This is a genomic window from Clostridiales bacterium (assembly GCA_030016385.1).
GTDB lineage: Bacteria > Bacillota > Clostridia > Clostridiales > Oxobacteraceae > JASEJN01.
The window spans coordinates 1-57,671 of sequence record JASEJN010000009.1 but is presented as its reverse complement, the minus strand read 5'-3'; the positions used below and the strand labels follow the sequence as shown (position 1 = coordinate 57,671).

Annotated in this window: 50 protein-coding genes and 1 pseudogene (1 of these 51 running past the window's edge); 39 read left to right on the top strand and 12 right to left on the bottom strand. The window is 38.9% G+C overall.

Features of this window, described 5'->3' with window-relative positions; translation table 11 throughout:
* The 18 genes from QME45_03780 to QME45_03695 form a co-directional block, all read left to right on the top strand.
* Positions 1-729, top strand: partial view of a LacI family DNA-binding transcriptional regulator gene (locus QME45_03780; GenBank protein MDI6617784.1) — the 3' portion only. The gene continues 288 nt to the left of window position 1, outside the view; only the last 729 of its 1,017 coding nucleotides appear in the window; its start codon lies off the left edge, out of view; the stop codon is at positions 727-729.
* A gap of 100 nt (positions 730-829) precedes the next feature.
* Positions 830-2,596 (top strand): ABC transporter ATP-binding protein, encoded by a 1,767-nt coding sequence (locus tag QME45_03775; protein MDI6617783.1) that lies wholly within the window; start codon positions 830-832, stop codon positions 2,594-2,596.
* Positions 2,593-4,320, top strand: coding sequence for an ABC transporter ATP-binding protein (locus QME45_03770; GenBank protein MDI6617782.1), 1,728 nt, complete (start codon positions 2,593-2,595; stop codon positions 4,318-4,320). The genes QME45_03775 and QME45_03770 overlap by 4 nt, the downstream gene beginning before the upstream one ends.
* Positions 4,321-4,455: 135 nt before the next feature.
* Entirely contained in the window at positions 4,456-5,085 is a 630-nt protein-coding gene (locus tag QME45_03765) for a hydrolase (GenBank protein MDI6617781.1), read from the top strand.
* Between the two features lie 47 nt (positions 5,086-5,132).
* A complete protein-coding gene (locus QME45_03760; protein MDI6617780.1) occupies positions 5,133-6,374 on the top strand; it encodes a competence/damage-inducible protein A in 1,242 nt (413 codons plus the stop codon).
* Positions 6,375-6,440: 66 nt separating this feature from the next.
* The gene (locus tag QME45_03755) at positions 6,441-7,013 is read left to right on the top strand and encodes a DNA-3-methyladenine glycosylase I (GenBank protein ID MDI6617779.1); all 573 of its coding nucleotides are present in this window, start codon (positions 6,441-6,443) and stop codon (positions 7,011-7,013) included.
* Between the two features lie 20 nt (positions 7,014-7,033).
* Entirely contained in the window at positions 7,034-9,310 is a 2,277-nt protein-coding gene (gene helD, locus QME45_03750) for an RNA polymerase recycling motor HelD (GenBank protein MDI6617778.1), read from the top strand.
* A gap of 644 nt (positions 9,311-9,954) precedes the next feature.
* Entirely contained in the window at positions 9,955-10,233 is a 279-nt protein-coding gene (locus QME45_03745; GenBank protein MDI6617777.1) for a CD3324 family protein, read from the top strand.
* 355 nt (positions 10,234-10,588) lie between these two features.
* Positions 10,589-11,116: a ribosome-associated translation inhibitor RaiA gene (gene raiA, locus QME45_03740; GenBank protein ID MDI6617776.1), complete on the top strand. Its 528-nt coding sequence runs from the start codon at positions 10,589-10,591 to the stop codon at positions 11,114-11,116.
* Between the two features lie 186 nt (positions 11,117-11,302).
* Positions 11,303-13,810: a preprotein translocase subunit SecA gene (secA, locus tag QME45_03735; protein MDI6617775.1), complete on the top strand. Its 2,508-nt coding sequence runs from the start codon at positions 11,303-11,305 to the stop codon at positions 13,808-13,810.
* A 37-nt stretch (positions 13,811-13,847) separates the two neighbouring features.
* Positions 13,848-14,985, top strand: a protein-coding gene (gene prfB / locus QME45_03730) for a peptide chain release factor 2 (GenBank protein MDI6617774.1) whose coding sequence is annotated in 2 segments (ribosomal slippage) — positions 13,848-13,931 and positions 13,933-14,985 — 1,137 coding nt in all. Because the reading frame shifts where the segments join, the coding sequence is not laid out codon by codon here.
* Between the two features lie 139 nt (positions 14,986-15,124).
* Positions 15,125-15,643 carry a LiaF-related protein gene (locus tag QME45_03725; GenBank protein MDI6617773.1) on the top strand — a complete coding sequence of 173 codons (519 nt, stop codon included), beginning with the start codon at positions 15,125-15,127 and terminating at the stop codon, positions 15,641-15,643.
* A 217-nt stretch (positions 15,644-15,860) separates the two neighbouring features.
* The gene (locus tag QME45_03720) at positions 15,861-17,090 is read left to right on the top strand and encodes a methyltransferase domain-containing protein (GenBank protein MDI6617772.1); all 1,230 of its coding nucleotides are present in this window, start codon (positions 15,861-15,863) and stop codon (positions 17,088-17,090) included.
* Entirely contained in the window at positions 17,087-18,271 is a 1,185-nt protein-coding gene (locus QME45_03715) for a DegT/DnrJ/EryC1/StrS aminotransferase family protein (GenBank protein MDI6617771.1), read from the top strand. Before QME45_03720 ends, QME45_03715 begins: the two co-directional genes overlap by 4 nt.
* Positions 18,272-18,292: 21 nt before the next feature.
* On the top strand, positions 18,293-19,411 hold the full coding sequence (locus QME45_03710; protein ID MDI6617770.1) for a DegT/DnrJ/EryC1/StrS family aminotransferase: 1,119 nt from the start codon (positions 18,293-18,295) through the stop codon (positions 19,409-19,411).
* Between the two features lie 92 nt (positions 19,412-19,503).
* Positions 19,504-20,079: a YdcF family protein gene (locus QME45_03705; protein MDI6617769.1), complete on the top strand. Its 576-nt coding sequence runs from the start codon at positions 19,504-19,506 to the stop codon at positions 20,077-20,079.
* 83 nt (positions 20,080-20,162) lie between these two features.
* Complete coding sequence (locus QME45_03700; GenBank protein ID MDI6617768.1) at positions 20,163-20,426, top strand: hypothetical protein; 264 nt, start codon at positions 20,163-20,165, stop codon at positions 20,424-20,426.
* Positions 20,410-22,566, top strand: coding sequence for a Tex family protein (locus tag QME45_03695; GenBank protein MDI6617767.1), 2,157 nt, complete (start codon positions 20,410-20,412; stop codon positions 22,564-22,566). The genes QME45_03700 and QME45_03695 overlap by 17 nt, the downstream gene beginning before the upstream one ends.
* Positions 22,567-22,638: 72 nt before the next feature.
* On the opposite strand, the gene QME45_03690 is transcribed toward QME45_03695, so the two are convergent.
* Entirely contained in the window at positions 22,639-23,064 is a 426-nt protein-coding gene (locus QME45_03690; GenBank protein MDI6617766.1) for a YaaR family protein, read from the bottom strand.
* A gap of 163 nt (positions 23,065-23,227) precedes the next feature.
* A complete protein-coding gene (gene fba / locus QME45_03685) occupies positions 23,228-24,157 on the bottom strand; it encodes a class II fructose-1,6-bisphosphate aldolase (GenBank protein ID MDI6617765.1) in 930 nt (309 codons plus the stop codon).
* A gap of 416 nt (positions 24,158-24,573) precedes the next feature.
* Between fba and QME45_03680 the strand changes: the two genes are divergently transcribed.
* Positions 24,574-25,068, top strand: a complete 495-nt coding sequence (locus QME45_03680; protein ID MDI6617764.1) for a hypothetical protein — start codon at positions 24,574-24,576, stop codon at positions 25,066-25,068.
* A 3-nt stretch (positions 25,069-25,071) separates the two neighbouring features.
* On the opposite strand, the gene QME45_03675 is transcribed toward QME45_03680, so the two are convergent.
* The gene (locus QME45_03675; GenBank protein ID MDI6617763.1) at positions 25,072-25,452 is read right to left on the bottom strand and encodes a DUF4363 family protein; all 381 of its coding nucleotides are present in this window, start codon (positions 25,450-25,452) and stop codon (positions 25,072-25,074) included.
* Positions 25,453-25,466: 14 nt separating this feature from the next.
* Entirely contained in the window at positions 25,467-26,135 is a 669-nt protein-coding gene (locus QME45_03670; protein ID MDI6617762.1) for a DUF421 domain-containing protein, read from the bottom strand.
* A 221-nt stretch (positions 26,136-26,356) separates the two neighbouring features.
* Here QME45_03670 and QME45_03665 point away from each other — a divergent pair, with 221 nt between their 5' ends.
* From QME45_03665 to gltX, 4 genes are all read left to right on the top strand, one after another.
* Positions 26,357-27,454, top strand: a complete 1,098-nt coding sequence (locus QME45_03665) for an SMI1/KNR4 family protein (protein ID MDI6617761.1) — start codon at positions 26,357-26,359, stop codon at positions 27,452-27,454.
* A gap of 231 nt (positions 27,455-27,685) precedes the next feature.
* The gene (locus tag QME45_03660; protein MDI6617760.1) at positions 27,686-29,350 is read left to right on the top strand and encodes a nucleoside kinase; all 1,665 of its coding nucleotides are present in this window, start codon (positions 27,686-27,688) and stop codon (positions 29,348-29,350) included.
* Positions 29,351-29,472: 122 nt separating this feature from the next.
* Positions 29,473-30,591, top strand: coding sequence for an HD-GYP domain-containing protein (locus QME45_03655; GenBank protein MDI6617759.1), 1,119 nt, complete (start codon positions 29,473-29,475; stop codon positions 30,589-30,591).
* A 137-nt stretch (positions 30,592-30,728) separates the two neighbouring features.
* Entirely contained in the window at positions 30,729-32,183 is a 1,455-nt protein-coding gene (gene gltX, locus QME45_03650; GenBank protein MDI6617758.1) for a glutamate--tRNA ligase, read from the top strand.
* Positions 32,184-32,220: 37 nt separating this feature from the next.
* Here the strand turns inward: gltX and QME45_03645 are convergent, their stop codons facing one another.
* A complete protein-coding gene (locus QME45_03645; GenBank protein MDI6617757.1) occupies positions 32,221-32,994 on the bottom strand; it encodes a hypothetical protein in 774 nt (257 codons plus the stop codon).
* A gap of 208 nt (positions 32,995-33,202) precedes the next feature.
* Between QME45_03645 and QME45_03640 the strand changes: the two genes are divergently transcribed.
* From QME45_03640 to QME45_03575, 14 genes are all read left to right on the top strand, one after another.
* Positions 33,203-34,060, top strand: a complete 858-nt coding sequence (locus QME45_03640) for a YitT family protein (protein MDI6617756.1) — start codon at positions 33,203-33,205, stop codon at positions 34,058-34,060.
* A gap of 158 nt (positions 34,061-34,218) precedes the next feature.
* Positions 34,219-34,626: a hypothetical protein gene (locus tag QME45_03635; GenBank protein MDI6617755.1), complete on the top strand. Its 408-nt coding sequence runs from the start codon at positions 34,219-34,221 to the stop codon at positions 34,624-34,626.
* Positions 34,627-34,827: 201 nt separating this feature from the next.
* Positions 34,828-35,649: a transketolase gene (locus QME45_03630; GenBank protein MDI6617754.1), complete on the top strand. Its 822-nt coding sequence runs from the start codon at positions 34,828-34,830 to the stop codon at positions 35,647-35,649.
* On the top strand, positions 35,649-36,599 hold the full coding sequence (locus tag QME45_03625; GenBank protein MDI6617753.1) for a transketolase family protein: 951 nt from the start codon (positions 35,649-35,651) through the stop codon (positions 36,597-36,599). The genes QME45_03630 and QME45_03625 overlap by 1 nt, the downstream gene beginning before the upstream one ends.
* 136 nt (positions 36,600-36,735) lie before the next feature.
* On the top strand, positions 36,736-37,593 hold the full coding sequence (locus QME45_03620) for a YitT family protein (protein MDI6617752.1): 858 nt from the start codon (positions 36,736-36,738) through the stop codon (positions 37,591-37,593).
* 151 nt (positions 37,594-37,744) lie between these two features.
* The gene (gene ftsE, locus QME45_03615; GenBank protein MDI6617751.1) at positions 37,745-38,431 is read left to right on the top strand and encodes a cell division ATP-binding protein FtsE; all 687 of its coding nucleotides are present in this window, start codon (positions 37,745-37,747) and stop codon (positions 38,429-38,431) included.
* Positions 38,421-39,308, top strand: a complete 888-nt coding sequence (ftsX, locus tag QME45_03610; GenBank protein MDI6617750.1) for a permease-like cell division protein FtsX — start codon at positions 38,421-38,423, stop codon at positions 39,306-39,308. The genes ftsE and ftsX overlap by 11 nt, the downstream gene beginning before the upstream one ends.
* Before the next feature lie 64 nt (positions 39,309-39,372).
* On the top strand, positions 39,373-40,638 hold the full coding sequence (locus tag QME45_03605; protein MDI6617749.1) for a peptidoglycan DD-metalloendopeptidase family protein: 1,266 nt from the start codon (positions 39,373-39,375) through the stop codon (positions 40,636-40,638).
* A gap of 157 nt (positions 40,639-40,795) precedes the next feature.
* Positions 40,796-41,683, top strand: coding sequence for a hypothetical protein (locus QME45_03600; protein MDI6617748.1), 888 nt, complete (start codon positions 40,796-40,798; stop codon positions 41,681-41,683).
* Between the two features lie 16 nt (positions 41,684-41,699).
* Positions 41,700-43,034, top strand: a complete 1,335-nt coding sequence (locus QME45_03595; GenBank protein ID MDI6617747.1) for a YheC/YheD family protein — start codon at positions 41,700-41,702, stop codon at positions 43,032-43,034.
* An 11-nt stretch (positions 43,035-43,045) separates the two neighbouring features.
* Positions 43,046-44,389 carry a YheC/YheD family protein gene (locus QME45_03590; protein ID MDI6617746.1) on the top strand — a complete coding sequence of 448 codons (1,344 nt, stop codon included), beginning with the start codon at positions 43,046-43,048 and terminating at the stop codon, positions 44,387-44,389.
* A gap of 42 nt (positions 44,390-44,431) precedes the next feature.
* The gene (locus tag QME45_03585) at positions 44,432-45,748 is read left to right on the top strand and encodes a YheC/YheD family protein (protein MDI6617745.1); all 1,317 of its coding nucleotides are present in this window, start codon (positions 44,432-44,434) and stop codon (positions 45,746-45,748) included.
* Between the two features lie 219 nt (positions 45,749-45,967).
* Positions 45,968-47,188, top strand: a complete 1,221-nt coding sequence (locus QME45_03580; protein ID MDI6617744.1) for a S41 family peptidase — start codon at positions 45,968-45,970, stop codon at positions 47,186-47,188.
* A gap of 55 nt (positions 47,189-47,243) precedes the next feature.
* Positions 47,244-48,506: a PDZ domain-containing protein gene (locus tag QME45_03575; GenBank protein MDI6617743.1), complete on the top strand. Its 1,263-nt coding sequence runs from the start codon at positions 47,244-47,246 to the stop codon at positions 48,504-48,506.
* A 49-nt stretch (positions 48,507-48,555) separates the two neighbouring features.
* On the opposite strand, the pseudogene QME45_03570 reads toward QME45_03575, so the two are convergent.
* The 3 genes and pseudogenes from QME45_03570 to QME45_03560 all read right to left on the bottom strand — a co-directional run bounded on the left by QME45_03570 (position 48,556) and on the right by QME45_03560 (position 50,178).
* A pseudogene (locus QME45_03570) lies at positions 48,556-48,693 on the bottom strand (glycosyl transferase).
* The gene (locus QME45_03565; GenBank protein MDI6617742.1) at positions 48,671-49,480 is read right to left on the bottom strand and encodes a hypothetical protein; all 810 of its coding nucleotides are present in this window, start codon (positions 49,478-49,480) and stop codon (positions 48,671-48,673) included. The pseudogene QME45_03570 and the gene QME45_03565 overlap by 23 nt, the downstream one beginning before the upstream one ends.
* Before the next feature lie 14 nt (positions 49,481-49,494).
* Complete coding sequence (locus QME45_03560) at positions 49,495-50,178, bottom strand: class I SAM-dependent methyltransferase (protein MDI6617741.1); 684 nt, start codon at positions 50,176-50,178, stop codon at positions 49,495-49,497.
* A 274-nt stretch (positions 50,179-50,452) separates the two neighbouring features.
* Here QME45_03560 and QME45_03555 point away from each other — a divergent pair, with 274 nt between their 5' ends.
* Complete coding sequence (locus QME45_03555; GenBank protein MDI6617740.1) at positions 50,453-51,820, top strand: N-acetylmuramoyl-L-alanine amidase; 1,368 nt, start codon at positions 50,453-50,455, stop codon at positions 51,818-51,820.
* A 5-nt stretch (positions 51,821-51,825) separates the two neighbouring features.
* Positions 51,826-52,149 carry a phage holin gene (locus QME45_03550; GenBank protein ID MDI6617739.1) on the top strand — a complete coding sequence of 108 codons (324 nt, stop codon included), beginning with the start codon at positions 51,826-51,828 and terminating at the stop codon, positions 52,147-52,149.
* Positions 52,150-52,285: 136 nt separating this feature from the next.
* On the opposite strand, the gene QME45_03545 is transcribed toward QME45_03550, so the two are convergent.
* The 4 genes from QME45_03545 to QME45_03530 all read right to left on the bottom strand — a co-directional run bounded on the left by QME45_03545 (position 52,286) and on the right by QME45_03530 (position 57,505).
* The gene (locus QME45_03545) at positions 52,286-53,266 is read right to left on the bottom strand and encodes a hypothetical protein (GenBank protein MDI6617738.1); all 981 of its coding nucleotides are present in this window, start codon (positions 53,264-53,266) and stop codon (positions 52,286-52,288) included.
* A 299-nt stretch (positions 53,267-53,565) separates the two neighbouring features.
* A complete protein-coding gene (locus QME45_03540) occupies positions 53,566-55,323 on the bottom strand; it encodes an ABC transporter ATP-binding protein (GenBank protein MDI6617737.1) in 1,758 nt (585 codons plus the stop codon).
* A complete protein-coding gene (locus QME45_03535; protein MDI6617736.1) occupies positions 55,320-57,056 on the bottom strand; it encodes an ABC transporter ATP-binding protein in 1,737 nt (578 codons plus the stop codon). The genes QME45_03540 and QME45_03535 overlap by 4 nt, the downstream gene beginning before the upstream one ends.
* 5 nt (positions 57,057-57,061) lie before the next feature.
* The gene (locus QME45_03530; GenBank protein MDI6617735.1) at positions 57,062-57,505 is read right to left on the bottom strand and encodes a MarR family winged helix-turn-helix transcriptional regulator; all 444 of its coding nucleotides are present in this window, start codon (positions 57,503-57,505) and stop codon (positions 57,062-57,064) included.
* Positions 57,506-57,671 lie beyond the last annotated feature (166 nt).

Genomic DNA, 57,671 nt, shown 5'->3' with positions numbered 1-57,671 from the left:
AATTATACGATGACATTCTGCTTTAACAAGTATCTGGATTTAGAAGAGGACGATTATGTAAAATATTATAATTCGAACAGGATAGATGGCATCATTTTTACCCAGTCAAAGCTCACCGATATGCAGATATCGTATCTTTTGGAGAATAACATTCCCTTCGTCGTGATAAATACAAATGCAAGAAACGAAGTCGTGCACCTTGTAAAGACCGACATGGAAGACGCCATAGGACATACTATAGGGTGCTTTGCAGACAGTGGAATAAAAGATATAGCCTATATAGGTACAAATGCAAAAGATTCAGGGAACAGAAGATACCAGGGATATATAAAGGGACTGGAAAAATGCGGCTTGAAACTCGACGAAAATATAGTATATAAGGTTGGGGGCGGTAAAGAAGAAACAGAAAAATTGATGGATGCTTATTTCCCTGATTGCAAGGCTTTTCCTGCTGCCGTTATATGCGATCATTCGGATATAGGTTTTTACATGCTAAGGCATGCTGTCAGAAAGGGTGTTCGTGTTCCGAATGACATGACTGTTGTATCTATAGGCACTTCGCCGTTTTTCGAATATTCACAGCCTGCCATGTCGGCTATCGAGGCGCCTTTATATGATATGGGTTATAAAGGATGCAGCATGCTGTTTGATATAATGGATGGCAATAGTGATATGCTGGATGATGTCGTGGTTTTACAATGGAAGCTTGTAAGAAGGGAGTCTTTTTAGGTGAATCTGTTTTTTAATCTTCAGCTTTATAACTGGAGATAGAGAAATCAAAGATTCTTTTATTTTGCCAAATAATTTATACGTATAAGTAGGTGGTTAAATGATTAAAAAATGGATAGTCGATGAGTTTATAAAGAAAAATATAATACAATATATCCTCGGCATAATTGCCGTTATTACATCAAGCCTGCTGGCATTGACAATTCCCAAAGTTTTAGGATATATAATAGATTTTTTAAGAAATAAATCCGCAAGCCAGTCCAAAATTGCCTGGGTAACTCTTGGCATGCTTGGAATCTCGGCGGCATTATTTATATCAAAATTTTTGATGAGATATTTTATAATGGGAAAGGCAAGGGATCTTGAGTGCTTTTTAAGGGCAAAGCTTTTTGAACATCTTCAGAAAATGCCTCCAAAATTCTTTAATCAGAGGAAAACCGGAGATCTTATGGCATATGCGACAAATGATTTAACTGCCATAAGGCAGGCCTTTGCCTTTGGGCTTGTATTTCTGATAGATGGGATAATCATAAATCTTACTTCATTTTTCGTTATGGTTAAGACGATAGACCCGATTCTTACATTGATATCCATGGGGCCTGTCCTGACAGCTCTTGTTTTAATCATTAAACTCAGGAAAAAGATGAGGCAAAGATTTACCGAGGTTCAAAGATCCTTTGCCAGAATGTCTGATAAAATAGAGGAGAACATATCCGGCATAAGGGTGATAAAGGCATATGTACAGGAGAATCAGGAAATAGACAAAATAAATGATGAATGCAAGCACAGGATGGATGTCCAGCTAAGTTACGTGAGGCTTTCAGGTTTACTGGGCCCTGTCGTGCAGATTTGCTTCGGGATAAGCTTTGCACTGGTGCTTATTATGGGAAGCAGATTTGTGAGGATGAACAGGATATCGCTTGGCGATTTTGTCGCATTCAACACGTATCTTACACTTTTAATGGGACCTGTTTCAAACGTCGGAAAGATAGTTGAAGTATGGCAGAAAGCCGCTGCATCCATGAAAAGGTTGGATGATATTTTTGTTATAAAGTCGGATATAAACGATGATGAAGCGAATTTCAAGAGTGATACGTTAAAAGGTGAAATAAAAATCAAAGACTTCAGCTTTTCATATCCAGGCAGCAGGAAAAGGGCTTTAAAAGATATAAATATTCATGTCAAGCCGGGCCAGACCCTTGCAATAGTAGGAAGGACGGGAAGCGGGAAATCAACTCTTGTGAATTTACTGCTCAGGCTGTTTAAAGTGGACAGAGGCCACATATTTATAGATGGTGCAGACATAAACGATATACCTCTTTCAACATTAAGGGAAAATATAGGATATGTCCCTCAGGATAATTTTTTGTTTTCAGCCGCTATAGATGATAATATAAGCTTCTTTAGAGAAAATGCGTATAAACGATCAGAGATTGAGGACGCGGCAAAGATGTCTGATGTCTATGACAATATAATGAGCTTTCCCGAAGCTTTTAACACCATTGTGGGAGAAAGGGGAGCCACACTTTCGGGCGGCCAGAAACAAAGGGTTTCGATTGCCCGGGCAATAATAAAAATGCCTTCTATTTTGATACTTGACGACAGTCTTTCAGCAGTCGATACAAAAACTGAAGAGGTTATACTTACAAACATAAAAGAAATATTGAAAGGAAGAACGGGCATTATAATATCCCACAGGATTTCAGCCATAAAGAACGCCGATATCATCATATTCATGGAGAATGGCATGATAGCAGAAAGAGGAACCCATCAGGAGCTTTTGGATCTTAAAGGAAGATATTACAAGCTTTATCGCGCACAGATGGCTGAGAAAAATATCAAGCAGATGGAGGAAGCTGCTATATGAGAAATAAAAAATTCATAAGGCTGTTTTCATATTTTAAACCGTATATGGGTTTGCTTTTTTTAAGCCTTTTCCTGGCTTTTTTAATAAATCTTGCGGATCTTGCAAGCCCGTATATTACTAAAGTTATTATCGATGATTATATTTCCTTAAAAAAGCCGGTCGTAAACATCGTGCTGCTGGGGCTTTTATACTTGGCGGCAGCATTGTCAGGAGGGGTTTTTAACTATATACAGGCATACCTTTTAAATTTTTTAGGGCAAAGGATAATACTCGATATAAGGATGGAACTGTTTTCGCACGTGCAGAAGATGGCACTGTCTTTTTTTGATAAAAACTCGTCGGGCAGAATACTTACCAGAATAACAAACGATGTGGAAGTGCTCAATGATTTTTATTCAGGTGTAATAGTGTCTCTGTTCAAGGATATATTGATGCTTATAGGTATCATCGTGGTGATGCTGGATATGAATGTAAAATTGACGCTTTTGAGCATGAGCGTGATACCTATAATTATAATCGTGACATTTTTATACAAAAACAAGGCAAGAAGGAATTTTATGAGGATAAGGAGGCTGATTGCCAGCATAAACGGCTTTCTGGCCGAAAATATATACGGCATGAGGCTTGTGCAGATATTTAACCGGCAGAAGGAAAAATACAGGGAGTTTGAGAAGCTGAACAACGAATACAACAGGGCCAGCATTTTCGAGATGAAGCTTATGGCGCTGTTCAAACCGGCTTCAGAGCTTATAAACTCTCTTGCAATCTGCATACTTATATGGTATTGTATTCCCGGAATATTTAATTCGAAGATAGAGATAGGAGTTTTATATGCCTTCGTAACTTATGCAAAAAAGTTTTTTGCCCCCATAAGCGATCTTGCCGATATGTACAATACTATCGTATCTGCAGGAGTTGCAGCCGAGAGGGTGTTTGAACTCATGGACGATACCGGCGACGTTGAGGATATGGATAAAGGGACTAAAATATCCCGCATACGCGGTGAGATCGAGTTTAGGCATGTTTGGTTTTCATACGATAACAAGAACTGGGTGCTAAAGGATATAAACTTCAAAGTAAATAAGGGTGAGACCGTGGCCTTTGTAGGTGCTACAGGCTCTGGCAAGTCCACTATTATAAATCTCATAGGAAGGTTTTATGAGATACAAAAAGGGGAAATACTTTTAGATGGCGTGAATATAAAGGATATCAGGCTTAAAGATTTGAGGCGTGCAATTGCCGTAGTCATGCAGGATGTATTTATATTTTCAGGCGATATAAAAAACAATATAAGGCTCGATAATAAGCATATAACCGACGAACAGGTCGTCAATGCGGCTAAATATTCCAATGCTTATGATTTTATAAAAAACCTGCCGGGGAAATTCAATGAATTGGTTATGGAGAGGGGATGCACGCTTTCGTCTGGGCAGAGGCAGCTTTTGTCCTTTGCAAGAGCCATAGCATTTAAACCATCCATACTTGTGCTTGATGAAGCCACGGCGAATATTGATACCGAGACGGAAAGGTATATACAAAAATCTTTATACAAGATATCAAGGAACCGTACTACTATTATTATCGCTCACAGGCTTTCCACCATTAAGAACGCCGATAAGATCATAGTGATCAATAAGGGACGTATAAAAGAGATGGGAAAGCATGAAGAACTTTTGAGGCTTGGCGGAATATACAAAAATCTGTATGATATGCAGGCCGTATAGTTTGGCGGATGATGTATTAAAATCGGCGCCACTTTTTTAACACATAGCCGGAGGATAAAAAGTAAATATGTACAGGTGGTGTGAATTTTGAGCAGCAAATTTATTCCAGAAGTCAAGGGAACATTGAGAAGCCATATGATAGAAATGCCGTCGTGCATAAGGGAGGCAAGCGGCATAAAAATATTTGGGAAGCGTATAAAATCGATAGTGTTTTCTACAGATGTAGCCATTATTAGAAATATTAACGCAGACGCCGTTATTGCCGTATATCCTTTTACACCGCAGCCCATTATCACCCATGCTCTCATAATGGCATCGGATGTGCCGGTGTTCAGCGGTGTGGGAGGCGGGCTGACCATGGGCAAAAGGGTAGTGAACCTTGCGCTCGATGCCGAGTTTCAGGGCGCGATAGGCGTGGTTCTGAACGCACCTACGTCAAATGAGGTATTGAGAGAGGTAAGGGACACTATCGATATACCTGTCGTCCTGACTGTTGTATCCGAAAAGGAAGACTTTAAGGCGAGGATTGAATCAGGAGCCACGATATTCAACGTATCAGGCGGTAAAAATACTGCAGGGATCGTAAAGAAGATAAGGTCGGAATACCCCGATTTGCCGATTATGGCAACAGGAGGGCCGGATGAAAATACCATACTTGAGACGATAAGGGCGGGGGCCAATGCGATAACATATACACCGCCTTCAAACGGCGATATTTTTTGTGAAGTCATGGAAAAATACAGGCATACATTTAAAGATGAGTAAAAGTGATTTGTAAGGTGAAGTTAAATAAACAAAGGAGGGAAAGATAAATGAGAGCTGAAATATTATCAGTTGGTACGGAGCTCCTGCTGGGGGATATTGTAAACACCAATGCGCAGTACATAGCAAGAAGGCTTGCAGATAATGGAGTTTTTGTATATTATCAGACAGTAGTCGGTGATAATCCGAAGAGGCTCTCGGATGCTCTTGACATTGCGTTTGAGAGAGCGGATATAGTGATAGCCACAGGAGGGCTCGGACCTACCAAAGATGATATCACAAAAGAGATAGGAGCAAAATTTTTCAACAGGAAATTGGTCCTGCATGAAGAATCCCTTAAAAAGATCGAAAAGCATTTTAAGAATATGAACAGAAAGATGACCGATAACAACAGAAAACAGGCATACCTTCCGGAAGGATGCGTAATATTTCCGAACGCAAACGGCACTGCTCCGGGATGCGCTATCGAGGGAAATAATAAGATATTTATAATGCTGCCGGGTCCTCCCAAGGAAATGGCGCCCATGTTTGAAGATGAAGTAATGCCGTATCTTTCAAAATACCAAGACGGGGTGCTTGTTTCAAAGGTCTTAAGAGTGCTGGGGGTTGGCGAGAGCAATATGGAGGATAGTATAAAGGATTTGATGGATTTCCAGACAAATCCGACGATTGCGCCTTATGCAAAGGACGGGGAGGCCATACTTCGCATAACGGCCAAAGCCAGGGACAAAAACGAAGCATTGGGCCTTATAGCCCCTGTCGAAAAGCAGATAAGGGAAAGGCTCAAGGATAATATATATGGAACTGGAGATGCACCGATTTGGGATGTCGTCGCAAAAATGCTGATCGATAGAAAGCTTACGATAGCTGTAGCGGAGTCCTGTACAGGCGGAATGCTTGCATCGAGGCTTATAAATTATCCGGGGATATCGGATGTCTTTATGGAAGGTGCCGTGACGTACAGCAACGATGCAAAGATGAGAAGGCTTGGAGTCAGCGCAAAAACGCTGAAAAAATATGGAGCGGTAAGTGCCGAAACAGCCCGTGAGATGGCGGAAGGTATCGCAAGAACAGCCAATACAGATATAGGGCTTTCGACTACCGGCATTGCAGGGCCTGGAGGCGGAACTTTTGAAAAACCTGTTGGGCTTGTATATGCAGGCATGTATTTTAAGGGTGTTGTTAAGGTGGAGAAAATGAACATAGCCGGAAACAGGCAGAATATAAGAAACCGGGCTGTCATGAACGTGCTTGACTTTTTGAGACGGGAACTTGAAAACAGCGAAGTTTAAAATTTGTGTATATATTATTTGAAGAATATAAGATATGTACATGTTTAAAATACCGGAGGTTGAAAATTGAAAGCAAGGTGCAAATGGGCAGGAGATGACCCGATATATATCGAATACCACGATAAGGAATGGGGAGTACCTGTCCACGATGATATAAAACATTTTGAGCTTATTATACTTGAAGGAGCGCAGGCAGGACTAAGCTGGATTACCATACTCAAAAGGAGAGAGAATTATAGGAGGGCATTTGATAATTTTGATCTAGAGAAAGTCGCAAGATATAATCAGGATAAGATAAATGATCTTTTATCGGATAGAGGGATTATAAGAAACAGGAGAAAAATTGAAGCAGCAGTCGCAAATGCAAAGGCATTTATTAAAATACAGCAGGAGTTTGGAAGTTTTGATAAATTTATATGGAGGTTCGTCTCTGGAAAACAGAAACAGAATAATTTCAGGGATTTGAGCGAAGTACCCGCAAAAAGTGATGAATCTGATAAGATGAGCATGGAGCTTAAAAAAAGAGGCTTTAGATTTGTCGGCTCAACAATATGTTATGCATATATGCAATCGGCAGGTTTGGTAAACGACCACGTTTTAGATTGCTTCAGGCATGACGAGGTTCAGATGGGAAACTAAATAAACAGGAGGTGTATGTATTGCCTGCGGCAAAGCATCCGGACTATAAAGAGGAACTTGAAAGGTTAAAGTATACACTGCATTATGTGGAAAAGAGCCTTGATGCGTCAGCAGAGGAAAAGCTGCACATGGATGAGGATGTTGCGAAAAGAAGAAGGCACTTTGATTCTGCGGACAGCGAAAGTTATATAGGCCTTATGGTCAATACAATGCTTCAGGATAGAATCAATCTGAGGATTAAAAATTTAAAGATGGCCGGAAAGAGGCCTTATTTTGCGAGAATAGACTTTAAAGAAGACGGAAAGGATGTTCCCGAGAAATTATATATAGGCAAGATGGTGCTTATTCGCGATGAAGATCAGGAGCTTATCATCGTCGACTGGCGCGCACCTGTTGCAAATCTTTATTATGAGGCAAGGCTGGGCGAGGCGGCGTACACCTGCCCTGACGGAAAGATAAAGGGGCGGCTTTCCTTAAAGAGGCAATTTTCTATTGATGAAGGCAGGCTAAATGAGATATTTGATATAGATATAACGACTAATGATGAATTTCTGCAAACCTACCTCGGAGCAAATGCCGACAATCGCCTCAAGGATATTGTATCGACAATTCAGGTGGAGCAGAACAGGATAATCAGGGCGGACATGTGGAAACCTCTGATCGTACAGGGTGCTGCAGGCAGCGGCAAGACTACGATAGCCCTTCACCGTATTGCATATCTTATATATACTTACGAAAAAAGGTTTAATCCTGAAAATTTCATGATAATAGCTCCGAACAGATTGTTTTTAAACTATATATCCGGCGTGCTTCCCGAGCTCGGCGTTGAAAAGGTAAAGCAGACGACATTTCAGGACTTTGCCATGGAGCTTATAGGCGGCAAGTTTAAAATAAGGGACAGCAATGAAAAGCTTGTATTATTTGTGAATGGGAAAGACAGGGAATATAATGAAATAATCAAGAAGGATTCGGAGCTTAAGTCTTCCATAGTTTTTAAAAACATACTTGATGATTACCTTTCCATAATTGAGAAGGATTTTATACCCCATGAGGATTTTAAGATATTGCAGAATGTCATATTCAAATATGAAGAAATAAACAGATTGTTTTTGGTGGATTACAAGCATGAACCCTTTATGAAGAGGGTCAAAGAGATTAAAAAGCACCTTACCAATGCATTGAAACGGAAAAAAGATTCGCTTGTTCAAAAATTTCAGGATCAGTGCGATTTTATAGTCGAAAACCTTAAATTCACGATGGAGGACTGTGCGGAAAGGCATGAACTCATTGTAAATGCGATAGATTATAAGAATGAATCCATAAAAAATCTGGAGACCATATCAAAAAAAGCCGTTAAGGAATATATAGCCGGTATATCGAAAGCAAATCCATTCAAATATTATAAGAGTTTCATAACGGACGGGGAGCTTTTCGGCAGGTTGTGCTCAAAATGGGTGGATGAAAAATATATAGAACCGATAAGAAAGTACAGCGAAGATATAATAAGATCCGGCTCAATCGAAATCGAGGATCTTGCGCCTATAATATATATTAAATTCAGGATATATGGCATGGACGAAAAAATTCCTGTCAAGCATATAGTGGTGGATGAGGCGCAGGATTTCAGCGTATTTCAGTTCTATGTAATAAGAAATATAATAAAGGACAGCTCCTTTACTATCCTCGGTGATTTATGCCAGGGAATACACAGCTACCGCGGTGTGAAGGACTGGAATGATGTTATCAAGTATGCATTTGAAAACAGAGAATGCCAGCTTTTGAACCTGGAGCAGAGTTACAGGACGACAGTCGAAATCATGGATGCTGCAAATAAGGTGTTAAGCCGCATCAAGGATAAAAATCTCCCTCCCGGAAGGCCTGTAATAAGGCATGGAGAAAAAGTCGGGATTATTAAAAGGGAAACAGTTGAAGAAACTGCTTTGGATATAGAATCGAAGGTTAAAAGTTTAAGGGAAGATAATTATAAGTCCATTGCTGTAATATGCAAGACTATGAATGAATGCGAGGACATATTCGGACTTTTAAAAAAGATTAAAGATGGTCCGTATATCATAAAAGGTACTGAAAAGCAATACAAGGGAGGGTTTGTAATCGTCCCGTCATACCTTTCAAAGGGTCTGGAGTTCGATGCCGTAATGATTGTAAACGCAGACGATGATGTTTATAAAGAAAATGAGCTGGATGCCAAGCTTTTGTATGTGGCAATGACAAGGCCCCTGCACAAGTTATACATCTATCATCGCCGCAGGTTGTCACATCTGTTGAAGGATGTATGATGCAGGAGATTTTTGCATATGCGGTGTAAAAAATTATTATAGAAATTCTTTCTCTTGTAACGGTGTTTAATATATAGGATAATATAGTCAGTCAAGATTGAATGCATTCTATTGGCGAATCCTTATCGAGAGGAGATGGTCTTAAAAGATGATTTCAAAGGATAGGTGGTTCTCCGCCTGATAATGGAGAAGCAGGGAAGGCCTTTGCCTTCCCTATCTTAATATTGATTTTATATGCAGTCTACTATATAATATAAATGAAATTATTTCCATTCATTGTGAAAGGGGTGTTGAATTATGGAATTAGTATCGATTGTTTTAGATGAGGTGTTGGAGTTATAATATAATATCGGTTGGAGGGTTTGATTCAAGCCTGTATATCAGGTTTCTTTGTGTTGCCTTCCGACATTTTTCAATAACCATCACTTGAATGATTAAATATAGGGCGTACCTTTAATTGTTAGTTTTAGAGTCAAGTTTATTAAAGCACGGTGGTTATCCCGTGCTTTTGTATTTTTGCGGATTATCCCGTGGATGGCTATTAGTCCACGGGATTTTTGTATTCATTTTTAAGGAGGTGAAAACAATGGAAGCTTTCGGTAATTTTTCAAATAACGATCTATTAAATAAGGAGGTTTTCATTAGTGGGTTACAAAAATGGAAGGGATATTCTCCCGCCTGATCTTTTAGCCGAACTTCAAAAATATGTGCAGGGGGAATTGATATATATCCCCAGGAGTTCTGAAAACAGAGCGGCATGGGGGGAACTCAACGGGACAAGATTTATCATGGACGAGCGAAACCATGAGATTTATTTGATGTATAAAAAAGGTGTCAGCATAGAAAAATTGATGGAATGCTATCATCTGTCCTGTGACAGTATAAAAAAGATATTATATAAAATATGCAGAAATAATGTTTGATTATGGGAAGTTTTGTCGATTTTATTTATATATTCATTATGTGGATAATGGTGCATAGAGTTTTGTGTTCTCATATGTAAAAATGATAACACAAAATTCACATATAATTCACAGCGCAAGGGCAGGGAAAACAAGTTATGCACAGATATATCCACATTATCCACAGAATGAATAATAACATATCCACAGGCGAACATTCGGATACCGGGAATGTATATTTTATGTTTGAAAAATATTATTTCAAACAATTTTGATATATTCTGTCTGCGCATGGGTATAGACATATTTAACAAAATCATATAAAATATATAATAATAATCAAAGTAATGAAACAATAAGAAAGGGGTTGGATTTTATGAAGATTACAGTTATCGGTAAAAACTTCAATGTGACAGATGCATTAAAGAATACTGTTATCAAAAAGATAGGAAAATTAGACAAGTATTTTAAACCGCAGGTGGAGGCTCAGGTTACTATGAGCGTCCAGAAAAATAGTCATATAATTGAGGTTACCATCCCTTTTGATGGCGTTATCTTAAGAGGAGAAGAATCCACCGATGATATGTATGCCTCTATAGATAAGGTCGTTGATAAACTCGACAGACAGATAACCAAACATAAAAAGAGACTTGAAAGGAAACTCAGAGCGAATTCATTTAAAATAACTGATGAACATGATACGGAAAAAGAAGAGGATTACGCTTCGGAAGTTGTAAAGACTAAAAAATTTGCAATAAAGCCTATGCCTGTAGATGAGGCAATTCTGCAGATGGATCTTTTAGGCCATAGCTTCTTCGTATTTTTAAATGCTGAAACTGAAGAGGTAAATGTGGTCTATAAAAGAAAAGACGGCAGATACGGACTTATAGAGCCGGAATTTTAAAGGAAGCAGCCCAACGAGAGTTGGGCTTTTTAAATATCAGGAATAATATTTTCAAATAATATTGATATACAGGATTTCTACAGGGGTTGCATTGATAAAAAAAAATATCAATGTTATAATTTATTAGTGATAAGATAGAATTAATGTCTGCATTTTTTGGTTTACCAATAAATAAGAGGTGATAAAATGGCTAATATACTTGAGAAGATATTTGGAAATTACAGCCAGAAGGAAATAAAGAGAATTATTCCTATTGTAAATAGAATAGATGATTTAAAGGATCATTTTGCTGGAATGAGCGATGAGGAATTGAGGGGAATGACGGATACATTCAGGCAAAGGCTGGACAATGGGGAAACTCTTGATGACATTCTTCCTGAGTCTTTTGCTGTCGTGAGGGAAGCTGCCACGAGGACTCTCGGCCAAACTCATTTCCGTGTTCAGCTGTTGGGGGGCATAGTGCTTCACCAGGGCCGTATTGCCGAAATGAAAACAGGTGAAGGCAAAACGCTTGCCGCCACGCTTCCAGCATATTTGAATGCTCTTGAAGGCAAAGGCGTCCATATAGTAACCGTAAACGACTACCTTGCAAAGCGTGATAGCGAATGGATGGGGCAGATTTATAAATTTTTGGGGCTTACGGTTGGATGCATCGTGCACGATATGACTCCGGAGGATAGAAAAAAGGCATACGATTCGGATATAACATATGGTACGAACAACGAATTCGGGTTTGACTATTTAAGGGATAACATGGTAATTTTTAAGAAGGAAATGGTTCAGAGAGAATTAAACTTTGCAATAGTTGATGAAGTTGACTCCATACTCATCGATGAAGCCAGGACCCCTCTTATTATTTCAGGCGTTGGTGAAAAATCGACGGAGCTTTACAAATTGGCAGATTCATTTGTAATGACTCTTAAGAATAAAGACGATTTTGAGATAGATGAGAAGTCAAATGCCGTTTCCCTTACAGACAGCGGTGTAAAGAAGGCTGAAAGGTTTTTCAATCTGGAGAATTATGCCGATGCTGAAAATATGGAGATACAGCACAATGTTATACAGGCGCTGAAAGCCCACAATCTCATGAAGCGCGATATCGACTACGTTGTAAAAAACGGAGAGGTAATAATAGTCGACGAGTTTACAGGAAGGCTGATGTTCGGAAGAAGATATAGCGATGGGCTTCATCAGGCAATTGAGGCAAAAGAGCATGTAAGGGTTGAAAGAGAATCAAAAACGCTTGCGACGATTACATTCCAGAATTATTTCAGAATGTATAAGAAACTTTCAGGCATGACAGGTACGGCTTTAACGGAAGAGGAAGAATTCAGGACCATATATGGCCTCGATGTTATTGTGGTCCCGACGAATAAACCTATGATAAGAAAAGATTATCCGGATATGGTTTACAAGACAGAGAAGGGCAAGTTCAAGGCGATAGTCGACGATATTGTAAAGACCCATGAAAAAGGGCAGCCTGTGCTTGTCGGAACAATAAGCATAGAAAAATCGGAGCTTCTATCGGACATGCTGAAGCACAAGGGGATACCTCACCAGGTTTTAAATGCCAAGTATCATGAAAAAGAAGCTGAGATTATTTCCCATGCAGGTGAAAAGGGCATGGTCACGATTGCTACAAACATGGCAGGCCGTGGAACAGATATCAAACTCGGAGAAGGCGTGGTTGAACTCGGAGGATTAAAGATAATAGGGACCGAGAGGCATGAGGCAAGGCGTATTGACAATCAGCTGCGTGGGCGTTCCGGACGTCAGGGAGATCCGGGTGAGTCGAGATTTTATATATCCCTTGAAGACGATTTGATGAGGCTCTTCGGCTCGGATAAAATAAAAGCCGTAGTCGACAGGCTGGGCCTTGAAGAGGATCAGCCCATTGAAAACAAGATGCTTTCAGGTGCTATAGAAAATGCTCAAAAGAAGGTTGAGGGCAATAACCTGGATACGCGTAAAAGCCTTCTGCAATATGACAATGTAATGAACCAGCAAAGGGAGGTCATATACGCCCAGAGGAGCCAGGTGCTTGAGGGTGCCGATCTTAAAGAGCAGATGCTCCTTATGATGCAGGATGTCATATCTGCAATAGTAGATGCTCATACAGGAGGAGGCAAGGACTATAACGATTATGACATCAAGGGAATTTTAAGGTATTGCAACGATATTTTTCTTCCGAAGGATAGTTTGTCCGAAGAAGAGTTAAAGGGTATTTCAAAAGAGGACATAAAGAGCAAACTGTATGAAATTGCTGCTCGTTTGTATAATGAAAAAGAAGAGGAGTTTACAAGCGAGAAGATGAGAGAGATCGAAAGGGTCGTTCTCCTCCGTTCCGTAGATACAAAATGGATGGATCATATAGATGCGATGGATCAGCTGAAACAGGGAATAGGGCTTCGTGCTTACAGACAGAGGGACCCTGTCCAGGAATATCAGTTCGAGGCCAGCTCTATGTTTGACGAAATGATATATAATATAAAAGAGGAAACCGTTAAGACATTGTTCCATGTGAGGATAGAAAGGGCTCCTGAACGTGAGAGGGTTGCAGAGCCTATCGAGGCAAACCATGGTGAAACTGAGAAAAGGAAACCTATTGTGAAACCAAAGAAGATAGGGAGAAATGACCCGTGCCCATGCGGTAGCGGCAAGAAATATAAATATTGCTGCGGAAGAAATGCATAGCGGCGAATAAAGTGTAAAAAGTCGTGTGATTGAAAGGATGATGACAGTGGTAGAACTTGAAAAATATGAAATGGAAACAGGAACGATTGAAAATACACTAAAAGAATTGAGGGCTTCTCTTTGACGTCCCCAAAATTGAAGATCAGATAAAGGACTATGAATTTAAAATGGCGGAGCCGGATTTCTGGAATGATATCGAAAGGGCTCAAAACATACTTCAGGTTTCAAAATCACTTAAAACAAAGCTGGAGAGGATGAAGTCCCTTGAAAGCAGATTTGAAGACTTCAAAGTATTGATGGAGATATGCGAAAGTGAAGATGACAAGAGCTTGCTTTCGGAAATAGATATGGAGTATAAAAGCCTTATCGACGATTTGGAGAATTTCAGGATAGAGACTCTGCTTTCAGGCGATTATGACAAAAACAATGCGATACTCACCCTTCATGCCGGTGCAGGTGGTACCGAAGCGCAGGATTGGGTATCCATGCTTTTGAGGATGTATACAAGATGGGCTGAGAAAAAGGGCTTCAAGGTGGAAACTCTTGACTATCTGGAAGGCGAGGAAGCAGGTATTAAAAGCGTAACCCTTATGGTAAAAGGGGAAAATGCCTATGGATATCTTAAATCCGAAAAGGGAGTCCACAGGCTGGTAAGGTTGTCGCCTTTTGATGCGGCAGGCAAAAGGCATACGTCTTTTGCATCGTGTGAAGTGCTTCCGGAGCTCAGACCTGAGCAGGATGTTGAAATACGGCCTGAAGATTTGCGGGTGGACACATACAGGTCCAGCGGCGCAGGAGGCCAGTATGTGAATAAGACTGAATCTGCCATAAGGATAACGCATTTGCCTACAGGGATTGTTGTCACATGCCAGAATGAGAGGAGCCAGCATGCAAACAGGGAAACGGCCATGAAGATGCTGAAATCAAAGCTTATACAGCTTAAGGAGCAGGAGCATAAGGAAAAAATAGAAGACCTTGCGGGTGAATTAAAGGAGATAGGTTGGGGAAGTCAGATACGGTCGTATATATTCCAGCCTTATTCACTTGTAAAGGATCACAGGACCGGCTATGAAACAGGGAATGTAAATGCTGTTATGGACGGGCAAATAGATGAGTTTATAAATGCTTATTTAAAATGGCAGACTACATCGAATGAAGAAAAGAATATAGAGTGAAGAATAGTAAAATATAAATATGGAAATCCCGGATTAATAATAATCACGGGATTTTTTTTACATGCAGGAGAAATAATAAATATATAGAATAAATTAAAGTAACATCCAATAAAAAGTCATATCCGAGGGAGGTGAATTGATGAGACCATTTGATACTTATTTCTGGGGATTGCTGTTCATAGTCGTAGGGATTGCATTTATTATAAGACATACCATGCATATAAACATACCTATTATGAGGATTGCATTCGGCTTCGTGCTGGTTTACTGGGGATTATCTTTAATAGTCGGGGGTTTCAGCGTAGGCGGCAAGAGTAATGTTATTTTTGGCAACACCGACATAAAAAGCTCAAATGTCCAAAAGGAATACAATACCATATTCAGTAACAGTACGATTGATCTTCGCGATGTAAAATTTGATGATTATAAAACGATTGAATATAACACCGTATTTGGAAGCAGTACAATGAAGATCAGTGCCGACACGCCGATCGTTATAAAAGCAAGTGTCGCTTTTTCAGGTATACATTTTCCGGATGGTACTAATTTAAGCTTTGGAGAGTATGTTTATAAAACAAAAGCGTACAAGGAGAACGAACCATACATTACTATCAAGGCAGACGTTGCTTTTGGAAAACTTGATATAATAGAAAATTAATAGGAATACGGCCATTATTTTTGAGGGGTATATATAAATTATTTGAGGAATATTATTGCTGCTGTTAGCTGTGATGCTTTTTCCATAATATTTTCAAATATAAAAATGTATACCCTATTTTGATATCTATATATACTTTTGGTAATTGAAGTTTCAAAAAAATATTGCATTTGACGTAACGTTAAGTGTTAAAATACAATATGTAGGGGTGGTCGGTTTGGAAGAAAAAAATGGCACGATGTTTACGATAGGGCAATTTGCAAAAAAATCGGGCGTAACCCAGAGGACCATAAGGTTTTATGATAAGATCGGGCTCTTAAAGCCCAGCTATCGCAGCGGTTCAAACCGGAGATTATATAACATACAGGATTTTGCAAGGCTCCAGAAGATATTGACTCTCAAGTTTATCGGTTTGTCTTTAGATGATATTTCAAATGTCCTCAAGTATGATTTGAACGATAACGATTTTAAAAAGTCTCTTGAGATACAAAGGGATATAATAGATAAGAAAATATACCATATGCATATGGTTAAAAGTGCTATCGATGAGACATTGAACATGTTGGATAAAGATAACATTTTAAACTGGGAAAAGTTCATAAACATTATAAACGTGATAAACAGCGATAAAAACTGGATGGAGCAGTACCAGAATGCTTCGAACCTGAGGGCGAGGATAAGGATCCACGAGCTGTACAGCACCAATAAATACGGCTGGATGAGATGGTTTTTCGAACAGATGGATATACCGGAAGATGCACGCATACTCGAACTCGGATGCGGCGATGCAAGTTTATGGGTTAAAAACATCGACAGGATACCGGAAGGATGGGATATAACACTTACCGATTTTTCCCGCGGCATGCTGAAGGATGCGCAAAAAGCACTGAAGGGAAACTCGCCGGACTTCAATTTCAATGTGGTGGATGCACAGTCGATACCATATGCCGATGAGAGTTTCGATGTTGTAATAGCAAACCACATGCTGTATCATGTGCATGATATCGACAGGGCCTTATCGGAGATTTACAGGGTTCTCAAAAATGAAGGGAATTTTTTTGCGTCGACGGTGGGGAAAAACCATATGAAAGAAATGAAGGACATAGCGGAAACGCTCGTACCTGATATAAAAGTTCTCAAAAGTTTCGAACATACCGAAAGGTTCCAGCTGGAAAACGGCATGGAAATGATAAATAAGTTTTTTAAGGATGCAGAGCTGAAAAGATATGAAGACAGCCTTATCGTAGGCGAACCGGGACCGATCATCGACTATATTTTTTCTATATCGGGAAGAATAAGGCGGATACTTACAGGAGAGAAACTGAAAAATCTATATGATTTTTTAGCAAATGAAATAAAAAGAACAGGAGGAATCCATATAACAAAGGATACAGGGTTCTTCCATGCAAGAAAATATATTAATCAGACGAAAGGTGGTTCAATATGAAACCAAATAATATACCGTTTTCACCTCCGGATATAACGGAGAAGGAAATAAATGCTGTCGTGGAAGTTTTAAAGTCGGGCTGGATTACAACGGGTCCCAAAAATGCCGAGTTTGAGGAGAAAATCAAGCAGTACTGCGGTGTGAATGAAGCTGTTACCGTTTCGAGCTGTACGGCGGGCCTTGAACTTGTTTTAAGGATAATGGGCGTTAAGGAGGGAGATGAGGTAATAACTCCTGCCTATACGTATACTGCGACGGCAAGTTCGGCAACTCACAGAGGGGCGAAGCTCGTATTTGTGGATGTAAAAAAAGGCAGCTTTCTTATCGATGAGCAAAAACTATACGATGCAATTTCTCCCAAGACCAAGGTTATTACGACAGTGGATTTTGCAGGGGTTCCCGTCGATTATGATTCCGTCAGGGAAGTTATTAAGGCAAAGGGCAGGGAAGATATAATACTTATGTCTGATTCAGCTCATTCATTCGGGGCGAAATACAAGGGAAAGAGAGTGGGAGGTCAGTTTGACTTCCACGTGTTTTCGTTCCATGCCATTAAGAACCTGACTACTGCCGAAGGCGGAGCCATAACATACAACAATAATAATTTCAGAGGTTTTAATGATTTGCGAAGGGAATTCAAATTGAATTCGCTTCATGGGCAGACGAAAGACGCATTTTCGAAAATGAAGGCCGGCGCATGGAGGTATGATATTGTTACCGACGGATATAAATGCAATATGACCGATATAATGGCGGCGATAGGTATCGCCCAGCTTGAAAGATATGGATCCATGCTCAAAAAGAGGGAGCAGATATTCAAATTGTACTCGGAGCATTTGTCAGATAAGGATTGGGCAATACTGCCGTTTGAAAAAGATGACAGGGGCACGGTTACAAGCTACCATCTGTATCCTTTGAGAATAAGGGGATTTAACGAAGATAAAAGGAATAAACTTATTCAAATGCTTGCAGATATGGGGATTGCTACAAATGTTCATTTTGTACCGCTTCCCATGTTCACATTCTATAAAGGCATGGGATATTCCATAGATGATTATCCGAATGCCTTCAAGCAGTATGAAAATGAAATAACGCTTCCGCTTTATTCGACTCTATCCCTTGAAAATGCGGAATATGTCGTTACGGAGCTTATAAAGTGCGCCGAAAAGCTTTTGAAATAACTCTGAAAGGATGGTGTGGATTTGAAGGTAAAATTTTTCACTCCTACAAGGGAGTATAATGAGAAAAAACAGGAATTTGACGATGCGATGCACAGCGTAATAAATAGCGGGGCGTTTATACTCGGGAAGGAAGTATCCGAATTTGAGTCCGCCGTCTGCAGGTATACAGGAGCAAAATATGCAGTAGGTGTAGCCTCGGGCAGCGATGCTCTTGTAATTGCCTCGGATATACTGGATTTCAAGGACGGTAAGGAGGTTATAACTTCTCCATTTACGTTCCTCGCATCCAGCTCTTGCGTTGCAAGAAACGGAGGCAAACCTGTATTTGTAGACATCGATGAGGATACATTCGATATAGATGCTAATAAAATCGAGGAAAAAGTGAATAAAAATACTGCAGGAATAATTCCGATACATCTTTTTTGCCAGATGGCGGATATGGATAAGATCTCAGCCATAGCACAAAAATATAATCTGCGGGTACTTGAGGATGCCGCCGAAGCCTTTGGAATGAAGTGGAAAGGTAAAAACGGCGAATACAGGCATTCGGGGACGATCGGCGACTTTGGCATATTTTCGTTTTTCCCGACCAAGACGTTAGGATGCTATGGCGATGGCGGGATGATAGTTACAAATGATGAAGAGCTGGCAAATCTTGCAAGAAGCTATAGAGTCCATGGGGCAAGCAAAAAATATCATTATGACCATATAGGATATAATTCAAGGCTGGATACGCTTCAGGCTGCCATATTGCTTGTAAAGATAAAATATATAGATGAAGCCATAAAAAAGAGGAATACGGTTTCAAAATGGTATACTGAAAGATTGTCGGACTGCCCGTATGTAAAGATACCAAGGGTCAAAGGCGAGCAGCGGGCTGTCTATTATGTTTATAATATACTGGCACAAAAAAGGGATGAGCTTGCATCCTACCTTAAGTCAAATGAGATAGGTTATAGCATATATTACCCTATGCCCCTTCATATGCAAAAATGTTTCAGCTACTTGGGATATAGGGAAGGGGATTTTCCTGTTGCGGAAAGGGTATCAAAGGAGATAATTGCTCTGCCAATTTATCCTGAAATAACGGAGGATGAAGTGGATTTTGTTTGTAATGCGATAAAAAAGTTTTATAAATAGCCTTTTTAAGGTATAATTATTTTAAAGTCTGCTGGAGGGGTGCATATAAATTATTTTAGAAATATACACCCCTCCTTTAAGGTGGGTTATTTATGAAAAAAATTATATGTGCCCTGTTATATATATTGTCTTTTTTTGTAGCTGTAGCCATATTTACAGGTATAAAAATATACAGCTTCGGAGTTAAGGCCAGGGCAGTCAGATCCGATTGCATAATCATACTCGGGTGCAGGGTTTACGGTACGCTGCCAAGCCCATTTTTAAATGCAAGGCTTGACGAGGGGGTACGTTTGTACAGTCAGGGATTTGGACAATATATAATCGTTTCGGGCGGCAGAGGCAATGGCGAGCTTATAACGGAAGCTGAAGCCATGAAAAGGTATCTTTTGAGCAGGGGGATAGATGAATCAAAAATAATAATTGAAGACGATTCGATTTCCACAGTCCAGAATATAAAATTTTCAAAGCAAAAAATGGATGAATACAATTTAAAAACCGCCGTTATCGTATCCAATAAATACCATCTTAAAAGGGCGTCCATTATGGCTGCAGACAAAAAAATAAGAGCAAGTTATTCCGGCGTATTTGTCCGCGATTATTACGGCCGGGAGATTTTCGGATTTTTGCGTGAAATACCGGCAGTAATAAAATATGTTATTTTTAAATAATGTCTTCTAATATAAAATATACATCTTTTTACAAATGAGTGTACCAAAATTATATGAAGAATGGCGCATGAGCAGGTGAATATATGATAAGATATGTGAAAAATATAGATGAGCTTGTGGAAGTCATCGACAAGGAATTCAGCGGCAAATATGCCAGATGCCCCGTATGCAAAAGCGACATCGGGATCGTAAACATACCGAATGTCGAATTGGGATTGCCTGAGCTTAAGTTTACGCAGTTCAAGCAGGCAGGCGTCTATTGCACCCAGGGGCATTGCATAATATTGCTCGAAGATGAAAATACAAAAAGTACTACGGGGGGAAAATCCAATGGAAAGCATCATTAAGCAGCTTGCAAAAGAGCTTAATATAAATGAAAAACAGGTTCAGAATACTGTTGCGCTGATAGACGAGGGAAATACGATACCGTTTATCGCAAGGTACAGGAAGGAAAGAACAGGCGGACTCGACGACATCGTTTTGAGGAAGCTTGGAGAAAGGCTTTCATACCTCAGAAATTTGGAAAGCAGAAAGCAGGAAGTAATCAGGCTTGTAGATGAGCAGGGGAAGCTTACGGATGACCTGAAAAAGAAGATTGAATCAGCTGAAATACTTACAGAAGTCGAGGATTTATACAGGCCTTATAAGGCGAAAAAAAGGACGAGGGCAACTATTGCCAAAGAAAAAGGATTGGAACCGCTGGCGAATATTCTTCTGCTTCAAAATGTATTTGAAGGCGGAATAGAAGATATTGCATCGCCATATATCAGCGAAGAGAAAGGCATACATACGATGGATGAAGCCCTGCAGGGCGCGGAAGACATAATAGCTGAAATGATATCCGATAATGCGGAATACAGAAAATATATAAGGGACATTACATACAGGGACGGCACGTTAGTATCGAAGGGATTGAAGACAAACGAAAAATCTCCGTATGAAATGTATTATAAATTTGATGAGCCGGTAAAAAGGATTGCTCCCCATAGAATTCTTGCGATAAACAGGGGTGAAAAAGAAAAATTTTTATCAGTCAAAATAGATGCTCCGGTAGATGCGATAATGCAAAAGCTTTATGGACAGATTTTAAGCAAGACGGAATCGTTAACCACAAAATATGTAAAACTTGCCTGCGATGATGCCTATAAAAGGCTTATTGCACCTTCCATAGAAAGGGAAATAAGAGCGGAACTGACAGACAAGGGTGAAGAACAGGCCATAAAAATTTTTGCTGCCAACCTTCACAGCCTGCTGATGCAGCCGCCTATAAAAGGGAAAGTGGTGATGGGTTTTGACCCTGGATTCAGGACCGGATGCAAGGTGGCCGTGGTGGATGATACGGGTAAACTTTTAGACACTGCGACGGTGTATTCGACTGCTCCTCAGAATGATGTCGAGGGAGCTAAAAAGAAGCTTAGGGAACTTATTGAAAAATATAATGTGGACATAATATCTCTTGGAAACGGGACTGCTTCAAGGGAATCAGAACAGATGATATCCGCTCTGATATCCGAATTGGGGAAAAAGGTATGCTATTGCATAGTAAGCGAAGCAGGGGCGTCGGTTTATTCGGCGTCGGAGCTTGCATCAAAGGAATATCCCGATGTCAACGTATCATTAAGAGGTGCGATATCCATAGCGAGGAGGCTTCAGGATCCTCTTTCCGAGCTTGTAAAGATAGATCCTAAATCCATCGGCGTAGGGCAGTACCAGCATGATGTTGCTCCCAAAAGGCTGGATGATTCCCTGAGGGGAGTTGTGGAAGATGCAGTCAACAATGTCGGAGTAGACCTCAATACCGCATCGGCGTCGCTTCTTCAATATGTATCCGGTATAAACAGCGTTATCGCCAGGAATATAGTGGAATACAGGGAGCAAAACGGCAAATTTAAAAGCAGGGAAGAAATAATAAACGTAAAGAGGCTTGGAGAAAAAGTATTTACACAATGCTCGGGCTTCTTAAGAGTTCCGGAAAGCAAAAATGTTTTTGACAATACGGCCGTACATCCTGAATCGTATGGCGCCGCCGAAAAGTTTTTATTGAGATTGGGTTTTACAAAGGATGATGTCAGGAATAGAAATTTGCAGATGATAGACTCATACGTAGGCTTGATAGGTATTGACAAGCTTGCCGGTGAAATAAATACAGGTGTTCCCACGCTCAAGGATATCATAGAGGAGATTAAAAAGCCGGGGAGGGACCCGAGAGAAGGCTTGCCAAAACCTATATTTATGACAGGAGTGATTGAGCTATCCGATCTTAAACCCGGAATGATTTTAAATGGGACAGTGAGGAATGTCGCGGATTTTGGAGCTTTTGTGGACATAGGCGTTCACCAGGATGGGCTCGTACATATTTCTCAGCTTGCAGACAGATTTGTAAAGCACCCGCTGGATGTCGTAAAGGTTGGAGATATTGTAAAGGTTAAAGTTTTGGAAGTAGATGCCGAAAGAAAGAGGATTTCCCTTACAATGAAGGACATATAAGCTGCATCAGCAGGCTCTAAAGCCTTTCCATGATATTATTCGAATAATTTTGATGTGCCATATCAACAAGGCTTACTTGTAAATATCTACAAGCAGGCCTTCTATATGTTCTATCATATTTGCGACGGCGAGAGTACCTTTTTCTTCTGAAAGTACCGTTTGGGTAAGCTTGTCAAGCTCCTTATTGATTATTTGAACAATTGTAGAAGAGTTTCCATTATACATGCTGCGAAGCTTTGCCACCCGGTATGCATCTTTTAGCACGAAGGAAAGATATTCTTTTATTTCTTCTTTATATTTATGCACGGATGTTATGCTCTGAGACTCGATTATCTCCCTTCCGCTCTTTTTTATACTATGAAGCAGCTTTTCAAGCTGCTTGTCGGTTTCTTTTTTAAACGCGTTGCTGAACTGCTCTTTAAAACCGGAGCTTACTTTTTTATTTGAGATATTGTCTGTATTTATTTTTCCCTGTGCCGTTATCTTCGAAATCGCCATATTTTCGCCGGCTTTCCTTAAGATTGTATGGTAAACTTATAATTTGTATATTCTTCATAAAATCGGATAATCCTTTTTAAGGCTCATAAAAATAACAGGCGGACTTCACCGCATTTCTGGAAGCCCGCCTGTTATCGAGTTTTATCTATTAATCTGCCGTATTTTATGCTTTATTGTTGCAGCCAAGTACGTCCCTTATCTTGTGCTTTACAATCTGCTTAATGGCTTCTCTTGCTTCTCCCAAGTATTTTCTCGGGTCAAAATCCTCAGGATGTTCAACAAAATGTTTCCTTACAGTAGATGTCATTGCCAATCTTAAATCAGTATCTATGTTTATCTTGCATACAGCCATCGATGCGGCTTTCCTGAGCATCTCTTCAGGAACGCCCTTTGCTCCGGGGAGATTTCCGCCGTATTTATTGCAGCGTTCAACAAATTCCTGCGGTACCGATGATGCACCGTGAAGTACTATTGGGAAGTTAGGCAGCAACTTTTGAACCTTTTCCAATCTTGCAAAATCGAGCCTTGGTTCGCCTTTGAATTTATATGCTCCGTGACTTGTTCCGATAGCTATTGCAAGGGAATCGATTCCGGTTCTCTGTACAAATTCTGCAGCCTGATTCGGGTCTGTAAAAATAGCATCTTCCGCCTTGACATTGACTGCATCTTCTATTCCTGCAAGCTTTCCGAGCTCGGCTTCGACGACGACACCTTTGGCGTGTGCATATTCAACAACCTGTTTTGTAATCCTGATGTTTTCCTCAAATGGAAGCTTTGATCCGTCAAACATGACGGAAGTAAATCCACCATCTACACAGGATTTGCAAAGCTCGAAACTATCACCATGGTCTAAGTGCAGAACTACAGGAAGACCCGATTCTTCAACTGCTGCTTCAACAAGTTTCTTTAAGTATATGGGGCCTGCATATTTTCTCGCTCCGGCAGAAGCCTGAAGTATTACCGGTGCGTTTTCCTCTTTTGCAGCACTAATTATTCCCTGTACGATTTCCATGTTGTTAACATTAAAAGCTCCGATTGCGTATTTTCCTTCGTAAGCTTTTTTAAACATTTCTTTTGAAGTTACAAGTGGCATTGTATCCTCTCCTTATAAATAAATTTTGCAAAACATTGCTGGACATCAATAGTCCCACCGGGACTATCGGCTATCAATTTTATTATTAACCAATTCTTAACAATAGTCAATAGTCTATTAATGGGTACTTCAATTCGCAATTTGAAATCAGGCATAAATAGGCTTATGTTATTTTGAGCGACGAATGAACATTCAAAATAACATAAGCTCAATTTAAGAATCGAAGTAATGGGTATCTGCAATTCCAATCCGTATGACATTTATGACATGCATTTTCATAGCAATTGAAGTAACGGGTGCATATATTAAATTTAATCGATATTTGACTTTGGAATATTTTACATTTGTAAGTTTATGGATTTAAGTTTAAAATAAATATAAGTATTCTACATATATTTGGAGGAAACATAGTTAAATTGAAAGCGATAATTGTTTATTATTCTGGAAACAACCAAACAAAAGATGTTGCAAAACTTATTGGAGGCTTGATGCTTAAAAATAGAAATAGAGCACAGGTCAAATATGAAACAATTCAGCCGTTGAAGGAAGAAGGCACAATAAAAAAAATAATAATGGCGACATTTAAAAGAGAAGTCCCCATTCTCAATGCCGATCTGGATGTAAGCGGGTACGACATCATAATCATAGTAAGCCCGGTTTTTGGCGTGCAGGCTCCTCCTGCAGTCAACAGTTATCTGGTCGATATAAACGGCGTAAAGGGTAAAAAGACGGCTGCATTTGTAATCACTTCATTTGGAAGTGGAAATGCGGCTTTAAAAAGCATATCAAGTGTATTAACTAAAAGGGGCGGTAAATTCGTAAGCGGCACGGGTATGTTAAGCAAGGATATATCCGAGGGTCTGGGACTTAAAAATAAAGTAAGGGATTTCGTTAAAAAGATCTTGAAATGATGGCTATAAAATATTCTTTAAATTAAATATCTCTTTGCCGTAAATATGCTCCACCATAAACCTTAAACTGTTTAGTTCCGCATGGGCAAGGGGTACATCCTTTGTATTTATATACTGCTTTGATTTTTTCATGGACAATTCTATGTTATCCATTTCTATATGATCTGTTAGGGTTGCCCATATTTTTTCTGTTTTGTCCCATTTGCCTTCCAGGTCGTCGATGCTTGTTTCAGCCTCGTTCCATTTGCCTTCAGATACGAATTTCATCGTTTTTTGTACGGATGAGGAGAGCTGGTTGGATGTATTTTTAAAATATATTATTATAGCAACACTAAAAGTCAATATTATTACAAGGATGACCATTGACATTATAAATTTTTTCATGATTTTCCCTCCCTTTATTTTTTCTGAAAGAAGAACTTTCCGGATGAATCCAGACCTGCAAAAAGCACTTGCTTAAAATCGGATATATCGCTGTTGTTTAAATTTTTCCTGATGTCATTTTCATTCAGTTTGGCAATTTTTAAGTTTTCCCGTACCACTTTGCCATCTATTATCAATGTTATAGGAAGCCTTTCCTGCTCGATGTCCAAATTCATATCCTTTGGTGTCACAGGCCTTTTCATTGATTTTGGTATAACGCTCAGCTGCCCTTTTGTTTCAAGTATTGCGAATTCAACATCCTGTATATCTGGGTAACCCTTTACCCTGAGCTGTTCCAAAAGATCATCTATATTAAAATACAGCTTTGCAAGTTCATCGGTTCTTACGATGCCGTGGTCTATTAATATGCTTGGTTTTCCGCATATGACGGCTCTTGCTTTAAGGCTCTTCAGCGAGGCAAAGGAGAGTATTATATGGGCAATCATCAATATTACAATAGGTATAATGCCATAGAGCAAAGGGATTCCGGTATTTTGCATAGGTACCGCGGCAAGCTCGGATATAATTATGGTTATCACGAGTTCAAAAGGCTGCAGCTGGCCGATCTGCCTTTTGCCCATTATCCTCATTACTATGAGCACGACTATGTATAATATAATTGACCTTACGATTACAATAAGCATTGCTTCACCCGCTTTCAAAGTTTTGCAAATTTAATATAACCATTTTCCCTTTTTAGTATTCAAAATAACATAAACTCATATTGCTCTTTCCATAATATTCTTCAAATAATCTGTATGTACCCGGTAATATTTTAATTATGCTTAGAACATGGCTGATATTATGATAGAATAGTATTAATAACTGCTATGCATAAGTGTTTTTACAAAAGGAGATGTGCATCTTGAAACTGAGGTTTGAAAAATTTGAAAGAAAGTATAATTTCTATCTTCCTGATTCATATAAACTTCTTATTACTGAGTTGGGCGATAGTTATATGATAGGCAACTGCGAGTTCTTTTCGGCTGAAGATTTTATAAACAATAATTTAAGGTCCGGAGGCGAAATGGAAGTCGGGCTGTTCCCATTCGGAGGATTGGGGAATGGGGATTGCTTCTGCTTTTTAAAATATGGAGAAAATCCTGAAGAATATTATATAGTGCTCTGGCTGTCTGAAACTTGTAATTATGTCATATTGAACTCGACATTCGATAATTTTATATACAATTGCCTTATACAGGAATATAAGGCTCTTTTATACCCCGATGAGTATATGGCGGAGGGAACGAGAGAAGAATATGAGGAGTGCATAGACAAGATAGGCAGCGTATCGTCATTGTTTGATTTTGATTTGGACCTCATAGAGAAAGCAAAAGATGAAGATGCTTTGGATTCTCTTATATTAAAGAGGGATCCATTTGCCGTACAGCTTTTATGCATGCTTGGGAAAAAGCTGCTGTATACTCACACAAAAGAAGCGGAAAAGTATCTAAACAGGGCGATCAATTTTTCCCCTGATTACGCCGCTCATTATTATATCCTGGGCAAATACTTGCTTGATGAAAACAAAAAAGAGGGTCTGGAGCTCCTTTATAAATGTGCAACAGTACCTATCGCAGCGTCAGGCTATAGTTACTGGGAGGAGGACGATGTCGGCGTTCCGCGTAATTTACTGGATGAAGTATTTGAAATTCTTACGAAAAATAAAGATGAACTGCCCCATGAATGTGCAAAGTCCATTTATATGAATTTTATAATGAAAGGGGAACCATACGATCCTGATGCAAGGTTTATGCTTGCTGATGAATTCTTGAAATCAGGTGATTACATACATTGTATAAGGGAATTGAATAATGTAATGATACTTACAGATGACCCGGTCGTAAAAATAAAGCTTTTGGAGACGCTCATACCTGTATATGAAAAAGCGGGTTTTGTCTGGGCATCCAGCATATGTCGAAAGGATATAAAATATATAAGGGGTTTAAAAAAATCGGTTTAGCCTTGCAGTGCATATTTTATATTACGGGTTAGATGTTTATAAATTTAATGCCGTAGTCATATAATAGGTTATATATCTTCGAATGAGTGCTCAGAATGAGTGCTCAAAATAGCATAAGCTCATATTATGAATCGAAGGTTATATATAAAAAAGTAAAAAAAGGTTGCTTTGCAGATGTATATTTTATAATAGAATCATGTTGATAATTATAGCTTAGAAGGTGGATGTTTAATGGGGAAAATACATGTTGAACTAAAAAACGGCCAAAGGATAGAATGCGATAAAGGTATAAGTCTGCTGGACTTAATCAAGAGTTTATATAAAGAGAATAAAAAAAATATAATTATCGCAAAAGTTGACAATGGTTTGAAAGAGCTGAACGATACATTAAGCAGGGATTCAAAGGTTGAGTTTTTGACATTGTCATCACACGAGGCAAGAAGGATTTACGCAAGAGGTTTGTCCTTTGTGCTTATAAGGGCTGCTATGGAGGTATTCCCGGGCTGTACCATATCCGTTGAACATTCGTTGAATAAGGGACTTTATGGAGAAATATACAAAGATAAAAAGCTTAATAAGGATGATATAGCGCAGATACGTGAGAGGATGCAGAAGATAATAAATGACGATGCTCCATTTGAAAAGCTAACGATAAGTTTAAAGGAAGCGGCGGAGTTCTTCAGGAGATACGGGCAAAACGACAAGTTAAGGCTGCTTAAATATTTGAAAAGCGATACTATAGACGTATATAAGTGCGGGTGGGTATACGATTATTTTTACGGAAGCATGGTCCCATCCGCCGGATACCTTAAATATTTTGAGCTGGAATATTATGAACCAGGTTTTATACTCCGTTATCCCGATATATATACTCAAAACTCAATTCCCGAATATCAGGATCAAAAGAAGCTTTTTCTGGTATACAGGGAAGCTGAACAATGGGCAAAGGTACTGGATGTCGCTGATGTAGGAGCCCTAAACGACAAGGTTTCGTCTGGTGAAATGGGTGATATGATAAGAGTGTCGGAAGCGCTGCATGAGAAAAAAATTGCAAAAATTGCCGATACTATTACCGACAATAAAGATAAAATTAAAATCGTTCTTATCTCCGGCCCTTCGTCCTCGGGAAAGACGACTTTTTCCAAGAGATTGTCTATTCAGCTTCGCGTCAACGGTCTCAGGCCCAAAGCCATATCCCTTGACAATTATTTTTTAGACAGGGATAAAACCCCGAGAAAAGAAAACGGCCAGCCCGATTTCGAATCTATCGACGCGCTGGATATAAAACTGATCAATGAACATTTTAAAAAGCTTCTGAATGGGGAAGAGATAGATCTTCCGGTATTTAATTTTATAAAGGGACGCAGGGAATACAAGGGGGACAAATTAAAACTCGGCAAGGATACAATACTCATAGTTGAGGGAATTCACGGCCTTAATAAAGCCCTTACATGCGATATAGCCCCTGAAAACAAGTTTAAAATATATGTAAGCGCCCTCACGCAGCTTAATATCGATAACCACAACAGGATACCGACTACCGATCTTAGAATTTTAAGAAGGATAATCAGGGATAACAGAACGAGGGGAAGGAACGCAGAGTCGACCATACTTGGTTTTCCTGATGTAAGAAGAGGAGAGGATATAAACATTTTCCCATATCAGGAGGAAGCCGACATGATGTTTAATTCCGCTCTGATCTATGAACTCGGGGTGCTCAAAAAATATGCCGAACCGCTTTTGAAAGAGATTAAGAGAAGCAGCAGTGCATATTCCGAGGCAAAAAGGCTGCTGAGTTTTTTGGGTTACTTCCTGACCGTCAATGAAAAAGAGGTTCCGACGAATTCAATTATCAGGGAGTTTATCGGCGGAAGCTGTTTTTATGAGGATGAATAGACACGATATACTTAAAATTAACCTGGAGAAAGAGATAAAATTTTGAAGGATTTTAGATAATTATGTAGAAAATAAAAACAATTAGGGGATTTTTTATCTCATTTTGAAGGGTAGGGATAGTTTTGCGTTTGGTTCCCGTTAATTGTGTTAGAGAAGGTTCTTACCTTGGAAAGACGATACTGGATAGTTGCGGTAGAGCGCTTCTTAAAAAAGGCGCTAAACTTGACAATCCGATTTTAAAAAAGATTGAGATGAATGGGATATATTCTGTATATATAAAAGATGAATATAGTGAAAATGAACTCGAAGATATTATAAAGCCTGAAATAAGGCAAAAAGCCATAAAAACCATAAAGGAAAGCTATGAGAATTTAATGAAATATAGCAAGTACAGGGAGGGAAATTTGCTGGATTTCAGGAAGGCTTCGAAATCAAAATATAAATATATTGAAGATATAGATAAAATATCACGGGAACTTCTAAATGAAGTTTTATCGAAAAAGAATGTGCTCGTCAATCTTGTGGATATTAAAACAATGGACAATTATACGTATGAGCACAGTATTGACGTTGCAGTGCTGTCTATAATCATAGGTATGGAGCTCAACTTTACTGAAAACAGGCTGTATAAACTTACAATAGGTGCGATACTTCACGATATAGGCAAAATATTTATACCAAAAGAGGTACTATTAAAAAACGGAAGGCTTACCGAAACGGAATTCAGCCTGATAAAAAAACATCCCGAAAGGGGCTTTAATTATATTCAAGATGAGGATGGAATCTATCCAACTTCCAGGATTGTAATACTTCAGCATCACGAAAGGATTAACGGTACAGGCTATCCGTATAATCTTAAAGGCAATAAAATACATGAGTTTTCGAAAATAGTTTCTTTAGCAGATGTATATGATGCATTGACTTCCGATAGGCCATACAGGCTGGCAATACCGCCAAATGAAGCAGTGGAATATATCATGGGCGGAGTAGGCAGATATTTTGATCTGAAGTATGTGAATGCATTTTTAAAGAGAATCGTTCCATATCCTGAAGGGACTCTGGTCAGGATGTGCAACGGTGATATAGGTGTGGTGGAAAAAGTGAACAGGGAATATCCACTCCGCCCAAAAATAAAGATTATCTGGAAAAAGGGCAAGGGCAAAATAGCCGAGCATATAGACCTCATGGAAGTGAAAAATGCCGTTATAAAGGGTGTGCAGTACAAGATCCCCAATAGTTAAGCCCCTATAAAATGTGCACCTCCTCCCGCCAAGGCAGCTGTTGTTGACATTGGTCACTATAAAATGTAAAATAAAAAAAGTTAAATAGATGTATAATGCATGATATGGCAAGTATATTGTTTTTTTATAAGGGAGGAATAGGTTTGAAAGAAGTTAGAACAAGATTTGCGCCAAGTCCTACAGGTTATATGCATATCGGAAATTTGAGGACGGGTTTATATGCTTACCTTTTGGCAAGGAAATATGGAGGGAAATTCATATTGAGGATTGAAGATACCGATCAGGAAAGATATGTGGAGGGCGCAGTCGATGTCATATATAATGTGCTGAAACTCGCAGGGCTGAAGCATGACGAAGGTCCTGACATAGGAGGACCTTATGGGCCTTATGTCCAGAGCCAGAGAAAAAGCATATACAAGGAGTATGCTGAAAAATTAATCGACATTGGCGGAGCATATTACTGTTTCTGTACAAAGGAGAAGGTCGAGGAGATAAAGGAAAATCAGAACTTGGGAGCCAAATATAATGATCCATGCAGGTACATACCGCCTGATGAAGCTAAAGAGAGAGTGAAGAGAGGCGAACCTTATGTCGTAAGGCAGAGGATACCCGAGATAGGGGCTACATCCTTTGAAGATGCGGTATTCGGGAAGATAACCGTCGATAATAATACTCTTGATGAAAATGTGTTGCTGAAATCCGATGGGTTCCCGACATACAACTTTGCGAATGTAATAGACGATCATCTCATGAAAATTTCCCATGTGATGAGAGGTGTGGAATACCTGTCTTCGACGCCGAAGTACAATTTATTGTATAATGCCTTCGGATGGGAAATCCCTGTATATATTCATCTTCCCCTTATAATTAAGGAAGGTGGTAAAAAACTCGCCAAACGTGAGGGGGATGCATCATTTGAGGATTTTTACAACAAAGGATATCTTACTCAGGCTATAATAAACTATATTGCTCTTCTTGGCTGGAATCCAGGTACGTCCCAGGAAATATTTTCCTTACAAGAGCTTGAGCACGAATTCAGCATAGAAGGCCTGAGCAAATCTTCAGCGATGTTTGATATTAAAAAGCTAAACTGGATGAACGGCGAATATATAAGGAAAATGTCACTGGATGATTTCCATAATAAGGCTCTTCCATATTACAAAAAAGTAATAAAAAACGATAAAATCGATCTTAATAAAATAAGCGCGCTGCTTCATGCAAGGACGGAAGTATTCAGCGATATATCTTCGAATATCGATTTTTTTGAAAAGTTGCCGGATTATGATGTAAATATGTATGTTCATAAGAAGATGAAAACAAATCTGGATAATTCCTTTATAAGCCTGAAAAATTCTTATGAAGCCCTTGAAAATTTACAGGACTGGAATGAAGACAGCATAAGGGCTGCTTTATACGGTGTTATCGAGAAACTGGGTGTAAAGAATGGAGTAGTGCTGTGGCCTGTCAGGACAGCTCTTTCAGGTAAACAGTATACACCGGGCGGAGCTATTGAAATAGCAGATGTACTTGGCAGGGATGAGTCTTTGAGAAGGTTGCATATAGGTATCGAAAAACTGTCAAATGCAAAGTAGCAGAATAATTTAACCGGCCGAATTTTGGCCGGTTAAATTATTCGTTTATAACAGAAAATTCTTTTGATACCGATTCCGTCTGATTGTTTATTGTAACAGATGCTGTGACGGCGTATTTGCCTTCAAGAAGCTTCTGACCGGCATCGGGTTTAAGGGTGAATGCGATATTCCTTGTTCCTTCCGTCGTGATTATGTGTGAAAGATTATCGCCGGTATCCTTATAATACCATATGCATGTTACTTTCGTATTTTTTGGAAGGTCCTTTGATTGTATAATGAAGTAGATAATATTATCCGATTGTTTAAACTCAGAAGTTATGTTTACAGGGTTTAATTTATCCTGGCTATCTACAGACTTTGAAGTAACTGGATTTAGAATGTGAACGGGTTTTACCTCAGCTGTTATTTCAAAATCAGCTTTTGCACTGAGCTGTTTGCCGTTTACAGTCGCACTTGCAGTAACTTCGTAATTTCCGGAAGGGAACTGGTTCCCGCTTCTTTTCATTGTGAATACTTCATAGTTTGTTCCGCTGCATATTATCTCCGCTGCTACTTCCGTGCCGTCACCCAGATATTTCCATACGGCTTTAAGCTTGGTATCCTTTGGAAAATTGGTTGTTTTTACTATAAAGTATATTTCAGGATCGCTTTGCACAAAATGGCTGGAAATTTCTTTAGGCCTTGACGTATTTTTGTCGATGGACTTTGCTATTGTGGCATCCCCGAGTGAGGGATTCTTTTGCGTAAACGCACACGAATTCATTGTAAATGTTATTAAAAATATAATGCAAATAGTGTATAATTTTTTCAAGGGAATACCTCCAATCGCATTTTTATATATTATAATCTTTGAATATTATAATGCTATTATTCGAACTGATTAAATATTACATAAAGTATAATATTCCTAGGGAATGATATGCAAAATATATATGGATTATTATTAACTTTAATCCGCAATTTCAAATTAAAGGGTATTATTAAATGCGTACTTTTAAAAAAGAGAAAGGAAGTCAGAAATGAAAGTTCAAATGAAGATAATCTCAAGGGTCATGAATATTCTGACAGGAAGCTTGATTGCCGCGATAGCTATAAATGAGTATATTATTCCCCATCATCTTTTAAGCGGAGGAGTGGGCGGCATAGCTATTATCGTGCATTATACGACCGGAATATCAACCGGCGTGCTGGTTTTTGCCATGAATATACCGATTTTTATCGAGGGTATAAGGAAAATTGACAGGGATTTTATAATATACAGCTTTGTAGGCACATTTGGCCTGTCTATTTTTCTAATAGTGCTTAATTATGTGAGGTTCCTTGAATTTTTGAGAGTTGACGACATAATGCTTGCCGCTATATTTGGAGGTGTAATAAACGGCATAGGGGCGGGTCTTATTTTTAAAAACAGAGGTTCCATGGGAGGAACGGATATTATAGCCGTTATTGTAAAGAGAAAAAGGTCCATCAATATAGGAACGGTGCTTTTTTCGATAAACATATTTATAATCTGCATAGCATCTTCGCTATATGGCATTAAACCTGCATTGTATACGCTGATCTCTATGTATATATCGGCGGCGGTCATAGACAGGGTGCAGGAGGGATTCGACAGAAAGAAATCTGTGTTTATCGTATCCGAAAAAGATGAGGAAATAGTGGAAGCTATATTGAAAAAGGTGCACAGGGGCGTTACATATCTTTATGGAGAAGGTGCATATACGAAAAAGGAAAGAAGGATCATTTATTGTATAGTTACACTAAAGCAACTCTCAGAACTTAAGCATTTAGTAAAACAGCTTGACCCCTCGGCCTTTTTTACGATAACCGATACATCCGAGGTATCCGGCAAGGGATTTATCTACAGGGATATATAAAAGCCTGAACATATAGTTTTATGAGGGCATATTTTTTATATTTGAAGAATATTCTTCAAATGGCGTCAATGTACCCGTTTTATGAAATTGCAATAGCAATTTTACAGGGATTGTTCCATATAATAATATAGTAAATATTTCATGTGGGATGTTTTTAAATGGAAACCGGTTCAACAGGCAATAATTTTGCCGATATCGTCAATCCAGGTTATATTACCGAGGATTATACGCAGCTTGTACAGACGTATTATTCGGATCAGACTTATCTCGCAGATCTTTTAGCAAAGCTTGCGGGAACATATAATGTGCTTGTTAATTCTGCAGACGTCATCAATAAGATTGCGCTTTCCAAAAAAAGCGATATTGATGATGCTCTTGACAGGGCCGATGATGTAGGAAAGCTTATGGATAAAGTAATAAACATGCTGGAAATACAGACAAAATTATATGCTGGCTACATAAAAATGAAAAATGACTTTATTATGAACAACCTTCCGTTTAATGAGATAATAAAATCTGATATAGATCATCATATAAAGCATGAGCACCATCATGACAGCGATTAAGGATGGATTTTTCTGCGGCGGCAAAGTGAGAAGCTTATCGAAACTTGAATCTGGCGAATGAGTGTTCAAAATAGCATAAGTTCAAATTGCGAATTGAAGATAAAAGTCGTATATTGTTTAAAAAAATAATGATAATTGGTATAATAAAATATGGATTATAATTTAACTTAAATTTGCCGATAAGTTTACAGGAGGTAAAGAATGGATAAGTATCAGCACTTAAATGATATTGCATTAAAAGTAAGAAGGGACATTGTTGAGTCGATTACAGAGGCAAAATCAGGGCATCCAGGCGGTTCTCTTTCAGCAGTCGAGATAATTACGGCTCTATATTTTAAAATAATGAGGATAAATCCCAAAAAGCCTCATTGGGAGGACAGGGATAGATTCGTTCTTTCAAAGGGGCATGCAGCTCCAGCTTTATACAGCGTTCTTGCGGAGAGAGGTTATTTTCCGAGAGAGGAGCTTTTAAAACTCAGAAAAATAGGAGCGATGCTTCAAGGTCATCCCGACATGAAGGGTACGCCGGGAATAGATATGTCTACAGGTTCCCTGGGGCAGGGGCTTTCATCTGCAAACGGCATGGCGCTTGCAGGAAAGCTCGATAATAAAGATTACAGAGTCTATGTGCTCTTAGGTGACGGTGAACTGGAGGAAGGCCAGGTATGGGAGGCGGCAATGACATCGGCGCATTATGAGCTGGATAATCTTACGGCGTTTGTAGACCATAACAAGCTGCAGATCGATGGCCCTATATCTGAAGTTATGAGTCCCGAACCCGTGGATGAAAAGTTTAAAGCTTTTGGGTGGAATGTTATTTCCATAAATGGTCATGATTTTGAACAGATTTTGGATGCCGTCAACATAGCCCGAAATACCAAGGGAAGGCCGACCATGATTGTAGCTGAAACTATAAAGGGAAAAGGCGTGTCGTTTATGGAAAATCAGGTAGGGTGGCACGGAAGTGCGCCTAGCAGGGAACAATGTGAAAAAGCTCTTTTGGAATTGGGAGGCGGAAAATAATGGCTGAAAAAATTGCAACAAGGGAAGCTTACGGAAAGGCGCTTGTGGAACTTGGAGAAAAAAACAAGAATATCGTGGTATTAGATGCGGATCTTTCAAAATCTACAAAAACAGCGAATTTTGCAAAGAAATTTCCTGAAAGGTTTTTTGATATGGGGATCTCCGAAGCGGATATGATGACTACTGCCGCAGGTTTTGCAACATGCGGCAAAATACCGTTTGCAAGCACTTTCGCAATTTTTGCAACAGGTAGGGCTTATGAGCAGGTAAGAAATTCTATCTGTTATCCGAAGCTGAATGTCAAAATTGCGGCGACTCACTCGGGAATAACCGTTGGAGAAGATGGCGCCACCCATCAATCCGTGGAAGATCTGTCCCTTATGAGATCAATACCGAACATGTGCGTCATATGCCCTGCAGATGCGGTGGAGACTAGAGCGGCCATCTTCGCTGCCGTTGATTATAAAGGGCCTGTTTACATAAGGTTAGGAAGGCTTTCGGTGCCTGTTATATATGACGAGAATAATTTTAAATTTGAATTGGGCAAATCCATATTGGTAAAAGGCGGAAAGGATTTAACAATAATCGCGGTGGGTATCATGGTTGCGAAAGCACTCGAGGCCGCCCTGAAATTAAAAGAGGAAGGCATAGATGCAAGAGTTATCGATATGCATACGATAAAACCGGTGGATAAGGAAGCCGTAGTTAAAGCCGCCAAGGAAACAGGAGCCATTGTAACATGTGAAGAGCACAGCATAATCGGGGGGCTCGGAAGTGCAGTGGCAGAGGTTTTGAGCGAAGAGGCGCCCGTGTTTTTAAAGAGAATAGGCATAGAGGATAAATTTGGCCAATCAGGTGCGCCTGATAAGCTTATGGAACTATATGGGCTGACATCCGACAGGATAGCAGATGAATCCAGGAAAATATTGAAACGTTTAAAAACGAAGTAGTTCTGAAAGCAAAAGGATATGGCCAAAGGCCATATCCTTTTGCAACAGTAAGCTTGTTACTTTATGCATTTTTTGTTCGAAAAAGAATGCATGCTAAAATTATTATACAAAACAGCGAGATTTTAAAGGTGATGATATTTTGAAAAATACGTTGAAACAATACATAGTAATAACAATTGGTTTTATTATTTGCTCAATCGCAGTATATTTTTTTCTGATGCCCAATAATATAGCGGCAGGTGGAGTTACGGGGCTTGGCATGATAATAAATCATTATGTGCCCGTTCTTCCAGTAGGTATGCTTATGATTTTTATGAATGTACTGTTATTTGTCATATCTTTTGTTGTGCTCGGAAGGAAATTTGGGATTAAAACCATATATGCAAGCTTTGGATTTTCGGGAGTCATATGGTTGCTTGAGAGGACGGTGCATCTTGAAAATCCTGTTACGGATGACCCGCTGCTGGCCGTAATAATAGGGACTTCGGTTTCAGGATTCGGCATGGCGATGATATTTAATTTTAATGCATCGACAGGCGGTACGGATATTCTGGCCAAAATACTGAATAGATATTTCCATATAGATATAGGAAAATCTCTTTTTATCATCGATTTTATCATAACTCTTATGGCTGCATTCACATTTGGAATACAAAAGGGTCTGTATGCAATTATAGCTGTAGCTATGAACGGCTATATAATCGACTATATCATAGCAGGATTTAATATTGTGATGCAGGTTTTTATAATGACAAAAAATACCGATATTATAGCAGAGTATATAATGAATGAACTCGATAGGGGCGTAACGTTTTTCACGGGGGAGGGCGGCTTCTCCGGAAATGGGTTCAGGATCATATATACCGTTCTAAGCAGAAAGGAGTTCATACGATTGAGGTCGTATATTAGAAAAGTTGATCCGAAGGCTTTCATTACAGTAAGCGATGCACATGAGGTCTTGGGTGAGGGCTTCAAAAATATGAATCCTGATTGATTATAGCATAGTTTACAAAACAAGATAAATATATTGTCAAAAATTGGCGTGATAAATTTTGATAAGATTTTTGATTATATTAAATATTATGGTATAATATCTATATATAATTAACATTATATATGTCGAATTTACAGGAGTTGTTGGTCTAATGATAGAAATGCAGCATATATCAAAGGTATTCAAAGAAAATTCTATCGCCCTTTCAGATATAACACTTAAAATAGACAAGGGTGAGTTTGTATTCTTGGTCGGCCCAAGCGGAGCGGGCAAATCCACATTTATTAAACTTTTGCTAAAGGAAATAGAGCCCACTTCAGGTATTATAACAGTAAATAATATCAACCTTTCGACATTAAAGCACAGGCAGATTCCTTATTATAGAAGAACAATAGGTACGGTGTTTCAGGATTTCAGATTGCTTCCAAATCTCACCGCTTATGAAAATATAGCTTTTGCAATGCATATAGTTGAAGCATCATCGAGGGATATAAGAAGAAGAGTGGCGCAAGTCCTTGCCATGGTTGATTTAAGCAGAAAAGCAAATTCATATCCAAATCAACTCTCAGGCGGAGAGCAGCAGAGAGTTGCCCTTGCAAGAGCTCTTGTAAATAATCCATCTATTCTAATTGCGGACGAGCCTACGGGCAACCTTGATCCTGACAGCGCCTGGACAATACTCGATATATTAGATGACGTAAACAAAGTTGGGACAACCGTTGTTATGGCAACACATGCAAAGGATATCGTAAACAAAGCCAAAAAAAGGGTTATTGCCCTTGAAAAAGGAGTACTTGTAAGAGACCAGAAAAGGGGGGCATATAACTATGAAGATTAGGACATTTGGTTATTATATCAAACAGGGTTTTAAAAGTGTTGCGAGAAACAGGATGATGAGCATAGCCTCGATAAGTGCCGTAATGGCTTCACTTATCATACTGGGTATATTCTTTATAACGGTGGCTAATGTAGATTATTTGATGAGAAGTGTGGAATCAGGCGTCGAGATAAAAATATTTTTAAAGGACGATATAACAAACGACCAGATGAGTACTATCGATTCAAACTTGAAAAAAGCCGAGGGAGTAACGGATGTCGTTTACGAATCCAAGCAGGAGGCCCTTGATAATTTCAAAAAGGAACTCGGGGAAAACAGCGGGTTGGTAGAAGGAATCGATGCAAACAAGGTTATGCCGAGTTCATATATTGTAAAAATGAAAGGGCCCGAGTTTGTGGAGGGAGCCGTAAAATCGGTAAAAGGCCTTCCAGGGGTCGATAAAATAAACGATGCAAGGCCTTTTGTAAATCAGCTTATAAAAGTGACAAACTTCGTTAAAACAGTGGGCATAACTTTAATGGTTATATTGCTCATTATATCGATATTCCTGATTTCAAATACTATAAAACTTACCGTAATGGCAAGAAGAAAAGAAATAGGCATCATGAAATTTATCGGGTCGACAGATTGGTTTATAAGGTGGCCTTTTATAATAGAGGGGCTTTTGCTTGGTTTCATAGGCGCTCTCCTTTCAATTGTCATACTTGGTTATGGTTATACTGCCGTAGTGAATCAATTATATAAAAATTATGAAATGATCAAGCTTGTAAATCCAATGGACATTATTCCATATATGGCGGCGTTGTTTGCTGCAATAGGGCTTTTTATAGGGTCCATAGGCGGTATAATATCTATGCGAAAATTTTTGCGTGTTTAAATATCCTGTTATTTTTATGGGGATATAGCCGAAAAATTAATTATACAAGGCAAGGAGGTGATATATGTTGGTTAAAAAAAGGGTAAAAGTATTTCTGATTGTTTCGCTGCTGGCGATTTTTTGCTTCAATATTATGGCGATGGCTGCCGATGACCTTGGAAATCTCAAGGATCAATACGGTGATACAAATGATAAAATCGATGATTTGAAGGGTCAAAAGGGCGATATTGTATCCGAAATCCAAAAATATCAGAAGGATATAGATGTGCTCAAAAACAATATATCGAAGGTCAATAATGACATAGATGATATACAGCATAAAATCAGCACCGCACAGAATAATATCGATGTGGCGACAAAGAAATTAAACGCTGCGATTGAGGATTACAATAAACAGGATGCATTGATGAAAGAGAGAATCAACGCCCTGTACAAAAATGGGACAACCATTGGATACATACAGATTATACTTAGTTCTACAAGCCTTTCGGATTTCTTAACGAGGGCTGATATCATGGAAAGAGTAATAAACAATGACGTCCAGATGCTTAAGGTGATGAAGCAGAAAAGAGTCAGCATCAATAATCAGAAAGTAAAATTGGAAAGCGACAAGAAAGGGCTTGTTGCATTGAATTCAAGCCTTGTCAGCAAAAAAAACGGGCTTGAAAAGCAAAATGCTCAATTGAATGTTCTGGTAAAAGACAGAAACCAAAAAGTAGCCAAGTTGGATTCTACAATAAAGGCTGAACAAGTGGCAGCGGAAAAGATAAAGGACAAGATATCTTCCATTATGGCGGCCAAGGCTGCGGCCGAGGCGGCGGCAAAGAAAGCCGCAAGCAGCGAAAGCGGGAGTACACAGGTTGCAAGCAGAGGCGTAAGCTCATTTAACGGAAGAGTATATGCGATACTCCACAGGTCTGAATTTCCGGCCGGCGCGCATCCATATATATCGTCGGGTTATGGATCCAGAGTAGATCCGATAACAGGAATCCTCGGGGCATTTCATCCAGGCATAGATATAAGCACAAATGGTGCAGTGAATATACCTGTACATGCCATGGCACCGGGAACGGTGATAATTGCTGAGTGGGTTTCAGGATACGGAAACTGTGTCGTTATAGATCATGGCAACGGCTTGTTTTCGCTATACGGCCACAATAACAGTTTCAAAGTCATAGAAGGCCAGACAGTCAGCGGAGGACAGGTTGTTTCCCTTTCAGGGAACACAGGAAGGTCTACAGGGCCTCACGTTCACTTCAGTGTATTAAGAGGCGGCACAGGCAGAGAAAATTATATAAATCCTTCGCCATATTTATTGATATCTGATTGATGATAATGTTGCTGCATAATTGATGAATATTCATTATGCAGCAACATTTTTTTATTTGACTTCTTAAACAAAATTTCGACCTATTCTTTCAAATTTTCCTATGGACAAGTCACTAACTCTCATCTTTTACATAGCCTGTATTGAGGGGGGATGATTGATGATAGGTATATTATGCGATAATGGAAAAGTGAGCATGTATGCTCATTTATTGTTCCCATTCATCAAATCCTTTAAAAAGAAGGCAAATGCAGTAGTTCTTTTTACCATAAAGGGTATAGACATCAAAAATAAAAAAGTTACAGGCATTATCGTAGATTCAAGTGGAATAAAGAAGAGCATTGTAACATTGCCGCCTGTGATATTTAATTTTATATATATGGAAAGGAAAAACCAGGTAAAAACGTTTGAAAGCATTCTAAGTATGAACAATATCGCCATTATAAATGAGATTAACAGGTTTAACCTGCTTATGATAATGCAGATGCTGTCATCATCTGTAAAATTTAGTGAGTTCGTGCTTCCATACCGCTTATACAATGCAAATGCTTTAAAAGAAAACGGTAATCTACGCCATAATGTATTTATTCCTTTAAAAAGTTCGAATAAACTGCAGGCGCTTTATGATGAAATTCCTTCAGGAGTGGAAAAAAATGCTCTTATTAAAAAAAGGTGGATACAGATAAAAACACCTTCCATAAGGATGTATAAAAGTATGCCATTTGTAATAAGGAACTATGTACAAAAGGGTTCCGATGGGGCATGGCTGTCCTTAGGGAAAATGGCCTTGCAAAGAGATATATTTAAGAATACCGGTTTTATGAAGCTAATCAGGGAAATATCCGTTGATATGGCAGTATTTATAGAAAAATTCATACCCGGAATGGGGATATGCTATATGGACTTTATAATAGATGAATATAATAATCCGTATTTTGTAAATTTTGGAGGATTCGATAGAAATATAATACTCCAGCAAAAGGATATGATCATTATCAAATATTTTTTAAAAAACCTATTTGGCTATGCATTTTATTTAATAGGCTAATAAGAGGGGGATAAATATGTGGGTTACTATAAATAAAGTATCCTCTTTAAATGATGTTATTCTCCTGCCTGAGGCAGCCGTAGAAAAAATATATAAAAGGATGTATATCTGCTTCGGACAGAGAAGGGTAGCTGCAAATGTAAATTTATCAAAAGAAGACGGCGATAAGCGCGGTGAAAGCATCGATAACCCTTTAAATATAAAAATATCCGGTGATATATTAGCGAGACTCATGATATCAAGCAATCTCGTATATCGATTGAAGATTTCTGGAAACAGCATAATAATAGGTCCCGTTATAGGGTTTTTAATAGGGAATAGGAATTATGCCTATAGTCCGTATCATATGGAAAAATATTCGGACCGTTTCGGTATATATAATGAATGCGGAGGACTTATTTATGCATTTTCTCCGAGATCTATCGATTGGGAAAACAAGATAATATACGGGCTTTATTACGATTATAAGAGGGAAGAATGGTTATATGGAAGGTTTCCATTTCCATCCGTTATATATAGGAGGGATTTTCATACCAATCCTGAAACAATTAAAAAACTGATACAGGTGACACATGGCAAATTATTCAATTCGTGGAGATTTTCAAAGTATTATCTGTACAGTTATATAAAACAGGATGCCAAGTTAGTATCCAGCCTGCCGCCCACGGCATTGATAAAGGACTATGATACTATCAAAAAATTTATCGATAAATACGGGGACGTGATTTTGAAACCCGTGAATCTTTCGCGGGGCCGCGGGATATGTGTCATCAAAAGGGAAAAGGATAATTACAGGTTCATAGATTACAGAAAAAGCCAGGCAAGCGATGAGATATTGAGCGAAAATGAGATGGAGAAGTTATTTAAAAGCGACAGTTTCTTGCCTAATAGATATATAGTTCAAAAGCTGCTTCCCCTTGCCAAGATCAACGGAAGTGTATTCGATATAAGGATTGTGATGCAAAAGGATAGGAAGATGCAGTGGTTTGAATCGGGAATAGAATGCAGGGTGGCAAAATCAGATTCGTTTTTGACAAATATATCAAGGGGAGGATATGCCCTTTCCTTAGACGAAGCATTGGATAAAGCATTCAATTGCAGTAGCGACCGGGAGGATATTAAAAAGAAAATTCATGATTTATGCATTGATACCTGTGTGAGGCTGGATAAAACCGGACACCATTTTGCCGAATTAGGCATCGATATAGCGATAGATGAAAACAAGAAGTTATATATTATTGAGGTAAATGTATTCCCAAGCTTTAAGGGTTTCAAGATGATGAATCGTGACACTTACCTTTCGATAAGGTATACTCCGATACTTTATGCCTCATATCTTGCAGGATTTTAGAGGTGATGAATATGAATCTTATAACTATCGAGCGTCATAGATCTTCTGAGCCGGAACTTGTTGTGAACAGGGAGACGGCATTTGATGTCGGAATCGAAAGGAAAAAAAGGGCGTATATAAGTTTTGGAAACCAAAAATATTGCGTGGATGTTGCAGTTTTGGATACGGTAAGCAGGGGGAAACTGTTGATACCAGCATATATAATAGATAAAATGCATGTGCCGGACTATGTTGTATATGAAGTCAGAGCATACGGAAATGAGATCAGGTTAGGCCCATTTATAGGGATACTCGGTAGCGTCAGATATGAGAATATTACAAAAGACAGACTTGAGCATGAAAAGGAATGCATACGGGATTATTCAAGGCTCCACGGGGCGATAACGGTATTTTCTTTAGATAGTGTGAATAAAGACAAGAGACTCATAAAAGGATTCTGCTTCAATCCGGGGGATAATTCGTGGAAAGAAGGTATTTTCCCTTATCCTTGCGCTATTTACCGGACCATAGGCCTTAATGAAGATTGGCAGAACCATTTTTTATCCACTATAGGTGATACTGTCTTTAACGGACAGTATTTCAGCAAATGGGAAATGTATAAATGGTTTTCAACCGATGCCTCCATAAAGGATAGTCTTCCTGAAACCAGGCTTTACAGGTCTGAAAAGGATATTTTCGATATGCTAAAAAGGCAAAAATGCGTTTATATCAAGCCGGATTGGGGAATGAAGGGCCATGGAGTTGTAAAGGCAAGCATCACCGACGAGGGAATCTTATTTGAATATAGAAAGGATAAAAAAAATAACAGGATTGTTGCTGAAAACCGGATCAAAGCCATAAGAATAATGAAAGATCTGTTTGCCTATAATGAATGCATCATACAGAAGGGAATAGATCTGATTAAATGTGATGAAGGAGTAGTTGACTTCAGAGCTGTCATGCAAAAAGATGATACTGCAAACTGGGTGTGTACCGTAATAGTAGCCCGCGCAGGAGCTAAAAGAAGCGTCGTAAGCAATATTTCGAGCGGAGGGAAAGGCTTTATGCCTGAAGAGCTTCTTAAAGATGTCATGGGAATGAATAATAGGCGGGCGCTGCAGAAAATCATCGAAATGCGTAAGTTCTGTTTAAAAGTGTGCAGGACGCTGGATGGATTTGGAGTTAACTGCGGCATCCTGGGGATCGATATAGGGATCGATTATACAGGCAAAATATGGCTGATTGAGATAAACCACAGAAGCCCCCACCCTGCGATAGCACTGTGCATTCAGGATAGGACTTCATACAATAAAATAATCTCGGGCCCTCTTTTATATGCAAAATCGCTTGCAGGCTTTGGGCGCAATGTCCGTTAGTTCTATTGCAACATCCGGCTTGTATAAGGAAGGTGGTAGACAGTGTTCTATAGAGTATTGAAAGATATGGGCTCAACGGGGAAAATATTTATGCCTGCAAACCTTATCGCAAAGCTTAAATATAAGAATATCAACATTTATGCCGGTTTGAAGATGGAGGGAGTAAAATTAGAAGCGGACGATAGGTTGCCCGAAAATCGGATCAGACTTTCGAGAGATGTCATGGATAAAATGGGGCTGCCTGAGAATATAAACTATCAGATCATGCCATGCATGGGCGGCATTTGCATAGGCCCTGTCATAGGGCTTTTGATGTCGAGGACCAAAAGGGGGATTACGGAAAGATTCCTGCACGATATGCTTGACTATACACTGCCATACGGCAGGATAGGCGGGTTGCTTTGCATAATGAGTTTAAATAAGCTTGATTTTAAGAATAAGCTGATAGAAGGCTATTATTATAACCCCGGGACGGGCAGAAAATGGATAAAAGCCGTGCTGCCATTCCCTTCGACGATATATAGAAGGGTTATTTTGCCAAAATATATGGAATTGAAGTTAAAAAGGGCAACAGGCAATTGCATTTTCAATACGGGATATTTTAATAAATGGGAATTCTGGAAGATGGCTTCAAGGTCGGAGTATGTGAAGAAACACATACCCCATACTATTATGTATGATTTCTTCGGCAATGTGGAAGATATGCTTGACAAATACGGTAGCGTATATTTAAAACCGGTGTTTGGGACACTCGCCCGGGGATTGATTAAAATAGATAAAAAAGATGGATACTATTATGTAAAAAATAAAGTAGAGAATATAGATTTACATTTCGGGAAAAGTGATGAAGCCAAAAGATATGTAAATCGTTATACAGGAAGGACTTCCTATATAATACAGCAGGCCATAACTCCCTTAAGAATAAATGACAGGTCTATGGACTTCAGGGTTGTAATGCAAAAGGATGAAACAAAAAAGTGGATATGCACGGGGATAGTAGGTTTCCTGGGAATAAGAGGCAACATATGCTCCAACTGGGGCCTGCAGGCGGCATTTGAAGATCTTCTTTCAAAAGCCGCAAAATTAAGTACTGATGAGATTGCTAAATTGCGCAAGGAAGTTATAAATGTATGTACAGGCGTATGCAGGACGATAGAATCATCGGGAGAAAATTACGGAGATTTAGGTTTTGATATATTAATCGATAGTAATTTAAAAATATGGGTTCTGGAAGTGAACAAAAGGCATTTCCATGTCGTGCCTCTATGGATGAACGATACCGATATGTATTACAGGATAAAAAGCAATCCTGTAAAATATGCGGCCGCGCTCTCCGGATTTGAAGTTTCGTCAAATTAAAGTTGATTTAGCGAATTAAAGGTTAATATATTCAAGTCACTAATATAAAATTTAATATAAATAAAGCTCCGGGATGCATACAGATTATACTGCAAAAAAATATGCATCCGGAGCTTCTTTTATTTTTATTTAGTGTTTGTTATAATGTAAAAGTGAACAAAATAAAATAAATACGGATATGAATAATGTTACATTTCTAAATAGGACATTCGAGGTGTTATGATGATTAAGAAAAAAAATGCTGTAATATTCCTGGTTGTCGCTTTAATTGTTACAAACTCCATTACTTTTTTTTTAACGAATAAGATAGATTTATCCATGGGCAATAAATACATTATAACAAAGCATACTTACGATGAGATTACTCAGTTCAGCAAGATGTTCGCAGTAAAAGACATGCTTGAAAAAAATTACGTAAGCAAAATCGATGAGAGCAAACTTGCCGAAGGTGCTGTAAGAGGACTTGCATCTGGTGTCGGTGATCCATATACGGTATACTGGGATCCCAAGGATTTTCAGGCTAATACTATAACCACGGAAGGTGAATATGCGGGTGTAGGTTTAGTTGTAGAAGCGAAGGATGACAATATACTTATCGTGTCCACTATCGAAGGTTCGCCTGCTGAAAAGGCGGGAATAAAATCAGGAGATTTAATAATAGGGATAGACAATAAGGCTGTTTCGGGAGACAGCCTTGACGATGCGGTTTCATTGATGAGGGGAAAGGCCGGTACGCCTGTTAAAATAACCATACTAAAGCAGGGCCAGTCGCAGCCTTCCGATATCAATATCGTAAGGGCCAACATAGTGATGAAGTCAGTTTCCGATAAGACCGTTGGCAATGATATAGGTTATATTAAGATTACTGCCTTCCAGAAAAATACGGCTCAAGAATTCATCGATTCGTTGAAGGATCTTCAGAATAAGAACATAAAAGGTCTTGTAATAGATTTAAGGAATAATGGCGGTGGCCTTTTGGACCAGTGCACAGAGATAGCTGATACGCTTATCGGGAAAAGTACGATTGTTTACACCATAGACAATAAAGGCAAAAAAGATGTAATAACATCGGATAAAAATAAAATAAATGTACCATATGCAATACTCGTAAACGGTTATACGGCAAGCGCGTCAGAAGTGGTGTCCGGCGCTGTCAAAGATACTCATTCGGGAGTTTTAGTGGGAACAAAGACATTTGGAAAGGGAATCGTACAGACCATACTTCCATTTAAAATGCCTGGCGAAAAGCAGGAATCCGCTTTAAAGGTGACGACTGCGAAGTATTATACCCCAAGTGGCGTATGCATACAGGGAATCGGGATACAGCCAAATTATACGGTGGATCTTCCGGACAATTTAAAGCAAAAACCGGAACTTACCTTGCAGGAGGATGTCCAGCTTCAAAAAGCAATGAGCGTCGTAGAGAGTGAGCTCAAATAAAAATGCGGTCTTTCTATGGGCTGTTTTTTAAACAGGTATTAAACGGGGTGGAGAAATGGATATATTAGCAATGATAAATCTTTGTATAAGGACTGTTTCTGCAGCAGTGCTGTCACCTGGCGCAAATTTCATATATGTGGTGTTTATCATTATAATATTTACACAATATAAAAAAGTAGTAAGGTTGCAGGAATATATATATAACAAACCCAAGACGCCTACGAGCAACCTGGTGCTTACGTCTGTACTTTCAGGACTGGTTGCAGGGATTGTAATAAGCATACCCATGACTCTTATGGGGATTACCTTCAGCCAGGATATGGGTATCCAGTATCTGATATTGATTTCACTTATACTGATGTTTATAGAGCCGAGATTCATATGCTTTTCTTATTCAGGAGGAATACTGTCAATCGCAGGGCTTTTATTCAATATAAAAGGGATAGATGTAACAGGGATAATGATACTTGTCGGAATGCTTCACCTCCTTGAGGCCGTCTTAATTTATATAGACGGTTACAGGGGTGCGGTACCGGTATTTCTCCAAAGGGAAGATGGCAAAGTGGTCGGAGGTTTTACAATGCAGCGATTCTGGCCGATACCCATTGCACTTGTGATGTTTGTGGGATTTTCATCTGCCAAATCCGGCGCTTCTATTTCGACTCCTGATTGGTGGCCGGTTATAAAGCCATTTATGGATCCATCAAACATCAAGAACGCATTGTTTCAGGCATTCCCGGTATCGGCGATACTCGGTTACAGTGAATTTACATCTTCCTGCCTGCCTCGTGAAAAATGCAGGAAGTCGGCTATAAGGCTTATGATTTTCAGTGTAATGCTTTTATCCATTGCCATTTCTTCTTCGTATGTATATGCACTAAAGTATGTTGCGGCTCTCTTTGCACCCTTTGCCCATGAGTATCTTATAGAGCATGAAAGAAAAAGTGAGAGAAATAAGGGCTCGATATTCAGTGCCCCGCCGTTAGGAATAAGAGTACTTGACACCATACCAGGCGGACCGGCCGAAATGATGGGTATTAAATCCGGTGATACCATACTTTCGATAAATAACAGGACGATTGTCACTGAAGAGGGGATGAACTGTTTCTTCAATGATTTTGTTACATTTATATGGGTTGATGTGAAGGGAATCGATGGAAGGGTAAGAACCCTTGAATATAAGGATTACAAGAACGGGATAGACGGCCTCGGTATTTTGACCGTACCTAAGTCCACAGATGGATTGGTCACAATAAGGGAGCAAAAAAGCTTTGTAAAAAGAATCTATGACAGATTAAAAAATAAGCCGGACGTGTAAAGCGGCTTATTAATTGTAATATTCTTCAAATGTGAATATACACGCCCGGTTATTTCTTGATTTTTTCAAAATATTTTCGGTTATAAAGTATTTGAGGACTGTCAGGTATATATTTTGCTGCAATTTCGTTATGCTTGCAGGCTGTCTCATACTGACCCAGTCGGTCATAGCAGACACAAAGTTGCAGGAGGAACAAATTCGACTCCGATTATAGCAATAAGAGCATTAGGAAACGACATTGCTGTTTTCATTATAAGGTTCTGATCTATCCAGGATGCCCATGCACCGGCATAGCAAATAATTGGGCCGTTATGACCTAAATATTCAGCAGGTTTAGGCGGAGGATTACTCAAACTTTTTTGAAAGTGAGAAATATCACATCCGTTTGGTATCAAGAAACTCGGCTTATACGGGTAACTTAAGTCTATGTGTTTTTTCAATGCTTTTGATGTTGATACTACTGCGTTTGCCTCCCTGACGATTTTGTCTAAAAAAGGTGCCCAGGAAGGAAAGTCATCGATATAATCGTATACTATAAAATCAGGATTATACTGATACAGAAATATATGAAGTTTTGACCATGAAACCCACAGCAATATTTTTTTCCCCTGAGCCTTTATATATGGGACGGTTTCCTTGATAAATTTTTTATTATCGTTTATAACGGTCAGGTTATCGGATACTTTAATAGGGTCATGATCTGTCAACTGGCTTTTATTGCAGTAATATACATCAAAGCCATTTTTCGCGAATTGCTCCATCAGCTGTTGAGGCCTCTGTTTCATCCAGTCCCAATCTAGCGTCGGCGGGTAAATAACTGCTATATTTGAAAATGATGATTTATCATTATTATAATCAAATTTGGGCTTGGATACGATATTTTTATTCATTATATACCGGAATTCTAAAGGCATAAACATATGTTTGATATCATCATATTGTGATAAATTTAAAAATGTATTTTGCCTTTTCATAAATATTCCCCCTTTCATTTTTTTACAAGCTTGATATTGAAATGGCGGCTTTCGGTTTTCTGCAATCTTGAAATTGAAAATCCTGTTTTATCAAATATATCCAAGAGTTCCCTCTTGTTAAAAACATATATATGGCAATCCCTTATGGGGATTCCCTTTTTAGGGGCGGGCATATTTTTGTAATTTCTGTAGTAATCGGGCCTGCCATAATATTCCGCATCAGGGGTGCTTAAGAATAAAGAACCATTATCAGATAATGCTTCTCTTATTTTTATCAAAGTAGGTAAGGGGTTGAAATTAAAATGTTCTATCACTTCAGTAAGCAGTATGATATCGAATTTAAAGTTCCATGGGATACGGTCGGTTTCGATATTGCCTATCTTAAAGTTCAGATTGTATTTATCGATGATTTTTTTGCTTAAATAAGCATTTATAAAATCCATGCAGCAAACATTGCATTTATACAACAATTTTGCAGTAATCGATAGTGTTCCATAACCGCATCCTATATCCAGTATATTTTTTATTCTATTATTGGATTTTTCATCGAGCATCCACGATGGTATACATGGCCAGTATTTTTTTTCTTCATTCATATATGCCAACTTATAATATCCATTCTCGCATAATTCCAATATATCCGACTGTACAGATGATATAATTTTCCATATTGATTGTTCATCAGGATAATTGCTCATGATCGTCACTTCCCTGTATTATAATATGTAGGACTTATTTGATGGTTATATTTAATTTACTATGTTGTGTTATTAATTGCGGTAAAAAATGCTCACCATGGTGGGGTATGCATTATACCCCAATTGCGAGCATTGCTGCATGAATTGAAGACTGTTTTTTATTATCCGTTGACAAAAGATATATGCTCGAATAGTATGTACTGGAGGATGCTTCTACAGTAAATACAGTATCCGGTGTCCAACATATGTAAATGTACGGCGGGGGGTGAAATTTTTGAAGATATGTATTGATCCAGGACATGGCGGAAATGATCCAGGTGCCCTTGGCAGACAGTCAAAAGAGAAGGACATAAATCTTGCTCTTGCATCAAAGCTGGAACAAAAGCTTACAAAAAGCGGAATACAGGTAGTAATGACAAGGACTTCCGATGCGACTTTAGACTTGCAGCAAAGATGCGATATTGCAAATAAGGGCAATTGCGACTATTTTATGAGCATTCACTGCAATAGTTTCAATAATGCTTCGGCAGCCGGTACGGAGGCGTATTACTATAAAGGGAGCAAAGCCGGACAGGAACTTGCAGGCAAAATATTGAACGCCGCAGTGGAGTCAGGGCATCTTAAAAATAGAGGTGTTAAGACAGCAGGTTTTTATGTCCTTAAATTCACTAAAATGCCTGCAGTTTTGCTTGAAACAGCATTCATATCAAATCCTGACGAGGAAAAGCTCCTGCGAAATGATAGCTGGCAGGATGGTGTTATGAAAAACATCGCAATAGCGGTATGTAATTATTTAAAAATAACACCGAATGTTGAGGATATATTATACAGAGTATTAAACCAAGGCGTACAGGTTGGAGCGTTCAAGATAAAGGAGAATGCGATAAGGCTTGCAGAGGAAGTGCTTGCCGAAATAAGCAGCGGAAATGTGAAAGTAGTTGCATCAAACGGAGTTATAATATTTGACAAGGTAAAGGAGCCTGAAAGTTCTAATACAGGCCCTGTATCTGATGCTGCGGTTCATCCGATAACCGATTTGAGAAGGGCCAGCGCAGAGCAGATGGAATCTTTTCTGCACAAGATAAATCCAAATGCCCCGTATATCGCACAAAAATATATAGATATGGGCATGAAGGAAGGCATAAGGGGTGATATAGCTTTTGCACAGGCGATAAAGGAGACTAATTATTTCAGGTTCACAGGCAGTGTAAAGGCTGAACAGAATAATTTTGCCGGACTCGGAAGCATATCGGCAGGGAATTCAGGAGCTTCATTTAAAACAGTGGATGAAGGCATTTTAGCACATATACAGCATCTTAAAGCTTATGCGAATACGGAACCTTTAAAGACGAGTCTTTTGGACCCTCGATTCAATCTTGTAAAAAGAGGGACCGCACCGGGTTTTGAGGACTTGGACGGGAAATGGGCGGTACCTGGCAGCGGATACGGCCAGAGCATTATAAATATATGGAGAAGAATACTTGATGAACCAGTGTCGGATAAGAACGAAGATAGCGGGACTGTAAGCGATGTACATGACAAAATAGCAGACAAAAAACTAATAGAAGAATTTCAGAATATGATAAAAGAGTTAAGCAATTTTGTTGAAAAATTAAAGGGAATAGCAAATAATAAGGAGTGAATAAGATGGACCAGCAACTATTGCTTCAGGTGCTGCTTATAGTTGTTCAGCTTGCGATTATAGCTATAGGAGGATATGTCATAAGCTATCTCAAATCAAAAATAGGCACTGAAAATCTTGCACGCTATTATACTATAATAAGCAACATAGTGAGGGGTGTCGAACAGACATTCGGAGGCGGAAACGGTTCGGATAAAAAGGCCGAGGCAGTTCAGCTCATAAAAAAAGCGCTGGGAAATAAGTTGACGGATGAACAAATAAATTTGCTTATAGAATCCGCAGTATTTGAAATGAACAATCTGCTTAAAAGCAGCGGAGTCACAGAGTAGTGAAGTTACGCCATGTAGGGTATGCCGGTAATAAAGTTGTTTTTAGCCAATAACCGCATAGGGTAATGCCAAAAGACAGCCCCGGCGGTTATTTTTTTTGTTTTAATGAAAAGGATGCAAATAGAAAAAGCAGAGATTAAAATATCTTTATATTGCTTAAAACGGATTTTATTCTGTAATTCAGCTGTTTTTTCTTTTTTCTTTCTTCCTCTTCAATATAATTTTTCAAATCGTTGTTTTCCTTGAGGAGCGATTTCAATTCCTGATCCACAGCCATATTGGCATGCTCCAGTATGTTTACTTTTTTTTCAGACTTATCGAGTCTGGCATTAAGTATCGAGATATAAGATTCCTTATCTTTTAAAGCGTTTTCAAGGGATTTTGCTTTTTCTTGGTTTTGCCTGAGCTTGTATTCGATAAATTTTATCTTCTTCGATTTGGAATATGTTTCATCTTCAAGCTTTTTATTTGTTTCAATTAATTCCGAGGCTCTTTTTAACATGCTGCCTAGGTTGCTTATATATGTATCGAGTTCATTTTGTCCGTCATGCTTTGGAGCAATATCCGGAAGTTTATATTCAACTATATTGCTTTGCATATTATTTTGCGCATGCTCACTCGAAAAGAGCTGTATGCTGTCAAGCTTCATTACATCTTCTTCGATCAGGAAGCTGTTAATCGAGGCTTCAACGCTTACGGTGGCTTTTTTAAAGGATATATCAATATCCGTACTGTACTTGATATCCTTTATGAAGTTTTTACATTTTGTTTTTTCCAAATTAAGCGTGCCGGAAAGCACATCGTAATCTTTTATATTTATATCAAATACTTTGCTTATCATATCCTTGCGTATGCAGTATTCCGACGTATTATCCTTATTCTCGCATTCAAATAATATTATTAGAGCAAAGTTGAAGCATATTATAACTTTGTTGTCGGTTATAACAGATCTATCCTTGATATCTTTGATTGTGCAATATAATATATCGGTTAGTTTTTGGTCGCCCGAGGTGATATCGCTGTACTCGCCATAAAGAAGGGATATATTCTGCGAATAGTGCCTTGCCTTTATGACATCAGATAGATAGACGGCATCTTTTTGCTTTTCATTTTCCAAATGAATCACCCTGCTTTAAAATATAGGTGCGTATTTTATATTTGAAGAATATTTATACACCCTTAAAATATCTCTTATTAAATATATGATGCATGTCCTTTAAATAAAACCATGATTATTAATTGCTCCGGTTATTTTCAATGTCATAAAATATACTATTTTGTCACAATAATTGAAAAGTGTCCATAATATGTAGTGAGGAAAATAAAAAAACTCTCCCTCCCTCTTTATTGGGTATATGATGCCATATTGTCTTTATGAAATATGGCATCATTGCCGTAAGAGGTGAGGCTTAGAGATTATTCAAGCTCGAAAGCGCCGGTATATAGCTTATAGTATATACCCTTTTGTTTGAGAAGCTCTTCATGGCTGCCTCTTTCAATTATTTGTCCGTGGTCCAGTACCATTATGGCATCTGCATTTCTTACAGTTGATAGCCTGTGGGCGATAACAAACGTGGTGCGCCCACGCATTAGGCCGTCCATGCCTTTCTGGATGTTTCTCTCCGTCATGGTATCGACCGAGCTTGTGGCCTCGTCGAGTATAAGTATTGGAGGGTCTGCAATTGCAGCACGGGCAATATTTAAAAGTTGCCTCTGTCCCTGGCTTAAGTTGGAGCCGTCGCCTTCAATCACAGTGTCATAACCGTGTGGCAGCCTTCTTATGAAAGAATCAGCATATGCAAGTTTTGCAGCTTTGATTACTTTTTCATCAGTTGCGTCAAGCCTTCCATACCTGATATTTTCCATTATGGTGCCGGAAAACAGATGGGTATCCTGAAGAACCATCGCTAGGGATTTTCTAAGGCTGTCCTTTTTAATATTGTTTATATCTATGCCATCTATATATATGTTTCCCTTATCTACGTCATAAAACCCCGTAAGAAGGTTTGTTATAGTAGTCTTGCCTGCACCGGTTGCACCGACGAGGGCGATCTTTTGCCCTGGTTTTGCATACAGGGATATATCCTTCAGTATCGTATCGATGTGGTCATAACTGAAGGTTACATGATCAAAGACCACATATCCCTTTACATTTTTAAGCTCGACAGGATTTTCAGAATTATCTCTTTCAGGGCTTACATCCATGATTTCAAAGATCCTTTCGGCGCCCGCAAGAGCTGATTGGATGGCATTAGCCTGATTGGCCAATTCGTTTATCGGCCTTCCGAATTGCCTTGAGTACTGGAGAAATACCATAAGCCCTCCGAAATCAAGGCCGGTTTTGACTGCCAGTATCCCTCCGACAGCGGCAGTCAAGGCATAATTTATGGCGTTAATGCTTACCATTATGGGCATTATAGCCTGGGAGTAAAGCTGTGCTCTAAATGAATATTTATTCAGCTTGCTATTTAGTTTGTTGAATTCTTTTTCAACATTATCTTCAAATGAAAACACTTTTACAACTTTTTCTCCGGAAATTACCTCTTCCATATACCCGTCTATTTCGCCCAGAGCTTTTTGTTGGGAAGAAAAATAAGCCCGGCTTTTCTTCATCAATGTTTTTGCGATCAGCCGCATCAAAGGTACCATGACGAGCGTTACAAGCGTAAGCAGCGGACTTATAAAAAGCATGAGGCATAGTATACCCGTAACTGTGAAGATACTTGAAAGTATCTGGGTTATGCTGTTGTTCAGCGATTCACTGATGTTATCTATATCGTTTGTGAACCTGCTCATGATCTGCCCGTGACTTGTCGTATCGAAAAATCGTACGGGAAGCTCCTGTACCTTTGAAAATAGCTCCTGTCTTAAATCGTTGACTGTTTCCTGGGAAACGTCGATCATTATATAGTTCTGCAAATAAAGGGATACGACTCCGGACAAATATATCAAAAGAAGCACAAACATGGCGCCGATTAATCCCTTGATATTTCCAGGTACAATGTAGTTGTTTATAACAGGTCTTAAATAGTAGTTGCCGCCGACTGCTGAAATTGTATTTATCAACACAAGCAAAACTACCATGCATAGTTTAAGTCTATGCTTCATAAGGTATCTGCATAATCTCAATAATGTTTTTCCGCCGTTTTTAGGTTTGTTGCGTCTATCCGTCATTGTGCAATCACCTCTTTCGATTGCTGTGAATAATATATTTCCTGATATTCCTTGCTTGTTTTCATAAGTTCACCATGAGTACCCTCCCCCACGATTTCTCCTCTGTCCAGCACTATTATCTTATCCGCCGACTGCACGGAACTTATCCTTTGAGCTATTATAAATATGGTCGTGCCTTTAAGCGCTTTTTTAAAGGAGGCCCTTATCCTGGCTTCGGTTTCGGTATCCACAGCGCTGGTAGAGTCGTCAAGAATCAGTATTTTAGGTTTTTTAATCAGGGCTCTTGCGATGCTGATCCTCTGTTTCTGTCCTCCTGATACGTTCACTCCGCCCTGGCCTAGTTCTGTATCATATTTGTCCGGAAAGGCGGATATAAAATCATCAGCCTGGGCATATTCTGCAAATTTTTTTACTTCATCATCCGCAGCTTTTATATCGCCCCATTTTATATTATCCTTTATTGTCCCGGAAAACAGGACGTTATTCTGCAGCACAAAACCTATACCCTGCCTCAGATTTTTTATCTTGTAATCTCTTACATCTGCTCCGTCTACCAGCACCTGCCCTTCCGATACGTCGTATAGCCTCGGTATAAGCTGCACAAGGGACGTTTTTCCTGAGCCTGTAGCACCTATTATGGCAATTACCTGTCCCTTTTGAGCTTTGAAACTAATATTTTTAAGCACGTAATTATCGCTTTTGTTATACTTGAAGTATACGTTTTTGAACTCTACTGTTCCGTTTTCTATCATCTTATCCGATGCATCCTTTTTATCGGCGATATCGATATCCGTATCCAGGACCTCTATAACGCGGTCCGCCGATGCGCTTGCTCTTCCGGAGAGTATTATTACAAATGAAAGAAGCATCAGGGAAAATAGTATCTGGGTTACATAGCTTATAAAGGACATAAGTTGTCCAACCTGCATGGAACCGTTCATTACTCTCCTGCCTCCAAACCAGATTAAGGCTATTATAGACAGGTTCATTATGAGCGTTACAACAGGCATATTCATAATAACCGTATGCACTGCTTTTTCAGCCGTCTCTTTCAGATCGTTACTGGATTTTGCAAATTTTTTCTTTTCGAAATCCTGCCTTACAAAGGACTTTACGACTCTGACGTTTATAAGATTTTCCTGTATGTTTGCATTTACCGTGTCGAGTTTTCTCTGTACAGTTTTAAAAAGCGGGAAAGCCCTTGATAAAACCGTATAAATAGCAAATGCTAAAACAGGTATTGCCACTGCAAATATGAGAGCAAGCTTCGGATTGATGCTGAAAGCCATTATAAGACCAAGGATAAGCATCAGCGGAGACTTGAACAGCAGCCTTAGCGCCACAACTACTAAAAGCTGTATTATGGTCATGTCGTTGGTGAGCCTTGTTACTAAAGAGGCGGTGCTGAAATTATCTATGTTTGAGAATGAAAATTGCTGTATTTTATGAAACAACAGCTTCCTGAGGTCCGTTACAAAGCCCACGCCGCTTTTAGAGGCGAAATAAACGTTGGCTGTTCCGCCCATAATGGCTATTATGCCCATCATCAGCATAAATCCTCCCATTTTGAATATATAGGGAAGGTTTTTCTTTGCTATTCCTATATCGACAATTTTTGACATAAGTGTAGGCTGGATAATTTCCCCCAGAACATCGAACAGCATAAAAAAGAATGCCAGAAATATATACTTTTTATAAGTTTTCAAAAAAGGCAAAAATCTTTTATATTTCACTTGATCTACACCACCAATTCCTTATCATCCATATTTTCGAGATTTGCTATTATCCTTTTATAATAATTTTGGAGATTCTCTATTTCTTCATGATTAAATCCCTCATACATTTTTATATTTATACTTTTGAATATTTTTTTGCATTTGTCTATTACGATGATTCCCTTATCGGTCAGGGTTATAATATTATTCCTGAGGTCATTTCTGTCAGGGACTTTTCTTATTATTCCGCATTTTTCCATTCTTTTTAACGAAACGGTGATGGTTGCATTGCTTACATTCAAATAATCGGACAGTTCCTTCTGATTGCATCCATTTTTTTCATACAGGTGGAAGAGAAGCCTTGGCTGGCCGTTATACAGCCCGATATTTTTCAGTATCGCCGATACTTTACGTCTGTATAATATCCTTATGCATCTGTCCAATTCATTAATATTTGCAGTGTCCATGTTAAAAAAAGCACCTCCTTATAATAATAGTTAGCCGGTTAAATTTTAACCGGCTAACTATTATTATACTACCGCAGATTTAAATTTCAATGCAAAAATTTATCGAAGCTTCAATTCGCAATATGAAATCAGCATAAATAGAATTATGTTATTTTGAGCGACGAAT

What these genes read in the sequence shown, in the direction of transcription:
- QME45_03775 (MDI6617783.1), top strand. Translation starts at nt 830, where the DNA reads ATGATTAAAAAATGGATAGTCGATGAGTTTATAAAGAAAAATATAATA.
- QME45_03770 (MDI6617782.1), top strand. Translation starts at nt 2,593, where the DNA reads ATGAGAAATAAAAAATTCATAAGGCTGTTTTCATATTTTAAACCGTAT.
- QME45_03765 (MDI6617781.1), top strand. Translation starts at nt 4,456, where the DNA reads ATGATAGAAATGCCGTCGTGCATAAGGGAGGCAAGCGGCATAAAAATA.
- QME45_03760 (MDI6617780.1), top strand. Translation starts at nt 5,133, where the DNA reads ATGAGAGCTGAAATATTATCAGTTGGTACGGAGCTCCTGCTGGGGGAT.
- raiA (MDI6617776.1), top strand. Translation starts at nt 10,589, where the DNA reads ATGAAGATTACAGTTATCGGTAAAAACTTCAATGTGACAGATGCATTA.
- secA (MDI6617775.1), top strand. Translation starts at nt 11,303, where the DNA reads ATGGCTAATATACTTGAGAAGATATTTGGAAATTACAGCCAGAAGGAA.
- QME45_03725 (MDI6617773.1), top strand. Translation starts at nt 15,125, where the DNA reads ATGAGACCATTTGATACTTATTTCTGGGGATTGCTGTTCATAGTCGTA.
- QME45_03715 (MDI6617771.1), top strand. Translation starts at nt 17,087, where the DNA reads ATGAAACCAAATAATATACCGTTTTCACCTCCGGATATAACGGAGAAG.
- QME45_03705 (MDI6617769.1), top strand. Translation starts at nt 19,504, where the DNA reads ATGAAAAAAATTATATGTGCCCTGTTATATATATTGTCTTTTTTTGTA.
- QME45_03700 (MDI6617768.1), top strand. Translation starts at nt 20,163, where the DNA reads ATGATAAGATATGTGAAAAATATAGATGAGCTTGTGGAAGTCATCGAC.
- QME45_03695 (MDI6617767.1), top strand. Translation starts at nt 20,410, where the DNA reads ATGGAAAGCATCATTAAGCAGCTTGCAAAAGAGCTTAATATAAATGAA.
- QME45_03690 (MDI6617766.1), bottom strand. Translation starts at nt 23,064, where the DNA reads ATGGCGATTTCGAAGATAACGGCACAGGGAAAAATAAATACAGACAAT.
- fba (MDI6617765.1), bottom strand. Translation starts at nt 24,157, where the DNA reads ATGCCACTTGTAACTTCAAAAGAAATGTTTAAAAAAGCTTACGAAGGA.
- QME45_03675 (MDI6617763.1), bottom strand. Translation starts at nt 25,452, where the DNA reads ATGAAAAAATTTATAATGTCAATGGTCATCCTTGTAATAATATTGACT.
- QME45_03670 (MDI6617762.1), bottom strand. Translation starts at nt 26,135, where the DNA reads ATGCTTATTGTAATCGTAAGGTCAATTATATTATACATAGTCGTGCTC.
- QME45_03660 (MDI6617760.1), top strand. Translation starts at nt 27,686, where the DNA reads ATGGGGAAAATACATGTTGAACTAAAAAACGGCCAAAGGATAGAATGC.
- QME45_03640 (MDI6617756.1), top strand. Translation starts at nt 33,203, where the DNA reads ATGAAAGTTCAAATGAAGATAATCTCAAGGGTCATGAATATTCTGACA.
- QME45_03635 (MDI6617755.1), top strand. Translation starts at nt 34,219, where the DNA reads ATGGAAACCGGTTCAACAGGCAATAATTTTGCCGATATCGTCAATCCA.
- QME45_03630 (MDI6617754.1), top strand. Translation starts at nt 34,828, where the DNA reads ATGGATAAGTATCAGCACTTAAATGATATTGCATTAAAAGTAAGAAGG.
- QME45_03625 (MDI6617753.1), top strand. Translation starts at nt 35,649, where the DNA reads ATGGCTGAAAAAATTGCAACAAGGGAAGCTTACGGAAAGGCGCTTGTG.
- ftsE (MDI6617751.1), top strand. Translation starts at nt 37,745, where the DNA reads ATGATAGAAATGCAGCATATATCAAAGGTATTCAAAGAAAATTCTATC.
- ftsX (MDI6617750.1), top strand. Translation starts at nt 38,421, where the DNA reads ATGAAGATTAGGACATTTGGTTATTATATCAAACAGGGTTTTAAAAGT.
- QME45_03605 (MDI6617749.1), top strand. Translation starts at nt 39,373, where the DNA reads ATGTTGGTTAAAAAAAGGGTAAAAGTATTTCTGATTGTTTCGCTGCTG.
- QME45_03600 (MDI6617748.1), top strand. Translation starts at nt 40,796, where the DNA reads ATGATAGGTATATTATGCGATAATGGAAAAGTGAGCATGTATGCTCAT.
- QME45_03595 (MDI6617747.1), top strand. Translation starts at nt 41,700, where the DNA reads ATGTGGGTTACTATAAATAAAGTATCCTCTTTAAATGATGTTATTCTC.
- QME45_03590 (MDI6617746.1), top strand. Translation starts at nt 43,046, where the DNA reads ATGAATCTTATAACTATCGAGCGTCATAGATCTTCTGAGCCGGAACTT.
- QME45_03580 (MDI6617744.1), top strand. Translation starts at nt 45,968, where the DNA reads ATGATGATTAAGAAAAAAAATGCTGTAATATTCCTGGTTGTCGCTTTA.
- QME45_03575 (MDI6617743.1), top strand. Translation starts at nt 47,244, where the DNA reads ATGGATATATTAGCAATGATAAATCTTTGTATAAGGACTGTTTCTGCA.
- QME45_03565 (MDI6617742.1), bottom strand. Translation starts at nt 49,480, where the DNA reads ATGAAAAGGCAAAATACATTTTTAAATTTATCACAATATGATGATATC.
- QME45_03560 (MDI6617741.1), bottom strand. Translation starts at nt 50,178, where the DNA reads ATGAGCAATTATCCTGATGAACAATCAATATGGAAAATTATATCATCT.
- QME45_03550 (MDI6617739.1), top strand. Translation starts at nt 51,826, where the DNA reads ATGGACCAGCAACTATTGCTTCAGGTGCTGCTTATAGTTGTTCAGCTT.
- QME45_03540 (MDI6617737.1), bottom strand. Translation starts at nt 55,323, where the DNA reads ATGACGGATAGACGCAACAAACCTAAAAACGGCGGAAAAACATTATTG.
- QME45_03530 (MDI6617735.1), bottom strand. Translation starts at nt 57,505, where the DNA reads ATGGACACTGCAAATATTAATGAATTGGACAGATGCATAAGGATATTA.